This window comes from Rickettsia endosymbiont of Hedychridium roseum, assembly GCF_964028255.1.
GTDB lineage: Bacteria > Pseudomonadota > Alphaproteobacteria > Rickettsiales > Rickettsiaceae > Rickettsia > Rickettsia asembonensis.
The window spans coordinates 1,037,011-1,094,681 of sequence record NZ_OZ034753.1 but is presented as its reverse complement, the minus strand read 5'-3'; the positions used below and the strand labels follow the sequence as shown (position 1 = coordinate 1,094,681).

Genomic DNA, 57,671 nt, shown 5'->3' with positions numbered 1-57,671 from the left:
CAGAAGAAGCAAGAATTGCTGAAGCCGTAAGAGTTGAAGCTGCTGAAGTTGCAGAAATGCAAAATGCAGTAAAACAAGACGAAGAAATGATTGGAGAAATATATAATCCGATTCATGGTATTATCACTCAAATGAGCCGCAATATTATATCGCATAGAATGTTCCCTAGTGCTGCGGGTGATGAAGATGAGAAAGTGTTAGATAAAGGTCTTTGGATTGCAGGTACTATCGGTACTAATAAGAAGGGACTAGCGGTTATAGAGGTCATGCTTCAGGCGGTACTATAGGTTTTGACGTCGGTTCTGACAACTTTAAAGATTTAGTCGGTATTGCTTATACTAAACTAGATTCAAAGTTTAAATCTAGCGGTAGCAGGTCAAATACTACCGTTGATAGCCATATATTAGCTCTATATGGTCAAAAAGAGTTACCGAAAAACTTTATGATTCAAGCTATGTTTGCTTACAATCATAATATAGTAAAGAGTAAAATCAATCGTTTAGGTACTATTGCAATCGGTAAATATAAGAATAATAATTATAACTTTGAAACCTTATTAAGTTATAATCATCTTATGAATGGCGGTATTACTCTTATTCCAAATCTTGGTATAAGATACGGTCACTCTAAAGACGGTTCTTATCAAGAAAGCGATGTAGGTATTCAGCATTTGAGTATTGCTTCTAAAAAGCAGCATTTATGGAGCGGTATTTTAGGCACTAAGGTAGCTTTAGCCCCACAAAAGATAGCTGAAGGCTTTAAGTATTACGCCTGCACTTCAAGCTTCTGTAGAAAATTACTTTAACAATAAGAGTAAAAAGCTTAATGCTAAAGTAAAATGGAAAGATAGAGAAGTTAATGAAACTATCGCATTACCGAAGCAACCTAAAGTCGGCTATAATATCGGTGCTAGCGTTTTAACTGAAAAAGGTAATATAAGCGTGACTTTAGAGTATAACTGCCACTTACAGAAGCAATACCAAAGCCATCAAGGCTTTGTAAAATTGAAAGTGAAATTATAACAGTCAAAATCGTCATTGTGAGAGAAAACTGTAAGTTTTGATGAAGCAATCTAGTAACCTTTAATGTCATCCTGCGAGCTTGTAGCGGGAGCCAGTAAAAATACTAGTATTTTTTATTATATAGTTTTTTCAAGATAAAGCTTTCAAAAAAGCTTTAAAGTACTGGATTCCCGCCTACGCGGGAATGACATTGAATAAAAATTGTCTAGTACTATAGTTCAAGCCACGTGGTAATACGGCGGGTTCTGTTGTTTTTCTGGATACCGTGGACAAGCTACTAGATGACACCGAGTGTGTTTTCAGATCCACGCAGGCAATGCCTGCTCGCAATGACGATTAGATACCCACGCTAGCAATGCACTCTCAAGATTTATAAATAATACTTATTACTCGTCTCTTACTACTAAAACTGATATATCTGAATGACGGACGATTTTAGAAGCATTAGGTCCAAGCATATAATCTTTTAATTGTAGTCTGACTGCAGAGATTATTATTAAATCGGCTTTAATTTCATTAGAGTGCTTAATTATTTCATCATAAACGGCACCGTTACCTATATAATAATCTGTTTCAATTTCATCAGGAATATATTGTTTGATAAGCTCTTTAATTTGAGTCTGATACTTTTCTTTTTTCTCCGTTTTCCAATTTTTAGGTAAATAATCTTCAAACATTTTCGTACCGAATTCAGGAATTACATACATAAAATGTAATTTTGCTTGAAAGTTCGTTGCAAGCATTAAAGCCTTAGAAAGAATACCTTTTATAGATTTTTTATCATTTAAATCTATAGGTATAAGTATATTTTTAAATATAGTATTTTCAGACATAAGATATTGTTAGTTTTTATTTCTTACTGAATCATGTTTTGGTAGAACAAAATTTTTAGTATCGGCAAAATAGTTAATATCGAGGTTATTTAATAAGTAATTAGAAAGTTTAAAATTTGCTACGTTTCTATGAAAAGCTCCGATAAATTTATCTAAAATATCACGATTCGCCTCATCTCTAGTTACTAGGATTGCGGATACTTTTACTGTAGTTTGATCATCGGTAATCTCTGGATATAAGCCCTTGTGAAGTATAGCTTTATGAAACGCTCTATTTTGTTTTATTAATTCTGCTATTTTGTCATTTTCAATTGAAACGAAATCAACTTCACACTTATTAGCTATTAAATTTACTAAGGGGTTAGAGTGTCCAACCATCATTATTATGGCATCTATTTCCTTATTACAGAATTTGTCAATAGAATCTTCATAATTAATGTGTAGCTCTTCAGGTTCTTTAGAAAATTTATATAAAGAACGTATGGCATCATAAGTAATATTACTACTGGAAAATGCCGGACCGTTAGTTATTTTTTTTCCGTCAATATCAGCAAAAACTTTTATTTTATCCTCATCTTTTACAATAACCGTAAAAAACTCATCATGTAGATTAAGTACCTGACGTAAATTTTGCATTTTTTCTTGATCGTGATAATAACCTATGCCCTCATATGCTTCTACTGCAATATTAGCTTGCACTAGAGCTAAATCAATTTTGCCTTGTTGTAATAATTTTAAATTTTCTATACTGCCGTTTGTTGCAACAACTTCACATTTAATATGTTCATTATTTTTATCATCATTTGTAATAGTCTTGCATAAATCAAGTCCAATAGCATAATATCCTTTTAAAATAGAGCCGGTACCGATTTTAATGACTTTTGGAGCAGCATAAATATTACTACAAATAAGAAATATGCTAATAATAGTAGCTAGTTTAAAATTATTCATAAAACTAATTTGAATTATTTTCGGTGTTTTGGTCTTCTTTATGTTCACCAAGTTTTAGTTCTAATAAATTAATAGAACCGATATTTATTCCTTTATCTGAAAACTCAATATCAAACTTAGCTTTTTCTATATTGTTGTAAGCCGAATTTACATCATTTTGATCTATATTTAATTGCTCGTCGGAAGCTTTATTAATTGCTTTAGCAATAATTGTTTTAATTATTTTCTTAGAAAAAATAATATTATTCGTTAATAATTTATCAACTATGGAATTATAATTTTCCAGCTCAAAATATAGTTTTCCTTCCGGTAATTTATTGGCAAAGAATTGTAAAGCACCGTTTAAATTAACTTTAGAATCATTATCACAAGTAAAAATAAATCTTTCTATATTAAAATTTTGTAAAATAGCTGAATCTTCTCCGTCTTCAGCAAATTTTAAAGAAGCAGCAATATCTAAATTAGCATTTTTAAAATTCAAAATATCTTTTTCTGAATAATAATTCATATTTAAAAATAAGGATATATTTTCCTCAGTTGCTAAATTCTGTTTTCTTAATAAGAAATGCTAAATCATTAATTTTAAAGATTTCTTGATTATCTTTAAATATCGATAATGCTTTATTATTTAACTGAATTGATTTTAATATTTCTTTTAAATTATCATCTTTTGATATTTTATATAAAGGTTTATTAAATTTTCCTATACCTTTTATATCATAATCGCTGCGTACATCATAGGTAAATGTTTTATCGCCGTAATTATCGACTTCTCTAATAAAAGGACCGAAATTAAGAGCGGCTCTTTTAGTACTAAAAGCTATATTTAGGACAATATTTTCACTAGTAAATTCTTTAGAATTTACATGATCAATTAATTTTACTTTAGGATCCGTTACGGTAATTTTCCAATTAAAAGGATAGCCTGAAAACTTAACTGCATTATAAGATATTTTAAGATTATCGGATTCAGAATTCTTAATTAAACTTACAACGTTATTTTTATAGTATATGCAGTTGCAAACCATATTATAGTAAAGGCTAAAAACACAAAAAGAAGTATTTTACGTATCACTTTTTTAATCCATTATAATTTTATATTACGAGTAGCAGAAGGAAGGCGTACTTTTATGCCGTCTAATTCTTCGGTTAAAATAATTTGGCATCCCAATCTAGAAGTATCGGTAAGACCGAAGGCTAAGTCAAGCATATCTTCCTCTGCTTCCGTAGGTTTTTTTAATTTGTTGTAAAATTCTTCTTCTAAAATAACGTGACAAGTAGCACAAGCAAGCGATCCTTCACAAGCTCCCTCAAGGTCTAGATCGTTACTATGGGCAATTTCTAAAATGGAAAGCCCTATAGGTGCTTCTACAGTTTTTTCTTCTCCATCATTTACAATAAATGTTACTTTTATTTTTCCTGACATTCTTCTTATTTTTCCTTATCTAAATTAGTTCGATTATATATAATATATTATATATAACTGAGGCTATTTAATTTGATTGATATTTTTGCCTTTTAGCAAATCATTAATTATTATATTAAGCTTTGTATTCATAGATTTTTTTATTTTGGATTTAAATTCTTTAATAGAATTGTTAATTAAGATCCGATCTCTAGCGTGTGCGGCTTCTTTTATATTATCTAATAAAGAATTAATTATAGATATCTCACTTTCCGATAATAAAGCTGTTAATTCTGCTATAGCACGTTCTATGCTAAAGATTAAAGCCTCTGCTTCAATTATTGCTTCTTGTAATAATCTTGTAGTATAATCTATTTTAGCATTTTTATAAGCGTTTTCTAACATAATATCAATCTCCGTTTTATCAATACCGTGATTTGGCTTTACTTCTATAGTATGTGATGTATTGCTGATTTTCTCATAAGCAGAAACGGATAATATACCGTCTGCATCAATAGCAAAAGTAACTTCGGCTCTAATATTTCCTGCTTTCATAGGAGGAAGTCCCTTTAACTCAAATCGAGCCAAGCTACGGCAATCTACAGCCATTTCACGTTCGCCTTGCAATATATGAAATTGTATACCGGTTTGATTATCGGCATAAGTCGTAAATTCTTTTACTACCGAAATAGGAATCGGAGTATTACGCATAATGATTTTTTCAACTATACCGCCATATAATTCCATACCCAGCGATAAAGGTACTACATCAATCAATAATGAATTTGTATGGGGTGCTATTAAATTTTCTGCTTGTAATGCAGCCCCCCATACAACTGCTTTATCAGGATCAATATCTGATAGAATATCTACTTTAAATGCTTTATATAATCCGTCTTTTATTAAAGGAATGCGGGTTGCACCTCCTACTAAAATAATGCCGTCTATATTTGGATTTCCTGCTTGTTCTAAACATTCTTTAGCTATATTGACAGTACGTTCTACTAAAGGCAAAATTAATTGCTCTAATGTTTGCTTATTAATTGATATATTATCATTATTAAAACTATCTTTATATGTTAAAGTTTCTTTTGCTTTTTTTGCAAGTTGTAAAGTATCTATAGAATTAGGTAAATCAAATTTATTGCAAAGATATTGTGTAATTACTACATCTATATCGTCGCCACCAAACATATTATCGCCGTTTGTTGCTATAACTTGAAAAATGCCTTCTTGTATATTAAGAATAGATACGTCAAAAGTGCCGCCGCCTAGGTCATATACTAAATAACAGCCTTTTTGATTTTTGTTTAAGCCGTAAGCATAGGCAGCTGCAGTAGGTTCGGCAATTAGCCTTAATACTTCAAAACCTGCTATTTTAGCCGCAAGCATTACTTCGCCTCTTGCTGCATCGTTAAAATGTGCAGGTACGGTTATAACTGCTTTAGTTATATTAGTCTTTAATTGTTCTTCTGCTTGATTTTTTAGGTAAATAAAAACTTCTGCTGCAATCTCAGGAATTCGCATCTTCTGATTAGCAAAATTTAGCTTAAGCTCACTACTATAGTCAATTGATTTGGACTCACGTACCTCGTTACTCGTCGCTCTCCTATTAGTTATATGCTCTACCCTCGGCTCCTTGTATCCAAATCCAACTGAATTGACTATATCTATGTCGATATAATCTTTAACTAGAGAAAAAAGTGCCGTAGTATTCAGAATTTCTTTTAATGTTTTACCGAATAGTCTTTTAATAGAACGCAGCCCTTTATTATTACCTATTATAAAATTTTCGTTTGTAAAATCTATAGTAGTTGGGATTAGTTCTTTATCATCTCTAGATTTAATAACTTTAACTTTTCTATTAGTTGCAATAGCTATTAATGAGTTAGTAGTGCCAAAATCGATACCGACTGCTATTTGCCGTTCTTGCTTAAAATCAGCTTGCTCCGGTTCCCTAATTTCTATTATTTGCATGATTTTATTTTTTCTTGCAGTTTATGCAGCAATGTCCCAATATATTTAAGCTTGCTAGTTTTTATAGTTGCGTCTGATAGATTTTGTTCTTCAAAAGCTTGTTTTAAAGAATCAATCTCAAGCTTTTTCATTAATTCATATTTGTCTTTTATTTTTTCTAAATCACTAAATAAGATTGTATTTTCGATTATTTCCATTTCATCCCAGAATATGCTTAATTCTAGAAGCGAAAGTAAACTACGTGTCTTTTCGTCATTCAAATTTATATTTTGCAAAAGCAGCATATATTCAGCACGCTTTAAGGCATCTTTAAGAGTAGAGTAAGCATTATTTAATTCAGCCGCAGTAATTAGATTTTGTTCCTTTTCCTGCAAAGTTTTTGCTTTATCGGGATGATATTTTACCTGCATAGCAAAATATTGCTTTTCTAATATCTTTAAATCAATATTATAATCTTGCGGAAGTCCTAATAATTGAAAATAATTTTGCACTGTATAATTTTATATTATTTTAGATTTTGTTGCATGGCTCATTTATATCATTCCCGCGAAAGCGGGAATCCAGCATAAAGCGAGCTTTTGCTGTATTTATTTATATTTTTTTCTGGATTCCCGCTTTTAGCTAGGAATGACATAATCCATGCAGCGATATCAATTTTTCAAATTAAACGAGTATACATTAAAAATTTAAAAAATACAATTATGGAAGTAGATCTATTACATTTTGAAAAAAAATATCATAACTATATTGTAGCAGGTATAGATGAAGCAGGTAGAGGACCGCTAGCAGGTCCGGTAGTAGCAAGTGCCGTTATAATAGATAACACTAATATTATACCGGGCATTAAAGATTCTAAAAAACTTTCTAAAAAGAAAAGAGAATTACTATATGAACAAATAACTAGTAATTATGTTTGGGCAACTGCTATTATTTCTCATACCGAAATTGATGAAATTAATATATTAGAAGCAACTAAAAAAGCTTGCTCTATTGCTTCGGCAAATCTTAGCCTTAAGCCGGAAATAGTTTTAGTTGACGGTAATATGCAGTTTAATGATGAAAGATTTGTTAGTATAATTAACGGTGATAATCTATCGTTATCGATTGCTGCGGCTTCTATTGTTGCAAAAGTTACTAGGGATCGTTTGATGCTAGATTTAAGTACTGAATTCCCACAATATTTATGGCATAAAAATTCCGGCTACGGCACTCGTGAACATATCGAAGCTATTAATATACACGGCCTATCACCTTATCATAGGAGGAGTTTTAGGTGTTGTTAATGGTATGGACCTGTGCGGTGTTCGATGTCATTCCCGCGGAAGCGGGAATCCAGAAAAAAGCATAAATATAGCAAGTTTTTGAAATTAAAAGCTCGATTTATCTCGCTTTACTATGGATTCCCGCTTCCGCGGGAATGACATCAATTTAACTCAACTCAAGTGCTGCCTCTTCTAGAGTTTTTAGCTGATCATGAAGTTTGGCGGCTTGTTCAAATTCAAGATTACTTGCGGCTTTAAGCATGTCTTTCTTTAATTTTTCAATATGGGCTTTTAACTTAGCAGGGTTATCAAATAAAGTATGAGCTTGTTTTTTATCAAGCTTACTATCAACTTTCTCAAGTTCTGCTAAAGTATGGATAGCACGGTTAATAGTCTTTGGAATTATGCCGTGTTTTTCATTATATTCTTGTTGAATTTGCCTTCTACGCAATGTTTCACTAAGAGCTTTATCGATAGATTTAGTCATTTTATCAGCATAAAGTATAACTCTGCCCTCACTATTTCTTGCAGCTCTTCCGATTGTTTGTATTAACGATACTTCAGACCGTAAAAATCCCTCTTTATCTGCATCAAGTATAGCAACTAAACCGCATTCAGGGATATCAAGCCCTTCTCGAAGTAAATTAATACCGACTAAAATATCGATAGTACCTTGTCTTAAATCTCGTAAAATCTCGATACGCTCAAGCGTATGAACGTTAGAATGTAAATAAGAAGTTTTATATTTTAGCTCCTGCAAATAGGCGGTTAAATCTTCTGCCATTTTTTTAGTTAAGGTGGTGACTAGAACACGAAAACCTTTAGCTATAGTGGCTTGAATCTCGCTAATTAAATCCTCAACCTGATTGGTGGCCGGCTTTATAATACATTCGGGATCAAGCAGTCCCGTAGGTCTGATAATTAACTCTACAACCGTGCCTCCGGTTTCTTCTAGCTCAAACGGTCCCGGGGTTGCTGATACAAAAACGGTTTGCGGTCTAAATTTTTCCCATTCTTCAAATTTTAAAGGTCTGTTATCAAGAGCAGAAGGCAGACGAAACCCATGCTCTACCAATACTTCTTTCCTTGCTCGATCGCCGTTATACATCGCTCTAATTTGCGGTACGGATACGTGGCTTTCATCAACAAATAATAACGCATCTTCCGGCAAGTACTCGAATAATGTCGGTGGCGGCTCACCGGCATTACGGCCGGTAAAGAATCTCGAATAATTTTCAATGCCTTTACAGCTGCCGGTTTCTGTCAGTATTTCAAGGTCATATTGAGTACGTTGATTTAGCCTTTGCGTTTCAAGCGGTTTATCTTGCGACTTTAAGAACTCTAAGCGTTTTTGTAACTCCTCCTCAATACCTGATATGGCACTATTTACAGTTTCTTGCGGCATCACAAAGTGCGAATTACCAAAAACCATAGCTTTATCGAGTTTAGCAAGTTTTTCGCCTGTTAGGGGATCGAATTCGTGTATATATTCGAGTTCATTACCGAAAAACGATAAACGCCAAGCTTTATCACTATAATGTGAGGGGAAAATATCGATATTGTCGCCTTTAACTCGAAAACAGCCACGCTCAAACCCGATATCGTTACGCTCATATTGTAGATTTATCAAATCGTTTAATAGTTTATCACGAGGGTAGCTTTTACCAGGTTCTAGATTAACCGTCATATGATAATATAAATCAGGAGAGCCAAGCCCGTAAATACAGGAAACGGAAGAAACTACTATAACGTCACGACGCTCTAATAATGATCTTGTAGCGGAATGACGCATTAAATCAATCTGCTCGTTAATTGATGAATCCTTTTCTATAAAAGTATCGGTACGTGCTATATAAGCTTCGGGCTGGTAGTAATCATAATATGAGACAAAATACTCAACGGCGTTCTTTGGAAAAATCGACTTCATTTCTGAATAAATTTGAGCAGCTAAAGTTTTATTATGTGCCATTATCAGAGTAGGGCGATTAGTTCTCTCTATAATATTCGCCATAGTAAAAGTTTTGCCTGACCCTGTAATACCAAGCAACATTTGTGAGCGTTTTTTACTATTTAACCCTGCTATAATTTCATCTATTGCTTTTGGTTGATCGCCTGCCGGTTTATATTCTGAGATAATAGAAAAATTATTCATGTATTTTTACTTGCTTTAAAAACTATAGTTTAAGATAATATATTAAAATCTAACAAAAAAATATAATATTATGAATAAAGCTATATTACACACAATTATTATTTATACTCTCGCTAGTTGTCCTTATTGTATAAAAGCTAAAGCATTGCTTGATGAGAAAAATGTTGTTTATGAGGAAATTGAAGTAAGTAATTTTACTCAGGAAGAGAAAGAAAAATTTATTAAGAAATCCGGTGGAAAAAAGACCGTCCCGCAGATATTTATAGATAATATACATGTTGGAGGTTGTGATGCTCTGTTTGATCTTGAAAAAGAGGGAAGGCTAGATAAGTTGCTGGAAGGGCAACCGAAGAAGACTTCACCTGCAGCCGGGGCGTAATTAATAAAAACGTCATTGCGAGCGACCGTAGACAATACCATATGTCATTCCTGCGTATATTGGTCCTCCCATTGTCATCCCGCGACTTGATCGCGGGATCCAAAAAAATATACAAGCAACTTGTGTTATAAAATGAAAGAATATTACGTTTATATACTTTCTAATAAATGTAATGGTACGTTGTATGTTGGTGTTACTTCTAATATTATAAGGCGTATTTGGCAACATAAACAGAAGTTCACAAAAGGTTTTACCACAAAATACGATATAGATAAATTAGTTTATTTTGAGCAGTTTAATGATGTAAACCTTGCAATTGGTCGTGAAAAACGTTTAAAAGAATACAAAAGAAAATGGAAGTTAGATTTAATTAATTCTAGTAATCCTGATTGGAAGGATTTATACGAAGAATTTTTAAAGTAAATTTTTGGATACCGCGATCAAGTCGCGGTATGACACTGAATAACAATGCCTAACCACAACAATCATAAAAATTCATTCTATTTACTTTTACCATATTTATGGCCTGCGAATTTTGATATACGCCTGCGTATTGTTACTTCTCTTATTTGCCTAGTCATAGCTAAAGTAATAAATATTTTCGTTCCGATTGTTTATAAATATATAATAGACGGGCTGAATAAAAATTTTGCTCTTTCGGTTATTATAGGAATTATTCTTGCATATGGCGGAACTAAAATATTGGTACAAATATTTAGTGAGCTGCGAAATATCATTTTCTCAAAAGTAGGACATCAGGCGACTCGCTTAGTTGCTCTGAATGTCTTTAAGCACATGCATAATTTAAGTATGCGTTTTCATATTACCCGGAAAACAGGAGGCTTAAGTAGGTCAATAGAGCGTGGTACTACAGGTATTGAAGCAATATTACGTTATTCATTATTTAATATTTTTCCGACAAGCCTAGAGATAATCCTTGTAAGTGGAATGTTATGGTATGTTTACGGTATTTGGTTTTCTGTCACTATTTTAATAACGATGATAGTTTATGTTGTTTATACTTTCAAGATCAGTACTTGGCGAATTTCGTTCGTAAGAGAAGTAAATAAAAGTGATAACACCGCTAATAATATTGCAATAGATAGTTTACTAAATTTTGAGACTGTTAAATATTTCGGTAATGAAGAATATGAGGCAGTAAGGTTTAATGAGGCCTTGCAAACTTATGAAGAATCTTCTACTAAAATCACTAACAGCCTATCGATTTTAAATATCGGGCAGGATGTTATAATATCTTTAGGGCTTGTTAGCCTTATGATACTTTCGGCAAATGCTATTAATCAGAATAAAATGACCGTAGGCGATTTAATAATGGTTAATACTTACTTGTTTCAGTTATCAATTCCGCTTTCAATACTTGGCTTTGCTTATAGAGAAATTAAAAACGCCCTAGTTAGTATGGAAGATATGTTTAAACTACTCGACATACCGGCAGAAGTAGAGGATGCCGTGGATGCTAAGAAGCTTATTATATCAAAAGGTGAGGTTAGTTTTGAGAATGTTAGCTTTGCTTATAATCAGGAACGTCCGATTTTGCATAATATAAGTTTTACGATTAAGAGCGGTAAAACTTTAGCGGTGGTAGGTAGTAGCGGGGCAGGGAAATCAACTATATCACGTTTGCTGTTCAGATTTTACGATATTAATAGCGGTAGCATTACTATAGATAATCAAAATATACGAGAAGTTACTCAAGGCTCGCTACGTAAATCTATCGGGATTGTTCCGCAAGATACCGTACTATTTAACGATACGATATATTACAACATCGCATACGGTAATAACGCAGCAAGCTATGACGAAGTTATAGCAGCCTCAAAAAATGCTCATATTCATGAGTTTATTAGCACCCTGCCCGAAGGGTATGAAACCCAGGTAGGCGAGAGAGGCTTAAAACTTTCGGGGGGTGAAAAACAGCGTATAGCGATTGCAAGAACGTTACTCAAAAATCCGTCAATATATGTTTTTGATGAGGCAACAAGTTCGCTTGATACTAAAACCGAAAAGCTAATTCAAGTAAGCCTTAAAGAGATCTCGGCACGCCATACTACCCTTATCATTGCCCATAGACTATCAACTATTATCGATGCAGACGAGATTATCGTTTTAGATAACGGCTATATAGTAGAACGAGGCAACCATAAAACCTTGCTACAGCACAAAGGCTATTACGCAGAACTCTGGTATAAACAGCAGGAAGAGGAGCATTCTTAAAATTTATCATTATCTGTCATCCCGTGGCTTGACCACGGGATCCAGTTAAAAATACTAGATTTCTGCTTTCGCAGGAATGACATCGGTAGCTTAAAACAATGCCACGATTATAAATACAAGCAATCCTTGAAAGAAATTTATTATGTCTCTATAATTAAATATAATTCATTAAATTTAAGGCTAAGTAATCGTGACTGATCAAAATTTTTCTAATTTAGTACCGGTAAATATCGAAGATGAGATGAAATTATCTTATCTTGATTATGCTATGAGTGTTATAGTAAGTAGAGCTATACCGGATGTTCGGGACGGCTTAAAGCCGGTGCATCGCCGAATTATCTATTCCATGCATGAAGCCGGTAATCATGCCAGCAAACCTTATAGAAAATCTGCAAGAATAGTCGGTGACGTGATGGGTAAATACCATCCGCACGGTGACAGTGCTATTTACGACTCGTTAGTACGTATGGCACAAGATTTTTCCTTGCGTTTACCGCTTGTAGACGGGCAGGGTAATTTCGGCTCGATGGACGGTGATGCGGCAGCGGCAATGAGATATACCGAATCTCGAATGGCCAAAGTTTCGCATAAGCTTGTGGAGGATATCGATAAAGAGACTGTCAGCTTTAACCCTAATTACGATGGTTCTGAAGAAGAGCCTTCCGTACTTCCTGCAATGTTTCCCAATTTATTGGTTAACGGTAGCGGAGGTATTGCGGTTGGTATGGCAACTAATATCCCGCCTCATAATCTTGGTGAGGTTATCGATGCGTGCTGTTTATATATAGATAATAATGATATAGAAATATTAGATTTACTCGAAGTCGTTAAAGGACCGGATTTTCCTACAGGTTCAATGATTTTAGGCATTAGCGGTATTAGAACGGCATATCTTACCGGTAGAGGTAGTATCATTATGCGAGGTCGAGCCGAGATTGAGAATATCGGTAATAGCCGTCAAGCAATTATTATTACCGAAATACCGTATATGGTAAATAAAGCAAGGCTTGTTGAAAAGATTGCTGAGATGGTTAAAGAGAAACGTATTGAGGGTATAAGTGATTTACGTGACGAATCGAATAAAAACGGTGTAAGGATTTTTATTGAGTTAAAGAAAGACGTAGTTGCGGAAGTAGTCTTAAATCAAATATACGCATGTACGCAGCTACAAACTAGCTTCGGTGTTATTATGCTTGCTCTTAAAGACGGGCTACCGAAAGTGATGAATTTGAAAGAAGTAATTGCAGCTTTCGTTAGTTTTAGGGAAGTGGTAATTACTAACCGTACTATATATTTGCTAAATAAAGCAAGAGATAGAGCTCATATTTTATTAGGGTTAACCATTGCCGTTAGTAATATCGATGAAATAATACGTATTATCAAAGCTTCAAATGATCAAAATGCAGCCAAACAGGAATTAATGGCACGCAGCTGGGATGCGTTAAATATTCTACCGCTTGTGAAGCTAGTTGATGATAAAGCAATGTTAAATGAGCAAGGCAAATGTAGCTTTACTGAGGTGCAAGCTAAGGCAATCTTAGAAATGAGATTACAACGTCTAACCGCTATGGAGAAAAATAAGCTTGAAGAGGATTTAAAGAACCTAGCTACGGAAATTGCCGAGTACCTTAATATACTTAGCTCTCGCACAAGGTTACTTGAGATTTTAAAGGAAGAGCTAATTAAAGTTAAAGAAGAATTTGCGACTCCTCGTCTTACTTCAATTGAATTCGGCGAATTTGATCAAGATATAGAAGATTTAATTCAGCGTGAAGAAATGGTAGTAACCGTAACGCTTGGTGGGTATATTAAGCGTGTACCTCTAAGTAGCTATCGTTCGCAAAAACGCGGCGGTAAAGGAAGATCAGGGCTTTCAATGCGTGATGAAGATATTACCACGCAAGTTTTTGTCGGTAGTACTCATACGCCAATGTTGTTCTTCTCAAATATCGGTCAGGTTTATAGTTTAAAACTATATAAATTACCTTTAAGTAATCCGCAAGGTAAAGGAAGACCAATGGTTAATATATTACCGTTGAAAGAAAATGAGCATATTACGAATATTATGCCGCTACCTGAAAATCAGGATGAGTGGGATAATTTAAATATTATGTTTGCAACTGCTAAGGGTAACATCAGAAGAAGCGATTTATTAGATTTCAAAAAGATTCAGTCGAACGGTAAAATTGCTATTAGGCTTGATGAGGACGATAAATTAATAGACGTAAAACCATGTAAAGAAGACGAGCATATTTTACTTGCCACCAAAGCCGGTAAAGCTTTAAGATTTCCTGTTGAATCGCTGCGTGTTATTAAGAGCCGTACTTCCGACGGGGTGCGAGGTATGAAGCTTGCTAAAGAGGATTCCGTAATTTCTATGACTGTGCTTAAAGGCATTAGCAGTACAAAAGAGGATAGAGATGCTTATTTAACAGTGCCATGGGAAAAAAGGCTTGAGATTGCTAAAGGTGAGGAGTTTAACCTCAAAGAGTTAGGTGTAACTTTGACTGCAGATTCTATTTTAGAAATGGCAAATTCCGAAGAATTTATCTTGACGGTTACAGAGAACGGTTTCGGTAAAAGAAGCTCGGCTTATGGTTATAGAATTACTGACCGTGGCGGCAGCGGTATAATCAATATGGATATTAACGACAAAACCGGTTTAGTCGTCGGTGTTATGCCGGTTAAAATGGATGATGAGCTAATGCTGATCACCAATAGCGGTAAGTTAATTCGCTGTAAACTTGAGTCAGTGCGTATTACGGGACGTAACACTAGCGGCGTAATCCTATTTAAGCTAGATGACGGTGAAAAAGTCGTATCTGTCTCTTTAATTGCTGAAACTTCTGAAAACGAAGAAGATAGTGAGTTAGAGAAAGAGGGTTTAGAGCAATCTGAAGAGGTGTATCGGTTGTTACGAAGATAGGTAAATGCTCGTTTTATGTCATTCACGCATGGCATTGGCGTTGTTGCATAGCTCGTTTATGTCATTCCCGCGTAGGCGGGAATCCAGTAAAAAAACATAAATACGGCAAGTTTTTAAAATTAAAAGCTCGATTTATCTCGCTTTATGCTGGATTCCCGCCTACGCGGGAAGGCATTGTTGCGTGGACCGGTAAAACCCACTGTGTCACCCCGTGGCTTGACCACGGGGTCCATAAAAACAATAAATATAATAATTTTAACTGGATCCCGTGGTCAAGCCACGGGATGACAATCGAAAAATTGTTTCATCAAATTACTTTGTGATTTTCCTCGCAATGACGTTAATTTATTAACTACTCTGCTTTTAGTTAGCAATACCTCCCAAAGAACTTCTAGAAAAGTATTGCAACACTAATTTTTCTCTCTATAATAACTGTATATTGAATTTATGAATATGCAAATATTAACTTTCCAGTCTTTCTTTACTACTACAACCGGTTCAAGCCGGTAACAATATCTCTATATCTTTCTTTTAATTATATCCACCCCTTTAAATTAACTAATTATTATTAGGTAAGTTTTATGTTTCGTAAAATGCCACTTATTTTAATGGCTATTATTATAGCTATCATATTATTCAACCCACTAATGAGTTTAGAAGTAAAAAGGTTATTATATTCAATAAGTCTATCTATTAAATCTATAATTGGATTATTTCTTCCTTTAATTATTTTTGGCTTACTTTTTAAATCTGTTGTAATGCTAGCCAAAGATGCAACACGTATAGTTTTCTTAATATTATTACTAGTATGTGGGTCTAATTTTTGTTCTACTTTCATAAGTCATTATGTAGGTATATACATATATCAATTCGATTTATCAATGATCTCTCCTATAGAAAATGATAGTTTAAAGCCTTTATGGTTACTTAATTTTCCTAATATTATTTCTAATGATAAAATCTATTTAGTAGTATTATCTTAGGCTTTATATCCTCAAAATTTTGTGCTGAGATTGCAATTGGATTGGCTTTCAAGATAGAAGCATTTGTTGCAAAAATATTGCGATTGTTTATCTATATAATTCCCTTATTTATAATGGGCTTTATCGTAAAACTACAGTTTGATGAAGTATTAGGTATAATTATTAAAGATTATATGTTCATTTTTGGGACAATCGCATTTGCTCAGTTTGGCTATATCTTTCTTGCTTATTTTATTTTAAGTAACTGTCGAATTAAGGAATTCATAGCTAGCCTCAGTAATATGATGCCAGCGTCTATAAGTGGATTTAGTGCTATGTCTAGTGTTATAAGTATGCCACTTAGTATAATAGGAGCGGAAAATAATACAAATAATAAAGCACTCGCTCGTACCGTTGTACCAATAACAGTAAATATTCATCTTGTTGGCGATTGTTTCGCTATACCGATTTTAGCTTATGCTATACTAAAAAGTTATGGATTAGCTGAGCCTACTTTATTTAATTATCTTATTTTTGCTTTTTATTTTGTATTGGCAAAATTTTCAGTAGCCGCAATACCAGGTGGAGGAATTATTGTAATGCTTCCTATACTTGAACAATATCTAGGTTTTAATACTAATATGATGTCTCTGATTACAGCTCTTTATATCTTGTTTGATCCTATGATCACTTGTGCTAATGTTTTAGGAAATGGTGCTTTTGTTAAACTGATAGATAATATATATAGTGTAACTCAGAAAGCTTAGATTAGGTTTCTCAAAATACTCTAGGTTCTTGCGTGCGGAAAATTAAATTATTTGTATTTTTAGATATTTTTAAGCGGAAATTAATAAGAACGCAAGAACCTAATATCTCTTTTTCTTTTAAAGTAATTGTTGAATTATCTATATTTGATAAATTAGATATTTGTGTTCCTAGAATTGTTATTTTTTGTGAAGAATTAGTTAATTTTTGAACTGGAACTCAAATATTAATTAGATAATTGATTTAAAAGAGAAAAAGCATATAATCTTTGTGTAGGAAATTATATATTGAGTAATAAATTATGATGTGGTTATTAATTGCGATTGGTTTAACCGTTTCGGTTCTTATTATAGGGGTAGTGTCGATGGCTATCGGAGGAAAGTTTGATAAGAAATTTAGTTCAAAGTTAATGACTTTAAGAGTTTTTTTTCAGGCAGTTGCTATATTGTTATTGATTATAATATATTTTTATAAAGTTAATTTATAAATGCCTGAAAATAACTCAAAAGCTACTTAATCGATTTCTCTAATTTCTTCGCGTAATTCTTCCCATTTGTCTAAAATTTCTTCTAATGTAACTTCTTCGACTTTTTTCTTTTCATCTTCAAAGTCCTTTAAATCTCTAATCAGTTTCTCTAGCTTTAATAATGAAATTTTTTTTTCATTATACTGATCGCTACAATGTTCTTCGAGTTGTTCGGCAATTTCTTCAATATCACCCCAATGCATTGCTATTCCTCCTTAATTTTATGCAAGCCTTATTTATTAACATGTTATCTGATATTTGCTATTATTTTTTACTAAATATTATTAATTCGACAAATTATTGCAAATAGGTGAGTTTATTATGCAACTATTGCCGGAATTAGGCAGGTTTGCTTTCTTTACATTTTGGTGGTTTTATGGTATATTAAAATAAAATATTAAGATTTAATTATGTCAATATTACCGATAGTAACGGCACCTGATGAAAGATTAAAGCAGAAATCTCAGCCGGTTTTAGAGTTTACAGATCAAACACGAAAATTTATGGATGATATGCTTAAAACTATGTACCATGAAGACGGTGCAGGGCTTGCAGCAGTACAAGTAGGGGTATTGAAACGTATTTTAGTAATTGATATGAAAGATCATGATCCGGTAGAAAGACCAAAGGATTTTTATCCGCTTTTTATAGTGAATCCTGAAATAATAGAAAAATCAGAAGAGCTAATTACAGCTAATGAAGGTTGTATCTCAGTACCGGAGCAACGTATTGAGGTGGCAAGACCGGAATCTATAAAGATTAGGTATTTAGACTATCATGGTAAATCACAAGAGCTTAAAGCAAATGATTGGCTTGCAAGAGTTATCCAGCATGAGTATGATCATTTAGAAGGTAAGCTTATGATTGATTATTTAAGTAATTTAAAACGAGATGTAGTACTTCGTAAGCTTAAGAAACTCAAAAATAATATAGTGTGAAAGTAATCTTTATGGGAACGCCTGAATTTGCTGTTCCTGCTCTTAAAAAACTTATAACTCATCACGAAGTTAAAGCTGTTTTTACACAGCAACCTAAAGCTAAGGGTAGAGGACTTAACTTAGCTAAATCTCCAATACATCAATTAGCATTTGAGCATCAAATTTCTGTTTATACTCCTTCTACTCTTCGTAATGATGAAATAATAAATCTAATTAATAAAGTTAATGCTGATATTATAGTTGTTATTGCATATGGTTTTATTGTGCCTAAAGCTATATTAGAAGCTAAAAAATACGGCTGTCTTAATATCCATCCATCCGATTTGCCTCGTCACAGAGGAGCGGCTCCTCTGCAGCGTACTATTATAGAGGGTGATCGGAAAAGTAGCGTATGTATTATGCGTATGGATACAGGGCTTGATACAGGTGATATATTGATGAAAGAAGATTTTGATTTAGAAGAAAGGACAACATTGGAAGAATTGCACAATAAATGTGCTAATTTAGGATCTGAATTACTAATAAAAACACTTGCAAATATCGATAATATAGTACCGATAAAACAGTCAAGTGATGGCGTTACGTATGCTCATAAATTAACTAAAGAAGAAGGAAAAATTAATTGGCATGAATCCGCATATAAAATAGATTGTAAAATAAGAGGAATGAATCCCTGGCCCGGAGCATATTTTAGTTATAATGATAAAATAATTAAAATCCTTGAAGCAGAATATTTAAATGCGGAGCATCACTTTACTTCCGGCACCGTTATTAGCGATAAGCTGGAAATAGCTTGTGGAAGCGGTATATTACGAGTGAAAAAACTTCAGCAAGAGAGTAAAAAAGCTTTGAATATAGAAGAATTTTTACGTGGTACAAATATTTTAAAAGATACAATATTAAAATAAGAGTATTAATTATGGGTAAAGATAAAAAAGAAGTTAGGTTTAATGATGATTTAGACATTAAGGAGTTTATCTTAAAGCTTGAAAAGAATAGTGATATTTATTCTATAAAAATGAAAGTAATTAATATAGTAGATGATGAAGTAGAGAATCAAACTAAGCTACTTACGGAAACTCAATTTCTTGTGAAAAAAACTCCACACGGTAAAACATCTCAATATGAAATTAGCGGCTTTATTAACAAAGCTGGCGAACATATAAACGATCCAAAGCAAATAAAAGAAATTTCAAAATTATATGCTCATGCCGAATTTGCTGATTTACAGAAAAATATTTTAGGTAAATTTGATAAGAACGGTAATTTAAGTATAACTAAAGATTTTGAAATTGATGAAAATCTAGTCTTTAGAAAAGACGGTAAATTATTGTTTGTTAAAACTCAAAGCGGTTTGATAAACAGAGAAGGAGAAATGAAAGCGGTAAATCATGTTTTACAAAAAGGCAGATTCTTTTTTGAAGATTTAGGCGGTAAGGTAGATACAAAATTAGGGACTGCAAGTCTAAACAAAAAGCCGACAAAGCCTACTTTAAAAAGAGGTTAAAATAACTTTAAACCCCCTCGTAAGAAATAAAATTAAAATTATTTGAAATTAGTGTTTGACAAGCTTTAAAAATATAGATATAAAATCATCACACAAAGTTTGAAACGTAAAACTTTGTAGCTGTTTAAAAAGTTGATAAAGCTAAAAAACTAAATACACCGCGATAATAAAAATTTATATCGTGAGTAGATACTGAAAATAATTGTGAAATTAATTCTGTATGCATCGTGTAATCTCAAGTTAAAAGCGTAAGTAAATATAATAAGAGCATTTGGTGGATGCCTTGGCACTAGAAGGCGATGAAGGACGTAATACGCTGCGATAAGCTTCGGGGAGTTGCGAATAAACTTTGATCCGAAGATTTCCGAATGGGGAAACCCACCTAATTTATTAGGTATTGTATAGTGAATACATAGCTATATGAGGCAAACCCAGCGAACTGAAATATCTAAGTAGCTGGAGGAAAAGACATCAACCGAGACTCCGTTAGTAGTGACGAGCGAACGCGGACCAGGCCAGTGGCTTCAAAAAAATAACTAAAACAACATGGAAAGGTTGACCATAGAGGGTGATAGTCCCGTATAGGTAAAAAGTTTGAAGTCCTTGAGTAAGGCGGGACACGTGAAATCCTGTTTGAACATAGGGGGACCACCCTCTAAGCCTAAGTACTCTCTAGTGACCGATAGTGAACAAGTACCGTGAGGGAAAGGTGAAAAGTACCCCGACAAGGGGAGTGAAATAGTATCTGAAGCCAAATGCTTACAAGCAGTCGGAGCAAGCGTATTTATATGTCTTGTGACGGCGTACCTTTTGTATAATGGGTCAGCGACTTAGTTTATCTAGCAAGCTTAAGCCGTTAGGTGTAGGCGTAGCGAAAGCGAGTCTGAATAGGGCGTTTAGTTAGATGAATTAGACCCGAAACCGGGTGATCTAGCCATGGCCAGGTTGAAAGCGGAGTAAAATCCGCTGAAGGACCGAACCCACTACTGTTGAAAAAGTAGGGGATGAGCTGTGGTTAGGGGTGAAAGGCCAATCAAACTCGGATATAGCTGGTTCTCCGCGAAATCTATTTAGGTAGAGCGTTATAGCGATTACCGTCGAAGGTAGAGCACTGAATGAGCTAGGGGGTCCCACAGACTTACCAAACTCAATCAAACTCCGAATGTCGACGAGTACAGTATAGCAGACAGACTATGGGTGCTAAGGTCCATAGTCGAGAGGGAAAAAGCCCAGACCGCCATCTAAGGTCCCTAAATCATGACTAAGTGTTAAAGGATGTGAAAAGACCAAAACAACTAGGATGTTGGCTTAGAAGCAGCCATCATTTAAAGAAAGCGTAATAGCTCACTAGTCTAAATAAGTTTTCTTGCGCCAACAATGTAACGGGGCTCAAGTCATGTACCGAAGATGCGGATTTATGCATTTGGCATAAATGGTAGCGGAGCGTTCCGTAAGCCTGTGAAGGTGAATCGTAAGGTTTGCTGGAGGTATCGGAAGTGAGAATGCTGACATAAGTAGCGATAAAGAATGTGAGAAACATTCTCGCCGAAAGTCCAAGGGTTCTTGCGTAAAGTTAATCTGTGCAAGGTTAGTCGGCCCCTAAGATGAGGCTGAAAGGCGTAATCGATGGGAATCAGGTTAATATTCCTGAACCTGAAGGATGTGACGAAAATAGTAAATTGTACAGTCTTATTGGATTGATTGTGCAGTGAATATTTTCCAGGAAATAACACCTTCATTATAGACCGTACCCGAAACCGACACAGGTGGACAGGTAGAGTATACCAAGGTGCTTGAGAGAACGATGCTGAAGGAACTAGGCAAATTGCATCTGTAACTTCGGAAGAAAGATGACCTGTATATGGGCAACCATGTGCAGGTGGCACAAGCTAGGGGGTAGCGACTGTTTATTAAAAACACAGGGCTCTGCAAAGTCAATAGACGACGTATAGGGTCTGACGCCTGCCCAGTGCTGGAAGATTAAAAGGAGGGGTGCAAGCTCTGAATTGAAGTCCCAGTGAACGGCGGCCGTAACTATGACGGTCCTAAGGTAGCGAAATTCCTTGTCGGGTAAGTTCCGACCCGCACGAATGGCGTAACGATTTCCCCACTGTCTCCAGTATCGACTCAGCGAAATTGAATTCTCCGTGAAGATGCGGAGTTCCCGCGGTCAGACGGAAAGACCCCGTGAACCTTTACTATAGCTTTGCACTGGTGTTAGGAATCAGATGTGCAGGATAGGTGGAAGACTACGAAGCGAAGGCGTCAGCCTTTGTGGAGTCACCCTTGAGATACCACCCTTTTGGTTCTTGACATCTAACCGAGATCCTTGAATCAGGATCCGAGACAATGCATGGTGGGTAGTTTGACTGGGGCGGTCGCCTCCCAAAGAGTAACGGAGGTGCGCGATGGTTAGCTCAGGTTGGTCGGAAATCAACTTTTAGAGTGCAATGGCATAAGCTAGCCTGACTGCGAGTCTGACAAGACGAGCAGAGACGAAAGTCGGTCATAGTGATCCGGTGGTCCCGAGTGGAAGGGCCATCGCTCAACGAATAAAAGGTACTCCGGGGATAACAGGCTGATGATTTCCAAGCGTCCATAGCGACGAAATCGTTTGGCACCTCGATGTCGGCTCATCACATCCTGGGGCTGGAGAAGGTCCCAAGGGTTCGGCTGTTCGCCGATTAAAGTGGTACGTGAGCTGGGTTTAGAACGTCGTGAGACAGTTCGGTCCCTATCTGCCGTGGGTGTAGGAAGTTTGAGAGGATCTGCCTTTAGTACGAGAGGACCGAGGTGGACGTACCCCTGGTGGACCAGTTGTCGTGCCAACGGCACAGCTGGGTAGCTAAGTACGGAAGGGATAACCGCTGAATGCATCTAAGCAGGAAACCCACCTCAAAACTAGACTTCCCCATTAGAGCCGTGGAAGACCACCACGTTGATAGGTCAGGTGTGGAAGCACAGTAATGTGTGTAGCTAACTGATACTAATAGCTCGATTGATTTACTTTGCTGTGAGATTACATATGCATATAGTGTTAATTCTATAAAAATGTAGTATCAATTCACAAAGTTATCAGGTTAAATTAGCTTTATCAATGAATAAAAATGTTGTTGCACAGCTAATAATGTCGTACCGTGGTCCCGCCACGTTATCTAGAAAAATTTTTAATATTTAGATTCCTGCTTCCGCAGGAATGACAAATTTAGTCATGCAACAACATTAACAGCAAACTATAATACAAATCTATCTTTTTAAAAGTTTGTATTGCTAGCTTGGTGGTTATAGCATGAGTGAAACACACGATCCCATCCCGAACTCGAACGTGAAACCTCATAGTGCTAATGGTACTATGTCATAAGGCATGGGAGAGTAAGTCGCTGCCAAGCTTGCAATGCAAATTTTTAATTATCTTTTTTTCTCTTTAATAAGATTCGCTATTCATTTCATTTAGTCTTGAAATAGTGCGTTTGAATTCTGCGGCTCGTGCTGAACCTTGATATATTTTATTTGGGTTATCTTCTAGGCTCATAAATAAAAGTATTTTATAGAAATAGGCATTATCGATAAAGTTGATAAATCTAACGGCTGTATTTGTATCATTAGCATCGATAGTATGAACATTCCCCACTATAATAACGTTGAAATTTTGACAAATATTAACATAATCGATATAGCTTAAGTCTCTTGTAAATAATTCATTATAATCTGTTACTAGTATTCTTTTATGTACTTTTTGAAAGGATATTTCTCTACCTAGAACCTGTATATTTTGAGAAACGAGATTATTATCACTAATATCTGTGATAATTTTTTCAAGTTTGTTTTGGTTTTCTAAAGTTAAGGGATAAATTATCCTTGCCCCTTTAACTCCTAATGCTTTATCAAATCGATAATCATGGTGATTATCTAGATATTTAACGTAAAATGTATTATTGATTATCTTTATAAAAGGTAAGAAAGATTCTCGTTGTAATCCGTCTTTGTAAAGATTATTGGGACTCGTGTTAGAGGTTATAAAAATAAAAATATTTTGCTTTATTAATTCATTAAATAATCTGCCTATTATCATTGCATCGGTAATGTCTTTAATTTCAAACTCATCTATACATAACAGTTTAGTTTGTTTAGCATAGTTTTTAGCAATTTTAGGGATGATATCTTTCTGATTTTCTGTTTGTAATTTATGCATAGATTTATGAATTTCCTGCATAAAGTTCTGATAATGGATAATGATTTTAGGTATGCTTATCTCTTCAAAAAAAGAATTCATGAGCATAGTTTTACCGCTGCCCACCGGACCGTATAAATAAATTCCGCTTTTTAAATTGTTTTGATTAAAGAATTTGAATAAACTTTTAGGCTTATTAAGTTCTGCTGCTAGTTGTTTTAATTCTTCTAGTAAAGCAGCTTGTTTTGTATCTAGTATTAATGAAGTAGAGAATTTTATCATCCAAAATATTTTTTCTCTAGTTTGTTATATGTTTTTTCTAAAATCGGCAGATATAACTTTATATTCTCAAAAACTTGTTTTGCATCCTCATCTTCTTTTATCAACTTATTAATATCAGCTTTAATTTTCTTAAGTTGCTCTTTGATAAATTCTATTTGTTTATCTAAATATTTTTTACTCTTACCCGTGCAAATCTTAACTCTACATTGATTAGCATGTAGCTCTTCTTCTAAGCTCTTTTCTACTAGCCTTAGGGATTGCAATTCACACTGTAAATCAGAAAGAATAGCATCGCCTTTTTCTTCATTAGAAACAAAAATAGCGTATTTCTCTAGTAATATCGCATCTAATTTATCAGTCTTTGCAAAATGGTTACTAGCTTTAGCAAAAGCATATACCTTATTTGGGTGTGTTCTATGTACCGCAATATCCCACTCTTGAAGCTTCTTCATTACAAGACGCTCATAACCTCCCGTCGATTCTAATACACAAAGCTTAATTTTATTAGAAGCAATAACTGATTTTATAAAATCAGTTATTGCTTCATCTGTATTTTTAATTTTATAATGTTTTTTATTCATAGATATATCTAATGTTGCTTTTGATACATCTATACCTATAAATAACTTGTTTTCTTCTGTCATTTCTGATACCTTGTTAACGTTGTTCAAAGTGCGATTACAGGATTGTAAATTCGATCTCTTCAGGACCATCCTACCGTTCGTACTACAACACTTTGTAGATTATGAGGTGTGTACCTAGATTCCTTCGATCTTTTATGATCCATCCAGTTAAACGGTATCACTCCTTATTTTCTACTCTATACTCTTTTCAATACTTGCTTCAAGATACAATCCAGCATAAAGCAAGCTTTTAATTTCAAAAGCTTGCTGTATTTATGCTTTTTTCTAGATTCCCGCCTACGCGGGAATGACATAGAAGAGCCATGCGACAACGCCCTTCGCTCTTGACGATTGTAATTATCATTTCCTATACAAAAGTGTTGCATCGCCATAGCTGAAAAAACGCATTTTTTCTTTTATAGCATATTTATATAATTCATGCATCTCTTTAAAGCCGGCAAAAGCACATATAAGCATAAATAAAGTAGATTTAGGGAAATGGAAATTAGTAAGCAGCATATCGGCCGTTTGAAATTTAAAGCCGGGAGTTATAAAAATATCAGTTTCAAAACTACCTGCTTTTACGACGCCGTTATTGCAAGCACTCTCAAGAGTTCTAAGCGTGGTAGTGCCGACTGCGATAATACGCCTCCCTTCTTGCTTTACTTTGTTGATGATTTCAGCAGTTTCAGGAGTAATAGAGCAATATTCGGTATGCATTTTATGCTCATGAATATTTTCGGTTTTTATAGGTAAAAAAGTTCCTGCTCCCACATGTAAGGTTACAAAAGCGGTATGTACGCCTTTTGCTTTAAGCTTATCAAGTATATCCTTTGTAAAGTGCAACCCTGCCGTTGGTGCTGCAACCGAACCTTCTATTTGACTATAGATTGTTTGATAGCGTTCGTTGTCGTTTTTAGGGTTTGTCATACCGTGGCCCCGCCACGGTATCCAGTCATTATTTAAATATTTTTTGGACCCCGTGGTCAAGCCACGGGGTGACATAGTGGAAGCACTACGGGTATGACACAATGAATGTGAACGCCTAATATAAACCGGTAGCGGCATCTCACCGTATTTGTCCAAAAATTCAAATACCGAAATATTATCAAGTTCAAATTTTACTTTAATCTCACCCATTGCGGATTTCTCAGTAATAATTACCTTATGATTATCAAAATAAAACTCATCGCCTATATTAAGTTTTCGAGCCGGTTTAGCAAAAGCCGACCAACAATTATCAGATAATTTTTGATTCAAATTTATTGTAATATTCTTCCCTAAATGTAACTTTGCTTTTATCACTTTACTGTTATTAAAGACTAATAAATCACCTTCTTTTAAGTAATCTAATATGTTGTAGAATTTGGTTTTAATAAGCTTTGTCCCGGCAATTAGTAAATCCGAGTTATCACGTTCGCTAGCCGGATATTGTGCGATAAGGTCACTTGGTAAATCAAAGTCAAAGTCAGATAGTTTCATTATAGAATATTAGCAGTTAAAGAAGTGATTATAATAACATATTACGATATTTAATATAAGATTTTAGTTTAAAGGTTGAGACCGGTATTATGTCACGTAAGGTTTGCTTGCGTGGATCATTCACCTCTGTCATCCCGTGGCTTGACCACGGTATCCAAAAAACAATAAAAATACTAATAATTTTAGTATTTTTAACTGGATACCGTGGTCAAGCCACGGGATGACACCGAACGGATTTTTCGGTTCTCGCAATGACGGTAAGCAACACATCCTCACACTATCAACCCTTTAACTTGAGAGTTCCATAATTTTTGATATAGCTTACTATTTTTCAGTAATTCTGCGTGGCTACCGTCATCGATTATACTACCTTTTTCAAAAACTAAAATCCTATCCATATTGAGTAAAGTAGATAATCTGTGGGCAATGACTATCACGGTTTTATTTTGCATTAAATAATCCATTGACTCTTGAATCAGGCTTTCCGTTTCACTATCTAAACTACTTGTTGCTTCATCGAGAATTAAAATAGGAGCATTTTTTAAGATGGCTCTTGCTATAATGATTCTTTGACGCTGACCGCCGGATAAATTATTTCCTCGCTCTCCGCACATAGTATCGTAACCGTCCGGTAGATTATCGATAACATCATGAATATGTGCAGATTTTGCCGCTTCTATAACCTCCTCAAGAGTAGCTTCTTTTTTTCCATATCTGATATTATCCAAAATAGTACGATGAAAAAGCACCGGCTCTTGAGGTATAAGGCTAATGGCTTTTCTTAAAGAATCTTGAGTTACGTTTTTAATATTCTGATTATCTATTAAAATCATTCCTTCTTCTATATCATGTAACCTAGTCAGCAAACTAATAAAAGTGGTTTTCCCTGAACCGGAAAATCCAACTAGCCCTACTTTTTGTTTACTCGGTATTAATACCGATTTATTATAAAATAGATTGTTATTATGATGATAATTAAATGTAACATTTCTAAATTCGATAACCCCTTCTTGGATATCTAAAGGAGTAGCATTTTCAATATCCGTTATAATATGCGGTGCCATTAGGGATAAGCCTTGATTAAATGCCCCGTTCTGCTCGAACATATCACCGATTTCTTGCGTTAAATCCCAAATATCGTCTGCTACATTTATACATAATGTTAGCACTAATACGTAATCACCTATGCTTATAGATAATTCGCTACGAAGTTTAGATAAATAATAGATCATTATAAAAATCATTATTGAACAAGAAGTCCCAAGAGCATAACGCAATTTGAACATAAAGAATTGCATAGTCTGCTCATCAGCCACGGCATTTTCTACCCTTGTTTCTATATGTTGACGTTCAAATTTATGGGCTGTAAACATTCTAACCGCATTAATGTTGCTAATTGCATCTACGATACTACCGGCAACAAAAGATTGGCTTCTAGCATAATTTAACGAGTATTTATTGATTTTATCCGAGAAAAGAACACTAAGCCCTAAAAAAACCGTAATCCATAAAATAAATATAGTAGCAAAAACGTAATGTACGGAATATAAAGCAATTAATGCAAATACGATAATAGCTAGTTTACGAAGAATTTTTTCACCGAATATTGAAATAATCATCTCAAACGATCTTGCGGTTTCGGTAATACGATTGCTAATATGTCCGGCTAAATTATCCTGAAAGAATTTATGGCTATGATATTGAGTATAATTATAAAGTTCATTTAGTATTTTTCCTTTTATTACGGGCATAGTCTTTAGATACAAATAATCATATGAACGATATGCTATATTAATACTCTCCCACCAAAGAGCATAAAATACTGCCCAGTAAATCATGGAAGATAAAAGGTTATTTGCGTTCTCATCACTGAAAGATTCGATTAGATCAATGATTTTCTGAAGTAATATACTATCAATTGCCGGAATCATACCGAGTAAAATACAGATTACAGTCAATAAAGTAATTTTAACTTTATCGAATTTTAAAAAATAAATACCTAAGCTAAATGTTGATTTAGATAAAGTAGGGTATTTTATCACGATAATGTACCTCAATTTTAAAATAATATATTAATTCGTGTTATTTCAGAGCATATTTTAATTTAATTATTTTGCAAAAATATACCTAAAAATATTAAATCTATGGAAAAATAATAAACAAGCCTTGCTTCTTACCTTAAATAATGCTACAAAATTCAGAAAATAACTTCAAAATCATTAGAAATGCAAGAAAAAGAATTATCTAATAATTTTTTAGAAGAACAAGAAAAGTCTAAGGAAGACGATTCTCCGTTCTTTGATGTAAAATATATTTGTCAAGCAAGTTTATTAATTACGGATTCTATCCGAAAAGGGTATGATGTAACTCAATTGCCCAATGGTGATATTAATGTTACAGAAGTAAGAATAGTAAATGTTCATTATAATTGGAACTCCGAAAAAGGAAAATTTGTTAAAACTAATCAGATAGAATTTAATAATAGCAAAGGTGGCTGATTAAATCAAATACTGTATACTCGTTTAATTTGAAAAATTGGCTGCGTCGTCCTATAAGTACTGTGGTGCTCACGTATTTAAGTATACGCTCCGCTCCTCGTCTTATGGACTCCTTGCTCTTTTCCAAATTAAACTTCGTCTACTTAATTCATTATACTTGGAGTATATTGTTATTGTCAAAAAGCTTATTATCTTAAAACAGCAGCTTAAATATGGAATTTGATCAAGTATTATTATCGAGGATTCAGTTTGCTTTTACCATAAGTTTTCATATAATATTTCCTGCTTTTACTATAGGGCTTGCAAGCTTTTTAGCGGTAATTGAAGGGTTATGGTTAAAAACAAAAAAGCCGGTTTATCAAGAAATATACAAATTTTGGGTGAAGATTTTTGCCGTTACTTTCGGTATAGGAGTAGTTTCGGGCGTTGTAATGTCTTATCAATTCGGTACTAATTGGTCGAATTTTTCAGATAAGGTTGGAAATGTCCTCGGTCCGCTTCTCGGTTTTGAAGTATTTACTGCCTTTTTCCTCGAATCTTCTTTTTTAGGTATAATGTTATTCGGCTTTAATAAAGTCAGTAAAAAAGTCAGTAAAAAAGTACATTTTATTTCTACGTTAATAGTTGCTGTTGGTACTGTAATCTCAGCTTTTTGGATACTTGCAGCTAGTAGCTGGATGCATACGCCTGCTGGTTTTGAACTGCGAGGCGATTGGTTCTTTTTCCCTTTAAATTGGCTAGAAATTATCTTTAACCCTTCTTTCCCATATCGCTTTTTCCATATGATTACGGCGGCTTATTTAACTACTTCTTTTGTTATCGGTGGTGTAGCTAGCTTTTATTTACTAAATAATCGTTATAAAGAGCATGCTAAAATTATGCTTTTTATGGCGGTGTTAATGGCGTTAATCGTTGCACCTATTCAAATATTTATCGGTGATTTGCATGGTTTAAATACTCTTAAATATCAGCCGGTTAAAGTTTCGGCTATGGAAGGTATTTGGAATACGGAAAAAGGAGCAGCTTTTAATCTTATCGGCTTTCCTGACGGGGAAGAAGAAAAAACAAAATATGCTATAGAAATACCTTATGCTAGTAGTTTAATCTTAACGCATAGCTTAGACGGTGAAGTGAAAGGGTTAAAAGAATGGACAAAAGAAGAGCGTCCGCCGGTGCTAGTCGTATTTTTTAGCTTCCGTATTATGATAGGAATCGGTTTCTTAATGGTATTTACAGGTATTGCGGGGTTATATCTTTACTTGAAGAAAAGATTATATACTACGCACTGGTTTCAATATTGGTATATATTAATGTCACCTTCAGGTTTTATTGCAGTACTTGCCGGTTGGTTTGTAACCGAGGTAGGTAGACAACCTTATATAGTATATAATATTTTAAAAACCGTAGATACGGTATCACCGGTACTCGGCAAATATGTATTTATTTCTCTAATTGCTTTTGTAGTAGTATATGTGATCATTTTTGGAGCGGGTATATATTATATAATGCATTTAATAAAGAAAGGTATAGAAGCGATAGATAATAAAGAAACGTACGGAGAGATCGGTTTGAATAACCCATTATTAGAAAAGTAAAATAGTTTTTACTTAAATAAATCAGAATGAGTGCCTGTGCGTTCAAAAATTATACATTCATTATCAATTTTATAGATTAGTAACCAATTGGGTTCTATGTGACATTCTCTTCGACCTATAAAATTTCCGATTAGTTGATGATTTCGATATTTGATAGGTAAAGCTGTTTTATTAACTAATAATTCTATAAGCATTTTTAGTTTATTTAGGTCTTTGCCTAGCTTAATTGCTAGTTTTATATCTTTTTCAAAAGATTTAGTATAGATAGATCTAAACACAACTTAAATACCAAGTTTTTTAAACATTTCCTTTGTGTTATTAGAGGCAATTAGTCCGATTTTATTATCAGTTGATTCAAATGTTTTTAGAGTAACGGCATTGGGAATTTTTATTGTAGTAGGCCATTTATGTTCGCGTGCTACGTACTTATATAGCATAGTAACCGCTTGTGTAGGAGTGATGCCAAGCTCATCAAGCACGTTTTCTGCTTCTTCTTTTAATTCCGGTTCAACTCGTGCTCTTATGAAAGCTGATTTAGTCATACAATTACTTGAAATTTAACAATGATTACTACTATATTAGTAGCACAAATGAGATACATTAGCAAGAATATTTGTAACCTTATCTAAAAGAACTCTACAAAAAGAAGAAAAAAATGTATATACTAATATCGTAAATGATATAATTTAAAGAAAAACCTAATGTTAAACTTTGCACCTTATATAGATTTACCGCTTATTTGGGGTGGTCTTATAGCTACCTCTATTTGTTTATATGTTTTATTAGACGGTTTTGATTTAGGAGTAGGAATCTTATTTCCGTTTGCCCCTACCGATGATTGCCGTCATAAAATGATCAATTCTATTGCTCCTTTTTGGGATGGTAACGAAACTTGGTTAGTACTTGGCGGCGGTGGTTTATTTGCAGCTTTCCCGCTGGCATATTCGCTATTAATGCCGGCTTTATATATTCCTATTATATTAATGTTACTTGGCCTAATATTTCGTGGTGTAGCTTTTGAATTCCGTTTTAAGGCTCATATAGGTCATCGTTATATTTGGGACTATGCTTTTCATTTCGGTTCTATGCTTGCTGTTTTTTGTCAAGGTTTAATGCTTGGTACGTTTGTCCAAGGAATAGAGATAGAAGGACGAGAATTTGCAGGAGGGAGCTTTGATTTTCTTACTCCCTTCTCCGTTATGACGGGGATAGCATTAATATTCGGTTATGCACTCTTGGGTGCTACTTGGCTTATTCTGAAAACAGAAAAGAAAACACAAGATTGGGCTTATAAATCTGCTTTATATATTTTATTTTACGTTGCACTTTTTATGGGACTTGTAAGCTTATGGGTTCCTTTCTTAAATAACCACATAAATCATCGTTGGTTTAGTGTACCTAATATGTACTATTTATCGATTGTACCTATTGTAACTGCTTTAATATTTATTAAGTTAATTAAAGCCGTTAAGCAAAAAAAAGAAGTAAAGCCGTTTATTTATACGATCTTGTTATTTTTATTAGGATATTTAGGGCTTGCGATAAGTATATGGCCATATATCGTTCCTTATAAAGTTACGCTCGAAACCGCAGCAGCAGCACCGGAGTCACAGTCTTTACTGTTGATAGGGGCTGGGATATTCCTACCTGTCATACTTGGCTATACTTTCTATTGTTATTATATATTCCGTGGCAAATCATCTCATCATTCTATATATTAAAAAAATAACCTCTTGTCTAAAAGGGTGGCAATGGTTTATTATTCTATGGCTCAGCGGATTATTATCCACGCTACTTTTAACTTATGTAGTTAAGTTGGTGTTTAGGATGATAGGGTAAAATTATTGTTAGTACAGTGCAGTAATGTCATTCCTAGCTAAAAGAGGTCTTGTTGCATGATTTGAGAAAAGTGTTCGATGTCATTCCTGCGAAAGCAGGAATCCAAAAAAAATATAAATACAGCAATTTTTTGAAATTAAAAGCTCGATTTATCTCGCTTTATGATGGATTCCTGCTTTCGCAGGAATGACATTAAATATATGTAATGACATTTAAAGTATAGATATATGGAAAAAATCTCAGCATTTATTATTACCAAAAATGAAGCTGCAAGAATAGCACGAGCTATAAATAGCGTAAAAAATATTGTCGATGAAGTTATAGTAGTCGATAGCGAAAGCACAGATGATACGGTTAATATAGCTGAAAAATTAGGAGCAAAGGTAATAGTAAAGCCGTGGCTTGGCTATGTAGGGCAGAAATCTTTTGCCGAAAGTCTTTGCGTAAATGATTGGATTCTTAATATTGATGCCGATGAGGAGTTGTCTAAAGAGTTACAAGACGAAATAGAGTATATTTTTGCCTCTCATAATCAAGTTCGTTATTTGGCTTATCAAATAAAGCTGTTAATAATGCATCGTAATGACCAAAAGCCACGAATGTTTGCTCCGTTTAATAAATGTACTCGGTTGTATAATAAAAAATTTGCAAGTTTTGCAAATACCGTAAATAGTACTACTCATGATTCGGTGGTATTTAACAAAGATGTCGATTTTGCAGGTAAAATTTATCTATTAAATGAAACTGCTTATCATTATTCCGGTACTTCAGTTGAGCAGTTGGTAACTAAAGCAAATTTTTATTCTAGCGAGCAAGCAAAAGATTTAGTTAAGCAAGGAAAAAAGCTTTCAAATTTTCGTTTAACAACTGAAATTATATGGTGGTTTTTTAAAGCGTTTTTTATCAGACGCTATTTTGTATTCGGTTTTGACGGCTTTGTAGATTCAATGATTTTTGCCTTTGCAAGATTTCTAAGGCTTGCGAAGTTAAGAGAGTCATCGCTTAAATCAAAAAACGTCATTGTGAGCGACTATGGGCATTATTGCATGGATACTAAATCGTCATTGCGAGGAGCGAAGCTTTGCTGCAATCCAGAAAATAATAAAAAAAATTCTGATTTACAGAATTTTTAACTGGATTGCTTCGCCTTGATTGCTATGTAATTCTTCTTAGCTCAGACGGAAAACCGATCCACGTGAGCAACGCCTCCTCGCAAGGCATTGTTGCGTAGACCGGTAAAACCCACTGTGTCACCCCGTGGCTTGCTAGGTCCATAAAAACAATAAAAAATACTAATAATTTTAGTATTTTTAACTGGAACCCGTGGTCAAGCCACGGGATGACAGAGGTGAAATTGATCCACGCAACAACACCTCCTCGCAATGACAATTTAGAAAGTAAAAAATAAATTATGAAAGAAAATTTTAACGTTAGTAAATTAAAAAACGGCTTGACAATTTTAACCTATAATATGCCTTATATTAATTCGGTAGCAATAAATTTAATTGTTAAAGTCGGAAGCCGTTATGAAAATCCTGAAGAAGAGGGAATTTCTCATTTTCTTGAGCATATGGCTTTTAAAGGTACAACAACAAGAACGGCAAAACAAATAGCCGAAGAATTTGATGAAATAGGCGGTCATTTTAACGCTTATACAGGTCATGAAAAAACAATATATTATGCACGAGTATTATCCGAAAATTGTGATAAAGCACTTAATATACTTGGCGATATAATACAAAATTCTATCTTTGCTGAAGAAGAGATAGCAAAGGAATATAAGGTAATATTACAGGAAATAGCACATAGTCAAGATAATCCGGATGATTTGATATATGAGAAGTTTTATAGCAGTGTTTATAAGGATCAGCCGCTTGGTAAACCGATTCTTGGAACAAGCAAAACATTATCTAGTTTTACTAAAGAGCATTTTTTGAGTTTTATAGATAAACATTATAGCGCTGGAAATTTGTATTTATCGGTTGCCGGTAATGTTGATCACGATAAAATAGTAAGTAGTGCAGAGCGATTGTTTTCCTCTTTAAAGCAAGGAGAAAAAAGTAATTTTCTTCCTGCAAAATATATAGGAGGTAATAGCTTTATCAATAAGGATTTAGAGCAGACTACTTTAATTCTTGGTTTTGAAGGAATGCCTTATATTAACTTAGAAAGGCTTTACCGAACCCAGTTACTTGCTATAATATTCGGAGGTGGTATGTCTTCACGTTTATTTCAGCATATTCGTGAAAAATTAGGTCTTGCATATGCAGTGGGTAGTTATAATAGTACATATTCTGATAGTGGTGTATTTACTATTTATGCAAGTACCGCACATGATAAATTGGAGTTATTATACAAAGAGCTTAAAACCGAAATAAACAAGATGACTGAGAAAGTTAATGAAGAAGAGATGATTAGAGCTAAAACGCAACTACGAAGTAATTTGTTGATGGCACAAGAAAAAGTAGCTTATAAATCAGAAGAAATTGGTAAAAATTATGCAGCTTTTGGTAAATATATTTCTCCTGAAGAGATTATGGAAATTATTACGCATATAAAAGCCGATGACATTATTAATACGGCAAATAAAATATTTAGTGGTATTACTACATCGGCAATTATCGGTCCGAATGATCTTCGAGTAGATGCATAGATCGCAAAGTGTCAGTATGTCATACCATGGCTTGACCACGGTATCTAGAAATGCAGCTAAAAATACTGATAATCGTAGTATTTTTAACTGGACCCCATGGTCAAGCCACGGGGTGGCACGGACTACTTAAGTAAATTTTGAGAAAATAACAAATGAAAACACAACTTTACAAAGGTTCAAGTAAAATTTTATATTCCGCCGAAGAAGATTTTTTACTTATAATGGCCTTTTCCGATAATGTTACCTTAGAAAGCGGTGAAATTATTGAGGTCTCAGGCAAGGGGGTACTTAATAATAATATTTCTTCCTTTCTAATGGATAAACTGGAAATGAACGGCATTGAAAATCATTTTATTGAAAAAATAAATATGAGGGAGCAATTAATTCAATATGTTGAGGTTTTTCCGGTACAAGTAATAATATCATCGGTAGCGTGCGGTAGATTTGTAAAAGAATTCGGTATGGACGAAGGGTATGTATTTGATAAACCGATCATTGATTTTAAGGTCCGAAGTCGTGAATTTAAATATCCGATAGTTAATGAGTATCAAATATTAAATTTCGGCTGGTTAACTAGGGATGAAATTAAAGCGGTAAAAGAGCAAGCTTTGCGTATATATGATTTTCTAAGCGGCTTATTTATCGGTGTCGGGATTCGTCTTGTTGAATGTAAATTAGAATTTGGGCGTGTGTTTAACGGTGAAGAATCTATCATTATGTTAACTGATGAAATTAGTCCGGATAATTGTAGGTTATGGCATATTAACAGTAATGAAAAATTGGGATTTGAATTGCTTGAAAACGAGCCTAATAAAGCTTTTGAATCATATCAGCTAATAGCTGATCGTTTAAAAGAAAAATAAATATATTTTTAAAGCGATATATGCTATTTTGGACTTGAAAAACACTCCGATGTCATACCGGTTTTGTTGCATGGTTCGGTTTCATCGTCACTGCGAGTAGCCGTAGGCGACGTGGCAATCTCATGAAATAATAACAAATTCCTGAGATTGCTTCGTCAATTTACTATTGTAAATTTCCTCGCAATGACGATTTGATATCCACACAAGGATAACATTTTTGATTTTTAATAATTTTTTACAGTAAAAAAGATGAAAATACGATTTATTATAATAAGTTTTATAGCTCTAATCTTAGTGGGATGGGGATATGCTGCCTATAAATTTGAACATCAAAGTAAAGAGAATATTATCTCTATTCTTGATGAATACGGGGAATATATAACTTATGATTCAATAAAAGTTAATAAATATGGATTTAGTATTACTTTAAATAAAGTAATGTTAAAACCTATAGATTTTTATTTTGATGAAATAGCTATTAGGCATATACCGTTTTTAAATATTACAAAAATTGATTCTTACGGAAATGACGTAAAAATTACTACCGCTCAAGATGAAAAAAATATTTTTTACTCGCCTGATCATCATACAACAATTTGGTTTAGAAAATCTTTATTTAATAGAGAGCCTGATTATTGGAAATTAAGCTTGAGTGACAATAAATCAACTCTTTATAGTTCTTTAGATGCAGAAAAATTAGCAGAAAGTGATATTAGCAATTCTGTAATTACTAATACTAAAACATCAGATAACCTTAATTTGTTAATTTTGGATGGAGAAAATACTGTTTCTTTTATTTCTGAAAATTATAGAAGAAATTTATATGATAAAATTTTTGAATTTTTGAGAGATAAAATAGCTAATGACTCTGATACTGCTTCCTTTGAGTATGGTTTGACAAAGTTAGATATATTGAATTTACCTATTTCTTACAATTCCAAATTAAAGCTTAAATATAGTGATGAGCTATTAGCTCTTGGAAAATTATTAATTCAAAACTTTTCTCTAAATCAAAAGCAAGATGAAAATATGCATGCTGTTATTTTTATGCAGATGTTAGGAGAATTAGTAAAAGGTAAACCGTTTTTATTCTCTTGCGATATTGAAAGAAAAGGAAAAGTAGAAAGTAATTTATATAAATTAAATATAGAAAAAGATAAAATTTTTGATTTTGCTTTAAATATTAAATCTACTATAGAACCTTCTGAAACATACCAAAAAACAGCAGTTGAAGCTTTAGGAAGCTACTTTAGTAATGGTTTAAATAAAAGAGCCGAGTTAGATAAAATTTTTAAACTAACTAGCCCTATTACTCAAGAAGACGGAGAAAAAGTAATGGGTGTTTTTGCAAAAATAAATAATTCCGAATTTAATTTAAAAGGTGAGTTTGATCCTGAAGCAAAAAAATTATCCGGTAAAACTAATCTTGTTATGGATGATTTTAATTTTGCTATTGATATTGATATGCCTAATTTAGATAATCCTCTGAATCTAGAAAGTGTAATAAAATTATCGGATCCAAATGCGGTTATAAATAATTTTGTGAATTATACTAATGATGCTATTGTACCGGTGCTTAATAAAATAGAAGATTCTAAGGAATTTGCTTTAAATCTAGGAAAACAATCTTCAGTAATAAAGCAATACGGCTTTAGGGCAATAGAAGCTTTTAGTAAAAACTCTGAATTAAAAGACGGTGAATCTTTAGTAGTTGACGTGAAAGGTAAAGATACCGGACTAACCTTTAATGATAAAACTATAGATCAGATTTTTGGTGATGCTAGAGTATTAGAATTTATGAATGCCATGGCTATGATAGATCAAGAAAGAAAACAAGTTGTCGGTAAATAATTTAAAGTATTGTTCAGTTAGAGAAATTGTCATCCTACCTAACTTAATCAATATTGTTGCGTGGATCGTTTTATGTCATTCCTAGCTAGGAGCGGGAATCCAGTAAAACCTATAAAAAGCTTGTTTTTTATAGATTTATTTTATCAAATATGTAACTTCTATATCAATATTGAAGTTATTTTTCTTGATCTCATGGTTAAGCTGTAGGGTGGCAGTGAAAAATCCGTGAACACTCATTCGTTTATAATTAAGAATCTGAAAGAAACACTTCATCTTGAACAGCCGCGTATACAAACGTATGTGAAGATTTGGTTACCTACTCGACATATAAATTATCCCTAGACGTAGAGTTTCAAAAGAAGCATATTGTATTAAGTTATAATTTGATTGATGCTCTTAATGGATCTGTCAATTTTTCTAGGGTTTTACTCAGATTATTAAATGTTAAGCCTTTATAGCCTGTTTCTTTAACAACTCTCCGTAGTGTTGGAGTAGGTTTTACCATATGATTGATTTTATTTTTTGCAGGAAATACCCATAAGCTATTACTTTTTTGTTTTCTTCTATATAAAATCTGAATTGCCTCATCAGTAAGAGATAAAGAACGTGATTTTTCTTTTTTAATATTTGATATATTCCATATCTTATTTTGTAAATCGATATCACCCCATGCCATTGATAATAAAGTAGTTAGTTTTTCTGACGTATGAATAAGTAATAGAAAAAGATCTTGCACTTGAGAAGTAGCTGTCTTTTTCAATGTATTAAGAAAGATAGATAATTCTTCGTAAGTTAAATATCTCTTGTCAGTTTTTTTCTTAGGTTTGTGTATTTTTATTTCTAATAGTTCCTCTTCAATTGATGTATTTATACTATCAGCTAATTTTTTTCCTGCTGCAAAGTCTTTTTTATCTGAAAAATCATCAGAAAGTTTTTTCAGTTTTTTATACACTTGAAGCGAAAAAGCTTTATTATGAAAAGGTAAACTCTTTTTTTCTATCTCAGTTTCTCCCAACTTAAGTTGTAGATATTCGGCAGGCTTAGCAACAGACGCTTTAAGGTTTGTCTTGAAATTTTTCTTAACATTTTTAATTGAAGAATATGTTTTATTAGTGGAATATTCACCCATAGCTATCTGATATTTAAGTTTAACTGCTTTTAATCTTGCTTCTTCAACAGGTAAATCAGGAAAACGACCTAGTTTGAGCCTTTTATATTTAACTTCTACCATTTGGGCTAGGTAAAAAGTTTTACTGCCGCCGTAAGATACTATAAGTACCAATCCTTTTTCTTTAGTATCTTTGTAAAGGGTTCTTTTTTCTCTAGGGGGTTCGATTTTTAAAAGATTATTTTTAGTAAAATTAAAACACAATGGTTGTTTTCTCATTTTTATGCTTCTTATATGCTGTTATTGATTTATAATTAATAACTTAAACCAGCATAATATGCAAGTGTAAAATTACACAAAAAGTTGAAATGCTATAAATATAAAAATATTTACTCATAGTACATATATATTTTTTTAAATTTTATAAATATTAATGCTGATAGTAACGTTACTTAAAGCAACATATTTTTCAATAGAAGCAAAAATATCACATCTATAAATTTTTAAAATTGCCTACCTTAATCCTTTTAAATAGATTATTATTATACTATAATCCTTAAAATTATAAAATTTGAAGAAAAATTAGAATGATAAATATATCTTTTCCCGACGGTAGTGTAAGACAATTTGAAAAAAACATTACCGCCTATGAAGTAGCAAATGCAATTTCAATGTCGCTTGCTAAAGCAGCAATGGTTGCTGAAATAAACGGTGAGCTTAAAGATTTAAGTACCGTAATTGAAAATGATTGCAAGCTTCGTATTTTAACTGCAAAAGACCCTGAATGTCTTGAGATAATAAGGCACGATGCGGCACATTTAACTGCTGAAGCAGTAAAGGAACTATTCCCTGAAACTCAGGTAACGATTGGTCCTGCAATTGAAAACGGCTATTATTATGATTTTGCTCGTGATAAACCTTTTACCACTGAAGATTTAGCCGTTATAGAAGCTAAAATGCAAGAACTTTCAAAGAAGAACGAGAAAGTAACAAGAGAGCTATGGGATAGGGATAAAGCCGTAGAGTTTTTTAAGTCGATAGGAGAGCATTATAAAGCCGAAATTATTGCTTCAATTCCGGCAGGTGAGCAAATTACTTTATACAGGCAGGGTAATTTTATTGATTTATGCCGAGGTCCGCATGCTACCTATACAGGTTTTGTTAAGCATTTTAAGTTGATGAAAGTTGCAGGAGCTTATTGGCGAGGTGATAGTCGTAATGAGATGTTGCAGCGTATATACGGTACGGCGTGGGCTACGAAAGAGCAATTAGACAATTATTTTTTTATGCTGGAAGAAGCCGAAAAGCATGATCATAGAAAGCTTGGGCGTGAGCTTGATTTATTCCACTTCCAAGAAGAAGCTCAAGGGATGGTATTTTGGCATGATAAGGGTTGGAGTATATATAATACTATTGAGCAGTATATTAGGAAAAAGATTCGTAAAAACGGTTATACTGAGGTTAAGACTCCTGTTTTGGTGGATAAAAGCCTTTGGGAGGCTTCAGGACACTGGGAAAAATTTCGTGATGATATGTTCGCGTTAGAAACAGATGACAAGACATTAGCTTTAAAGCCGATGAATTGCCCTTGCCACGTGCAGATTTTCAAACAAGGTATTAAGAGCTATCGTGATTTACCGCTTCGTATGTCGGAGTTTGGTTTGTGTCATCGTAATGAGGCGTCCGGTGCATTACACGGTTTAATGAGAGTGCGTAGCTTAGTGCAAGACGATGCTCATATATTTTGTGCAGAGGAGCAAATTACCGATGAAACAGTTAGTTTTTGTAAATTACTGACGGAAGTTTATAAAGATTTCGGTTTTACCGATATAAAGGTAAAATTCTCTGATCGCCCTGAAGTTCGTGCAGGTAGTGATGAAGTTTGGGATAAAGCTGAGAATGCTTTAAAAGAAGCAGTAGAAAAAGCAGGTTTTACCTATACGCTAAACCCGGGTGAGGGAGCATTTTACGGACCGAAGCTTGAGTTTGTATTAACCGATGCGATAGGGCGGCAATGGCAATGCGGAACACTTCAGATGGATTTTGTATTGCCGGAGCGACTCGATGCTAGCTATATTGCAGCAAGCGGTGAGAAAAAAAGACCGGTAATGCTCCATAGAGCAATCCTTGGTTCGCTTGAGCGTTTTATCGGTATATTGATTGAAGAATATGCCGGGCGTTTTCCTCTGTGGCTTGCTCCTATACAAGTCGCTATTGCAACAATCACCAGCGATTTAAACGATTACGCTTTAGAAGTGCAAAAAGCTTTAATTGATAATGGCGTAAGAACGGATATCAATATCTCACCTGATAAAATTAACTATAAGATTCGTGAGTTTTCTAAGCAAAAAATACCGATGATTGCCATAATCGGTAAGCAGGAAAAAGAAAATAAACAAGTAACGATTAGAAGACTCGGAACTACCGAGCAGGAAGTCTTATCGGTTGAGCAGCTGGTAAAGTTAGTTAAGGAAGAGAATGAGAAGTATTTGTAGTATCTCGTATGTCATTCCTGCGAAAGCAGGAATCTAGAAAAATAGTCTTAATATTCACAAAATAAACCTAAAAAAACAAGTTTTTTGTCGGTTTTACTGGATTCCTGCTTTCGCAGGAATGACATAAAACGGTCTACACAACAATGCCATTCGGGAATGACATAGGAGTCATGCAACAAAGTCACTGCTTAATATAAAATGAAGGCTACAATTATATCGCCGATTATATTTTCCTTCAAATATTTCGCAATTAAAACCTAAAGCACGATAAAAATTTACTGCACTATCATCAGTTTCAGCTGTTATTTTCTTTAAAGTAAAATGACTAATTATATATAAAATTAATTGTTTTCCGATTCCTTGAGATCGAAAAGTTTTTAATACGCTAATATGCCTAATTATAGCCTGTATAGATAATACTTCAATTCCAATTATACCAATTAAGTTTTCTTCTATAAAACATCCGATAAGATGCAGCTTAGTATTTTTATAACTTTCTAATACTTGGCTAATTTTTTCAGTAGTAGGATTACCTATGCTATCTGCTATAAGAATAGATAAATTTTTTTCGGTAAAATTTACCACTCTAAATGTAAATATCGGTTGCATAATAATATTGTAGAATTAAAGATTAATTGATATACTTCACTGCTTTTTGCTATAAGTATAATTTTTCTTTAAGTTTTTAACAAATTTATTTACGAAAACAACATCTCATCCCGTCTCTTTTTTATGGTCGGTTGTATAAATATTGCTATCTTATTATGATGATGGCACCGTTTGCGAGTGCTTTTTATTCTATTTTATATAACTATGCCATAAAGCTTTTGCTGGATTTATTTACTCAAAATGAAAAGATTACATTTGCACAAAGTTATAAACCGGTAATGGTTTTTATAGCTGCACAAGCAATACTTGATGTAGCTTGGCGTGTTCACAATTTTGCCCAGCTTAAAGCAATGCCTTATATCTTTCAAGATATGATGAATAAAATATGTCATCACTGTTTTAATTTGTCATATACCTATTTTCAAAATAACCTTTCCGGTTCTATAGTCGGAAGAGTACGGGGCATAGGTGATAATTATTCTAAAATGCACCAAGCAATTGAGTATAAATTAAGCCAAACTCTACTTATTACATTATTTTCCGGTGTTACTCTTGCCTATATTAATATTAAAATATTTATTATTATTGTTGGTTTTATTGCTGTTTATTTACCTCTTGCATTACGGTTTTTTATCAAACTTGCAAGAATGGAGCAAGATAAGCAAGATTCTTGGTATAATTTATTTGGTATCGTAGCTGATTGTATAACAAATATCTTTACTATTTTTTCATTTGCAGCAAAACAGAGAGAATTAAATAAAATAGAAGATTATTATCATAATGTGCATAATATTTTAACAACTAGATATTATAAATATGATCTCATTATCTCTATAATATTGAACTTAGTATATTGGGTATATTTGATAGGAGTATTTGTATATGTAATTCATTTACGTAATCTTGGTGAAATTAGTATCGGTGATATCGCTTTTATTATGTCACTAACTTTTTTATTTGCTGAAAATTCTTGGCATGCTACTATGAGAGTTAAAGACTTTTTAGAAGATGTAGCAGCATTTCGCTCCGCCTTTACAATCATGCAAACCCCGCAAGATACTATAGATAAAGAAGATGCTGCTGAATTAAAGATTTCTAAAGGAGAGATTATATTTAAGGATATATCTTTTGCATACAAAGAGGGTAGTAGTGTATTTGAGCATCTTAATTTACATATTAAAGCCGGTGAAAAAGTAGGTATCGTAGGGCATTCAGGTAGCGGTAAATCTACTTTGATTGCATTATTGTTAAAGAACTTTAAAGCCGGAATCGGTGATATTATAATCGATAACCAAAGCCTTTACGATATTCCTCTGACAGTCTACGGGAGCAGATATCGCTAATTCCTCAAGGTATTATGCTTTTTCATCGCTCAGTAGGTGAGAATATCGGATATGCAAAAGAGAATGCAACGCCCACTGAAATAGAAAATGCTGCCAAATCTGCAAATATCCATGAATTTATCGAAAGTTTACCGGAAAAATAACACCATTGTCGGTGAGAGAGTAGTAAAGCTAAGTGGCGGACAGAGGCAACGTATAGCAATTGCTCGTGCTATTCTTAAAAACGCTCCAATCTTGGTTTTAGATGAAGCAACTTCAAGTCTTGATAGCCACACAGAGCAAGAGGTACAAAAATCTATTAACACAATGCTTGATATTGAGAATGTAACTATAATTGCTATAGCTCACAGATTATCTACTAATCAAGCATATGGATAGAATTATTGTTATGGATAAAGGCAAAATCGTAGAAGACGGCACTTTTATGGAACTCGTTCGTAAGGAAAAGGGTAAATTTAAGGAATTGTGGGAGCATCAAGTTAACGGCTTTGTTTGAAAATTACTATCTAGGTGTTGTTAATGATCGTCATTACGAGCAGGCATTGCCCGCGGTGGACCGATAAAACCTACTCGATGTCATTTCCACGGAGGCGGGAATCCAGAAAAAAATTATAAATACAGCAAATTTTTGAAATTAAAAGCTCGATTTATCTCGCTTTATGCTGGATTCCCGCCTCCGCGGGAATGATATTGGTATCCACGCAACAATGCTCGCTCGTAATGACGAAAAAACAATATTTACAATCTAAACTTAATTGGAGTTTATTCCTAAATAGTTATATTAGTATATAAGTATTGATTTTAAACCTGCTTTAAAGAAAAAAATTACACCCCTAAGGCTTTTTTACCTTTAGATTGTTCTTGTTCAACTGCTTGAGTATGAGATTTGACTTGAGGGATTTCAAGATCGACTACATGTTCATATCTAACGCCGTTTTCAAATAAAACTTGACCGCATTTATTCACCTGAATAACATCTTCTTTAGAGAACTTATTTAAAATAACTTCCGTAATGTCGTAAAGGAATTTCCAAGATAATTCTATTCTTTCTTGTAATGTCAGCTTTTTGTTTTCCGGTTTTTGACTATTAAGGGCAACATTTGGCGAATCATCAATATTACCTCCTTCAGTAGGTAATATATTTTTTTTACGTGCTGCTATTTTCTTATACATTAAAAATATTAATAATAATGCTAAGCAACCTATGGCAATTAAAATATGAGTATTAGAATTAGACACTATTTTGCTCTTCCTTGTTGTTGAGTTAAGTTTTGTGTTTTAGAAAGCATAGTAACCACTGCTTTACCTATATTAACTAAGTTAGCTATATCAGGAGCTAGCTTTGCAACTGCTAAGACCGGAGGCGGTAATAAGTTAGTTTTTATTGCTAGACTTATAACATTTCCGAGTTCTTTACTTCCTGGTATTACTCCTACTATTTTTTTTATGTCGCTTGCAATTTCCGTAGCTTTTTCTGCTGCTTTACATAAGGATTCTATCTTTTCGCCAAAAGAAGCTTCCGGATTTAATACTTTTAATAATTCTGTTTTAGCTTCATTTAGATTATCCGAAATAGTATTCTTTACAGAGTTTAATTTGTCAATATTTATATCTTGTGGAATTGCACTTTCAATATTACTTTTCAGTTCTGCTATTTTTTCTTCTACTTCATCTTTGCTTTTTGGTATAGCTTTAGCAGCTTTTGCAACATTCTCTAGTGAAGCTCTGTTATTAGGGTTTTTATTTGCTATTTCAATAATTTTTCGAGGCGATTCCTTTGAGATTTCTGAAATTGCGGCAACTTTCTTAGCTTTTTCATAAAGGTTTTCAATCTGGTCATTAGATTTAGCCTCTTCCCTTATTCCTTTTATATCATTATGCAATTTTGTTATTTTTGGCAATAGTTTTTCAGAGTCAATAAGATTATTTACTTTTTCAAGTATACCGCTTGTTTGTATAAATATTCCAAGAATCGGTATTTGAGTCGATATAACTCCGACTAATATATTTTCTAATAATTCTATAATTTTTTTAGAAGTCCCTGTATAGAGTTTATCTAATTCTTGCTAAAATTTTAAAACTTGTTCTAAAACGTTTAAACATTTTTCTACAATAATCCCGTCAAATAAAAAGATATCTTTTGTTTTTAACTGTTCTTGATATGCTTTCTCAAGTGCTTCAGATAAAGTAGTTAGAGATTCTTGGATTGTTCTATTAAAAAGTTTTTCTATTTTCTCTACATCAATATTTTCAGTGTGAGATAATTCATTTAAAGAATTTTGTAAAATATAAAATAAATGATCTTCTAAATCTTTTACATTCATTTTCAAAGATTTTGTAAAACCGTTTAATTTTATTAAAAGTCTTTGTAGTTCTTCTTGTTGTTCTTTATTTAATCCACTAAAACTAGAAAAATCAATTATAGACATAAAATTTATTATTTTGTTACCAAATATTAATTAATCTTAAAGCTTTATAACCGTAAAATAAAATGTAAAATAGTTATCATTGCCCTTGAGATTAATTTTTGTTATATTACGTGCTAACATTGCTACAATAGATTTATATTGTTTTATTGGGATATAGGTATATTCTTGAAAGATTAAACTAATCTAACTAACATATTATTAATTATTCAAAAAATTTATGCGTAAATTAACTACATTTATTATCACATTATTACTAACCGGTTCTGCTGCCGCTGTTGATTTACAGGAAGCTTTAACTGAAGGATATAAGAATAATGAGGAGCTGAAAGCTGCTAGAATTAAGTTTTTGAGTGCGATTGAGCAGTTCCCTCAAGCTTTCTCAGGATTTATGCCTAGTGCCGGATTGCAGATTAATAGACAAAATAGTAAGACTAAATATAATAAAAAATATACTGATAGGCTTGGTCTTACTCCAAGAGAGACAGATAGCAATCGAGGTGCATTAACAATTGAGCAATCATTATTTAGTGGTGGTTCTAGTGTTGCGGCTCTTAAAGCTGCTCAATCAGGGTTTAGAGCATCACGAGGCGAATATTATGCCGGCGAACAAAAAATATTATTAAATTTAATAACTGCTTATCTTGATTGTTTTGAGAGCAAAGAGAAATATGATATTTCTGAAAGTAGGGTTCGTACTAACATACAACAAGTTAACACTGTTGAAGAGAAATTAAGACTAGGGGAAGCAACGGCGATAGATATAGCAACTGCAAGAGCAGGGCTTGCAGCGGCAGAAACGAATAAACTAGCTGCCTATGCCGATTTTCAAGGAAAAAAAGCAAATTTTATTAGAGTATTCGGAATAGAGGCTACTGATATAACTATGCCTAATTTACCTGATATATTACCTGCTTCATTGGATGAGTTAACAAAAAAAGCTGCTAAGTTAAATCCTGATATTGATTCGGCAAGGCATAATGTAACTTCGGCGAAAGCTTTGGAAATGGTGCAGAAAGGAAAATTATTGCCGCAAGTGAGCGTAAAGTTGCAATCAGGTAGAACTAATCCACAAGATCCAGCTGTTCAAAATATAAACAATAAAAGCTATACTACTATTCTTTCGGTAAATATACCTATTTATCCAGATGGAGGAGCTCAATATTCAAGAATCAGATCGGCTAAAAACCAAACAAGAAATAGTGCAGTTCATCTTGATAGTGCGATAAAGCAGACACAAGCGGGTGTTGTAAGCGTGTGGGAAGGATTTGAAGCGGCAAAATCTCGTATTGTTGCAGCTAATCAAGGCGTAGAGGCTGCACAAATATCATATGACGGTACGGTGCAAGAGGAAATAGTCGGCTCCAAAACTATACTCGATGTTTTAGATGCTGAGCAAAAATTGTATGAAGCAAAAATAACTCGTGTGGATGCGTATAAGAATTCAGTACTTGCGGCATATCAAATGAAATTGTTAACCGGCGAGCTAACGGCTCAAAGTTTAAAACTTAAAGTAAAATATTTTAGTCCTGAAGAAGAGTTTAAGACTATTAAAAAGAAAATGTTTATAGGTTTCTAACGTGAGTAAGGAAAATAAAAAGAACCAAGATATGTCTGTAGAAGACATATTAAAATCGATTAAAGGAGTAATTAACGAGCGTAAAAATCCTATTTATGAAAATGATAGTGAAGATGAAGATATATTAGAGCTAACGGAAATAGTAAATCAAGATGAGGAAGAAAAGTTAATATCAACTAAATCTGCTGAAGCGGTAGGTGATATTTTTAAAAATTTTACCGATACTATTAAAGATAAAAAGCTGGATAATAATATCTCATCTAAAAATGCACTTGAAGAATTAGTCGTCCAGATGTTAAAACCGGAACTTAAAGCTTGGCTTGATAAAAATCTACCTGTACTTGTTAAAGAGTTAGTAGAAATTGAAATAAAGAAATTGGTGCAGAATAGTAAGAGGTAGGAGAGTGAATTATTGTCACCCCGTGGCTTGACCACGGGGTCCATGCAAACAACTTGTAGTAGTCAATTTTACTGGATACCGTGGTCAAGCCACGGTATGACAGGATAAATAAGGAATTATATGTTAAATAAATTATGTAAGATATTATTTTTTATCAATCTGTTATTGGTTGCAGTTCAAAGTTATGCTTCCCCTCCGCCCTTACCGCCATCATTACCGGCTGCCGAAATAGATACTAAAGATAAGGATGTTAGCTCTAATTCCGATATTTCTTTTTTTGATAAATTTAAGCAATTTTTTAGTAAATCAAAAAAGAAAAATATCCCCCCTAAACAGCCAAATGAGCAAACTAAAGCAGCCCATCAAGAAGAACCAAAGCTAGCTTCACAAGAGCATACTGAAGCTGATGCGTCTGAACCTTTTATAGATACCGGTAATACGGCGTTGCCTAGTGTCACCGCAAGTAATGAACATGAAAATAGTGTAAATTTAGCTTCTCATGACATTCAGGAATCTAATGAAACCGAGGCATCTAAACCTGTTATAGATGTTGGTAATAAAGCATTGCCTAGTGCTGCAAATAATGATGTTCATACAAATACCGAACATGAAAATAGTACAAATTTAGCTTCTCATGATAACACACCGGATATACAAGTTACCCAACAAGAACCTAATGAATCGGAAACATCTGAACCTTTTATAGATATTGGTAGTGCAAAGTTACCTAGTGCTACAAGTAATGAAATACATGAGGAAGAAGTTGCTTCTAATAAGCATAAAGATACAAATTTAGCTTCTAATATTATAACTCCTAATGTACCGAGACCGATAGTATCCATGCCTCCGGCTCAAGCAGGAAGTTATGTAGTGCCTCTGCAGCGACCGGTGCAAATATATAAACCAACCAATTTGCCGCCTGTGCATAAGCCTATTCCGCTTAACCCCCCTCCTGATGCTAATAAAGAGGAAGAAAGCGTAGCACCGATAGTACCGCAATCTATACCTAATATGCCCGCTGTTTCTCCGCCTGTGGTTAGCACGCCGCTAACCCAAGATACTACTACCACTAGTACTATGCCGACAACAGTACCTACTGCAGAAACTCCGGCAGTACCTAGTAATGTACCTGCACCTCCGGTAATGCCTACAAATCAACCTTCTACACAGCCTATACTACCTCCTAGCCCAAATACACCCGTTACTACTCCGTCTAAAGTAGTTCCTACAACTGATTCTTCGGCGGAAATAAATAACTCGCAAGAGACATTTGTTGCTGTTTCAGAGGGTCCAAAAAAACAAGATTGGAATACGCCGCTTATACCCGTTGTTGTAGTGAAGCCGAATCAACCTCAGACCTTAGAGAAGCAAATTAATAATGATCAAACTACAAATAATCAAGAGAAATCACCTCCGGTAAGCTCTTCAAATGTCACGATTCAAAAACAAGATGATAAGGTGAATAATGAAACCTCGGAATCGACAACAAAATTTGTTAAAGATGAAACGCAAATGTTACTTTTACCTGATGATGATATAGTTCTTGGTAAATTAACAGAACAGGCTAATTTAGAGCAGATGGATATGTATACATATATAGAGCTGTTCCAAAAGAAAGAAGAATGGATAGCAAGTGCTGAAAGAAGAAAAGTTGTAGAGAGTTTTATTAAATATGATAATGATATAAATAAAAAGAAAGATATTTATGCCAATCTATCTTATTGTAAGGCAGTAGATAATGCTTTTAGAGCAGTTGATAGAAACAATCTTTTTGGGTTGCGTGCGTTACTTGACGTTTATCTAATATTGCAAGAAAAAAGTAGAAGCGGTGAAACATTACTAACTGCTGCTATTTATAACGATAATTACTATTTAGCAAAATTTTTGGTCATACGAGGTATTAAAATCTCTACTCTAAATGATGAATGCCAATATCCGTTAGATATTGCGTTAGCTCAAGGAAACGCTAACATAGCTTGTATGTTAATCAAAGCTAAGGGGTATAACTAACAATATTGCTCGCGTAATTGTCATTCCGCGAGCTTGTAGCGGGATCCAGTCTTTTTTAATTGTTTTTATGGACCCCGTGGTCAAGCCACGGGGTGACATATGGAATTCGCTCCATACAACAATACTAACAATTTCTTTAAAGCTTAATTGCTTTTCTATGTTAAATAGTTTAATTTAGGAAAGAAAATAATTAATTAAATCTCTAATATATGAGCGATTTATTCAGCTTTAACAAAGAAAAGAAAAATAAGCTAGTCGATAATAACTATAGTGCAAAAGATATTGAAGTATTAGAAGGCCTTGAGCCTGTTCGTAAAAGACCGGGGATGTATATCGGGGGTACTGATTCAAATGCTATGCATCATTTAGTATCTGAGGTGCTGGATAATGCTATGGATGAAGCAGTAGCCGGCTTTGCAAGTATCATCACGATAAAAATGCATCAAGATCATAGTATTACTATATTTGATAACGGTCGCGGTATTCCTATTGATAATCATCCTAAATTTCCTGACAAATCAGCTTTAGAAGTAATTTTAACTACTCTTCATTCAGGAGGTAAATTCTCAAATAATGTTTACCATACTGCAGGCGGATTGCATGGTGTTGGAATATCGGTAGTAAATGCTTTATCTAAACATTTAGAAATAAAGGTTTATAAACAAGGTAAATTATATAGCCAAAGTTATTCTAAAGGAGAAAAATTAACTGATTTAATATGTGAAGAAGCATCTAAAAGGCTAAGAGGTACATCAATAAATTTCTCTCCAGATCCGGAAATTTTTAGTGAAAAATTACATTTTAACCCTAAAAAGATTTATGAGCTTGCAAGGTCAAAAGCTTATTTATATCGCGGTGTTACTATAGAATGGGAATGCGAAGTAGAAGTACCGTCAGATATACCTAAAAAGGCATTAATAAATTTCCCGAACGGTTTAAAAGATTATTTAAGTTCAAAAATAACTTTAGATAATTTAATTATTCCGGAAATTTTTTCAGGTAATATAGAGTCTACGCCGGACGAGATAAAACTTGAATGGGCGATTTGTTGGCAAAATAATGATAACTCGGCATTTATTCAATCATATTGTAATACTGTTCCGACTCCTCAAGGAGGAACGCATGAGCAAGGTCTTAAGTCGGCTATTTTACGTGGGCTTAAAGCATACGGTGAAATGATAGGAAATAAAAAAGCTGCTAATCTAACTATTGAGGATATTTTAGAAACCGCAAGTGTCGTACTTTCTATTTTTATAGCTGAGCCGTCTTTTCAAGGACAAACTAAGGAAAAATTAGTGTCAAACGGTGTAAGTAAACCGGTTGAGAATATAATAAAAGATCATTTTGACCACTTCCTTAGTAGCGATAAAGCTTTAGCTACTAATTTACTTGAGCATGTAATTGCTATTGCTGAGTTTAGAATAAGTAAGAAAAACGAAAAAAATATTTCCCGTAAAAATGCCACTCAAAAATTACGTTTACCCGGTAAACTTGCCGATTGCACACGAACTTCACCTGAAGGGACGGAATTATTTATTGTAGAAGGTGATTCGGCAGGAGGCTCTGCAAAACAAGCTCGTAATAGAGAAACGCAAGCAGTATTACCGCTATGGGGTAAAGTTCTAAATGTTGCGAGTTCTACGCTTGAGAAAATCGTTAATAATCAAGCAATACAAGATTTAGAAATAGCTCTTGCTTGTGGTAGTTTAAAGAATTATAAAGAAGAAAATTTGCGTTATGAAAAAATAATTATTATGACTGATGCAGATGTTGACGGTGCTCATATAGCTTCGTTATTAATGACTTTCTTTTTTTTACGAATGCCGAAATTGGTAGAAGAGGGGCATTTATATCTAGCTAAGCCTCCGCTTTATCGTTTAACGCAGTCTAATAAAACTTATTATGCAGGCGATGAAGAGGAAAAAGCTAGGTTAACGGATAAATTATCGAAAGCTAGTAAAGCTAAAATTGAAGTAGGTAGGTTTAAAGGTCTCGGCGAAATGATGCCTGCACAATTAAAGGAAACTACTATGCATCCGGAAAAAAGATCGCTTTTAAAGGTGACTTTAGAAGATTTTCAAAATGTCGATAAAATAGTAGATGATTTAATGGGTAAAAAGCCGGAAAAAAGATTTCAATTTATTTATGAACAGGCTTTAGTTAAAATGGATAAGATTATTAACGAGTTGGATATTTAAGACAAGGCGTCATTGCGAGCGTCCTTAATGTCACCCCGTGGCTTGGACCACGGGGTCTTAGGACACAGCCTGTGATACAAGATCCCGTGGTCAAGCCACGGGATGACAAAACACACACATATTTGGAGTATTATGTTATTACGTTTAATTATAACACTATTTTTTATTATAAATTCTATTTGTGCATTTGCAGAAGAAGAAAAAGAAACTGAAAATAAAATATCAAATCAGGAAGCTTATAAGCAATTTCAAGACGTATTTGAACGTATTGAAAAGGATTACGTACAGGTACCCGATAGGCAAAAAATGATAGATGAGGCAATTAACGGTATGTTAAACTCGCTTGATCCTCATTCAAGCTATTATACCGATGAGGATTTAGAAGATATTTTTACTTTTACAAAAGGTGAATTCGGCGGAATCGGTGTTGAAATAATGTATGATAGTGGAGCGATTAAGATAATATCGCCTATTGATGATTTGCCGGCTTTCAAAGCAGGGCTTAAAGGCGGGGATTATATAGTAGGCGTGAATGACGAGTTAGTCTCTACGCTTGGACCTAATAAAGCTATAAAAGAGATGCGTGGTACGCCTGGTACTAAGATTAAATTGTTGATAATTAAGGAAGAAGAGGCAAAACCGCAAGAGCTAGAGCTTACTCGCGAAATAGTAAAAATCAAGCCGATAAAAGCACATTTAGAAAAAAATAATATTGCATATATACGTATAACTACTTTTAATGAGTCAACAATTTCTGAGCTGAAGGCAGCAGTAAAGAAGTTAAAAACTGAAAGTAAAGATGACCTAAAAGGTATAATTCTAGATTTACGTAATAATGCCGGAGGTATACTAGATCAAGCTATTGCCGTTAGTGATTATTTTATTGATTCCGGTGTAATTGTAACAACAAAAGGTAGAACTACATCAAGTAATAGCGAAACTAAAGCAAATGAGTTTTCGTTAAAAGCTCCCAAAGTACCTATGATAGTTTTAATAAACGGTAATTCTGCCTCTGCCTCGGAAATAGTTGCTGGAGCTTTGCAAGATCATAAAAGAGCAATAATACTTGGCACTAAGTCTTTTGGTAAAGGATCAGTTCAGGCTTTAACGCAAATCAATTCTAGGGCTGCCGTAAAACTCACTATATCTAAATATTACACCCCAAGCGGTCGTTCTATTCAGGCAGAAGGAATAGAGCCTGATATTTTAATTGAGCCGGCAAAAGTCGAATATCCTGAGGTGAAAAAAATAGATAAGCGTTTTTCAGAAAGTTCTTTAAAAAATTACTTAAAAAATGATAATGAAAAAAATAAAGATAATTCATCTAAAAACAAAGATAGCAAAAAAGAAACAAAAGCTAAAAATAATAAACAAGAAGAGAATGAATTATCAGAATTATACAAAAAAGATTATCAATTTGCTCGTGCTTATGATGTAATTACAGGGTTGATTATTAATAAGAAGCTGGAAACGAAAGAGAAAGTTAAACAAGAAGATAAGTAGAGAGGATAATGTCATTCTAGGTTTTGCTGCATGGAGGTCGAGTCGTCCATTGCGAGGAGCCGTAGGCGACGCGGCAATCCAGAAAAAAGCGAAATGTGTCATCCCGTGGCTTGACCACGGGATCTTATTATTACAGACTGAGTCCTGAGATACCGCTACAAGCTCGCGGTATGACATTAAAGGTGACTGGATTCCCGCCTACGCGGGAATGACATACTGAACGTTCGTACAGTAGAGAGGCAAGCCATAGGATGACTTGAGCTAAAAATAACTACTAGGTCTCGTAATGAACCATAATAAGTATATAGTAAGATTGTCATTTATTATATTATTTCTTAATATTGTCATAAATATGATGTTTTATCGTTATTTTATGATAAAAGAAATGATAGTAAAACAAGTGGCTTTGGAACATACTAAAATTGTAGAACTTTACACTGATAATATTTGGAATACTCATCAGAACGTAATCAGTAAATTACATAAATTCGATTATTTAAAACTATTACAAGATCAAGATTTTATTAATTTTGCAAAGATTACCGCTCAATGGTTCACCAATCTTAATATTAATATTTCTCTCTACGATCTCAAAGGTAATAAATTCATCACTAGTAATATGTTACATATGTATAGTGTAGACAATTATAAAGATGATAGCTTGGTTGAGATATTTACTGCAAAAATCGATAAATTTTTTTTGAAATCCTTTACTTCAAAAGCTCCGCTTCGGGATGCTTTTGAAGGTATTACAAGTCATATATTATTACCAAGGGTAGTAATAGAAAATGAAAGTGATTTAACAGTGGAAGAAGCTTCTTTTGTTACTAGCTATATCCCTGTTATAGATAATAATTTAGATTTTCCCGTAGATGCAGTATTTGAGATTAATACTAATATTACCAGCCAGTGGCAAAATATAACCTCTCTTGAGCAAAAAGTTTTTATAACTTTTATCATTATTTTTATAATATTCTGCACTATAATTATTAGTAATACTAACTATGCTAGACAAATTATTGAGGAGCAGCTTGAAACAAATAGAAATTTAAAAGCTCAAATAGTAAAAGTAGAAAAAACCAGCTCTTCAAATACAAAGTTTTTTGCTAATATTAGTCATGAATTGCGTACACCACTTAATGCTATAATAGGCTTTTCGGAAATTCTTATGTCGGAAAGAGATGCAGAAAAAAGTAAAAATTATATTAAAGATATAAATGATGCTGGTAAACATTTGCTTAGTATGATTAATGATATTTTAGATCTTTCTAAAGCTTCTGCTGATAAATTAAAAGTAGATAGTATAGATCTTGATTTAAATAAATTAATTAGTTCTTCGCTGATACTTGTTAAGCCTCGTGCCGATCAAGCCGAAGTGGCTTTAATTAGTAGATTACCGAAAGAGCATGTGGTTATAAAGGCTGATCCAAAGAGGTTAAAACAAGTATTCTTAAATCTTTTATCAAATGCCGTGAAATTTACAAATTCCGGAGGAAGTGTTACTATTGCACTTGAAAAAGATGAGATAGCAAAATTAGTATATATAAAAGTTATAGATACCGGCATCGGTATTGAGGAAAAAGATATCCCAAAAACTTTATCGGCGTTCGGTCAAATTGATAGTGAGCTTAGTCGAAAATATGAAGGTACCGGTCTTGGGCTGCCGCTCACTAAAAAGTTGGTTGAACTTATGAACGGTAAATTTGATTTGCAAAGTAAGATAAATGAAGGTACCACCATAACAATAACTTTTACATATGACGGTAGTATTGAGATATAAGCATTGCCTAAAAAGAATTGTTTGAGATAGAATGACAATAAGGTCTTTATTAAGTGTTGTATAAAACAAAAGCACCTTTTTAGGTAATTCCGAAATATAAAAAATTGTGTGGAATATTAAAAATTTTTCGGTATTATAAAAAAATTATAAATTTTTAAAAAATATATGAAGCTTATTATCTTATTATTTACTTTTTTATTTTCTATGTTTTCTTTTGGAGAAAGCGAAACTATTAAAGGAAAGCCTTTAAAATATGCAGCAAATAATGATTTTGAAAATAGACTAGATGAACAGGAACAAGAAATCAGAAGGTTAATCGGTAAAGTTGAGGTTTTACAGCATAAAATTGATATGCTAACGCAGAACTCAAATATTCCAAATCAAGAAGAAAATACTGAAGTTTTAGAAGCCGGTGATTCAAAAAAACAAGATGTTTTTGATATAGCTTTGCTTAAAGATATGCCGGATAATGCTCCTAAAAAACCTATTGCGGTTAATAAGGATATAGCTCCTGATAAGCAAGCTTACGATTTGGCTCTTGCTGCTTATAAAGATAATAAACTTACTGAAGCAAAAGATAAGTTTAAAAATTTTATCCAAAAATATCCTAACAGTTCGCTAATTAGTAATGCTTATTTCTGGTATGGGGAATGCTTTTTTAAACAAAAAGACTATAACGGAGCAGCGGTTAACTATTTAAAAGGCTATAAAGAGTCGCCGAAAGGGGCAAAATCTTCCGATGGGTTATTGAAGTTAGCACTTTCCTTAGGCGAGCTAAAAAAGACGACAGAAGCCTGTAATATGCTTGCTAAGCTTGATAAGGAATTTCCAACTAATAGAACTGCCGCATCCAAGAAAATGGCAGAAGATGCTAAGATTAAATTTGGCTGTAAAAATAAATAAAAATAATAAAATATGACTGATATTTTGGATGAAGTACTGAGTGATCAAAATGAAGAGAAAAGGTTAATTTTTTTCAAAAAGCTTTTACCTATAATAATCATCATTTCTATAATAGCTATTACTATAATGGTTGTTATTAATAATAATAAAGATAAAAGAGTTAAAAATAACCAAAAAAACGGAGATATTCTTGTTAAGACTGTTGGTTTGGAAGCAACAAAAGATAATGAAGAATTAGCTTTTAATACTTTAGAGAATTTAGTTACTACTAGTAATACCAAAATAAAAGAAATAGCTGCATTAGAACAAGTAGCCATAAAGATTTCGGAAAAAAAATATTCAGAAGCGAAAGACCTGCTTAATAAAATTATTGAAAATAAAGAATATTCCGAAATTTCTACTTCTTATGCACGTATTTCATGGTGTGGTCTTGTTATTGATGCTCAAAATCTAGATATTCAAGATAAAAAAAAATTGACAAAATATTTAAACTATTTTGATGACGAGAAAAAACCTTTTTGGGCTACGGCAACTATCATAAAAGCTATGTGGGATATTAAGAATAATATGAAACCGCAAGCAGAAAAAAATCTAAAAAATTTATTAATTTCAAATAATGTATCTGATCTAATAAAAGATCAGGCTAAAGCATTGCTTGTAAATTTAAATAAATAATAATTTGTACTTAAGGAAAAATATGACAAAAAAAATAGCACTTCTGTTATTACCTTTTATTTTAATTTCATGTAACGGGCTTGGACCAAAAAGGGTAAAAAATATTGTTGAGTTGACTCCTAAATTAGCAATTCAGACTAATGAGCCTATATATTTAGATTCTAATGCAAATATATATACATTTAATGCAAATATGCTTAAGAATAAACAGTATAGTTTTGCTAGAAGCAAAACTATTACTGAGCCGATTTTTATAGGCGATATGATTTATGCATTAGATATTAGATCGAATATTTCTGCATTTTCTATAGAGAAAAATAAGATTATTTGGTCTTATAATTTAAGTAGACATAAAAAAGATAATTATATAGGCGGCGGAATTTTACACCATAACGGAAAATTATACGTAACATACGGTTCAAGGCTGTTAGTAGTACTAGATGCAAAATCAGGTTATGAAATAATTAGAAAAGAACTTCCGGATATTATTAGAATTAAGCCTATTGTGCTAGATGATAATACTGTCTTAGTGCAAACTATCAGTAATCAAACTATTGCTTTAAATGCAGAAACTTTAAAAACCGTATGGGAACATGAAAGCCTAGCGGAAGTTTTATCTGCTAGTTATTTTATGACGCCGATAGTACAGCATGATAATGTAATAGTAACTTATAATTCCGGTCAAGTACTTGCCTTAAATATAAAAAACGGTGAAGTAAGATGGAATTTTGAGTTTGCAAATCTTAATGATCGTACAGCTATACCGAATTTTGACGAATCAAGTATTTTATGTACCCCCGTTCATGATAATATGAATCTGTATATAGCGACCGGTCTTGGTAAGCTTATTAAGCTTAATATAGCAACCGGTAGTGTGATTTGGCAGGTAAATGCCGAGGATATTCAATCAATGTCTTTAATCGGTAATAGCTTATTTGTAACAAA

General features: G+C 33.5%; 60 protein-coding genes, 2 rRNA genes and 3 pseudogenes (2 of these 65 only partly in view). 41 read left to right on the top strand and 24 right to left on the bottom strand.

Going from position 1 to position 57,671, the window contains the following annotated elements; all coding sequences use genetic code 11:
• Positions 1–287 carry the final stretch of a hypothetical protein gene (locus AC5587_RS06405; RefSeq protein ID WP_499162198.1) on the top strand. It extends 832 nt beyond the left edge of the window, so the window shows 287 of its 1,119 coding nt (coding positions 833–1,119); the start codon falls outside the window, past its left edge; it ends in the stop codon at positions 285–287.
• Positions 284–805 carry an autotransporter outer membrane beta-barrel domain-containing protein gene (locus tag AC5587_RS06400; protein ID WP_499163011.1) on the top strand — a complete coding sequence of 174 codons (522 nt, stop codon included), beginning with the start codon at positions 284–286 and terminating at the stop codon, positions 803–805. Before AC5587_RS06405 ends, AC5587_RS06400 begins: the two co-directional genes overlap by 4 nt.
• A 391-nt stretch (positions 806–1,196) precedes the next feature.
• Here AC5587_RS06400 and AC5587_RS06395 read toward each other — a convergent pair whose 3' ends face one another.
• The 7 genes and pseudogenes from AC5587_RS06395 to hscB all read right to left on the bottom strand — a co-directional run bounded on the left by AC5587_RS06395 (position 1,197) and on the right by hscB (position 6,679).
• Entirely contained in the window at positions 1,197–1,331 is a 135-nt protein-coding gene (locus AC5587_RS06395; RefSeq protein ID WP_499162197.1) for a hypothetical protein, read from the bottom strand.
• A gap of 77 nt (positions 1,332–1,408) precedes the next feature.
• Entirely contained in the window at positions 1,409–1,855 is a 447-nt protein-coding gene (locus AC5587_RS06390; protein ID WP_011271379.1) for a universal stress protein, read from the bottom strand.
• A gap of 9 nt (positions 1,856–1,864) precedes the next feature.
• Positions 1,865–2,806, bottom strand: a complete 942-nt coding sequence (locus AC5587_RS06385) for a TAXI family TRAP transporter solute-binding subunit (protein ID WP_499162196.1) — start codon at positions 2,804–2,806, stop codon at positions 1,865–1,867.
• A gap of 4 nt (positions 2,807–2,810) precedes the next feature.
• Positions 2,811–3,881, bottom strand: a pseudogene (locus tag AC5587_RS06380) (RP198 family tick cell line-upregulated protein).
• 12 nt (positions 3,882–3,893) lie between these two features.
• The gene (locus AC5587_RS06375; RefSeq protein WP_499162195.1) at positions 3,894–4,232 is read right to left on the bottom strand and encodes a ferredoxin family 2Fe-2S iron-sulfur cluster binding protein; all 339 of its coding nucleotides are present in this window, start codon (positions 4,230–4,232) and stop codon (positions 3,894–3,896) included.
• Between the two features lie 63 nt (positions 4,233–4,295).
• Positions 4,296–6,188 carry a Fe-S protein assembly chaperone HscA gene (gene hscA, locus AC5587_RS06370; protein WP_499162194.1) on the bottom strand — a complete coding sequence of 631 codons (1,893 nt, stop codon included), beginning with the start codon at positions 6,186–6,188 and terminating at the stop codon, positions 4,296–4,298.
• A complete protein-coding gene (gene hscB / locus AC5587_RS06365; protein WP_499162193.1) occupies positions 6,179–6,679 on the bottom strand; it encodes a Fe-S protein assembly co-chaperone HscB in 501 nt (166 codons plus the stop codon). Before hscB ends, hscA begins: the two co-directional genes overlap by 10 nt.
• 210 nt (positions 6,680–6,889) lie before the next feature.
• Here hscB and rnhB point away from each other — a divergent pair, with 210 nt between their 5' ends.
• A complete protein-coding gene (rnhB, locus tag AC5587_RS06360) occupies positions 6,890–7,471 on the top strand; it encodes a ribonuclease HII (RefSeq protein ID WP_410526743.1) in 582 nt (193 codons plus the stop codon).
• A gap of 145 nt (positions 7,472–7,616) precedes the next feature.
• On the opposite strand, the gene uvrB is transcribed toward rnhB, so the two are convergent.
• A complete protein-coding gene (uvrB, locus tag AC5587_RS06355; RefSeq protein ID WP_499162192.1) occupies positions 7,617–9,602 on the bottom strand; it encodes an excinuclease ABC subunit UvrB in 1,986 nt (661 codons plus the stop codon).
• A gap of 70 nt (positions 9,603–9,672) precedes the next feature.
• On the opposite strand from uvrB, the gene grxC reads away from it, so the two are divergent.
• The 4 genes from grxC (at position 9,673) to gyrA (ending at position 15,142) form a co-directional block, all read left to right on the top strand.
• Entirely contained in the window at positions 9,673–9,981 is a 309-nt protein-coding gene (gene grxC / locus AC5587_RS06350) for a glutaredoxin 3 (RefSeq protein ID WP_410526741.1), read from the top strand.
• 132 nt (positions 9,982–10,113) lie between these two features.
• Entirely contained in the window at positions 10,114–10,404 is a 291-nt protein-coding gene (locus AC5587_RS06345) for a GIY-YIG nuclease family protein (RefSeq protein ID WP_499162191.1), read from the top strand.
• Positions 10,405–10,449: 45 nt separating this feature from the next.
• Positions 10,450–12,216 carry an ABCB family ABC transporter ATP-binding protein/permease gene (locus tag AC5587_RS06340; protein ID WP_499162190.1) on the top strand — a complete coding sequence of 589 codons (1,767 nt, stop codon included), beginning with the start codon at positions 10,450–10,452 and terminating at the stop codon, positions 12,214–12,216.
• Between the two features lie 190 nt (positions 12,217–12,406).
• On the top strand, positions 12,407–15,142 hold the full coding sequence (gene gyrA, locus AC5587_RS06335; protein ID WP_499162189.1) for a DNA topoisomerase (ATP-hydrolyzing) subunit A: 2,736 nt from the start codon (positions 12,407–12,409) through the stop codon (positions 15,140–15,142).
• Positions 15,143–15,710: 568 nt separating this feature from the next.
• Here the strand turns inward: gyrA and AC5587_RS06330 are convergent.
• Positions 15,711–15,980 carry a hypothetical protein gene (locus AC5587_RS06330; RefSeq protein ID WP_499162188.1) on the bottom strand — a complete coding sequence of 90 codons (270 nt, stop codon included), beginning with the start codon at positions 15,978–15,980 and terminating at the stop codon, positions 15,711–15,713.
• Between the two features lie 186 nt (positions 15,981–16,166).
• Between AC5587_RS06330 and AC5587_RS06325 the strand changes: the two genes are divergently transcribed.
• The 3 genes from AC5587_RS06325 (at position 16,167) to AC5587_RS06315 (ending at position 17,356) form a co-directional block, all read left to right on the top strand.
• Positions 16,167–16,871 carry a cation:dicarboxylate symporter family transporter gene (locus tag AC5587_RS06325; RefSeq protein WP_499162187.1) on the top strand — a complete coding sequence of 235 codons (705 nt, stop codon included), beginning with the start codon at positions 16,167–16,169 and terminating at the stop codon, positions 16,869–16,871.
• 32 nt (positions 16,872–16,903) lie between these two features.
• Positions 16,904–17,080, top strand: coding sequence for a peptide deformylase (locus tag AC5587_RS06320; protein ID WP_410527667.1), 177 nt, complete (start codon positions 16,904–16,906; stop codon positions 17,078–17,080).
• A gap of 90 nt (positions 17,081–17,170) precedes the next feature.
• A complete protein-coding gene (locus AC5587_RS06315) occupies positions 17,171–17,356 on the top strand; it encodes a twin transmembrane helix small protein (RefSeq protein WP_040257119.1) in 186 nt (61 codons plus the stop codon).
• Between the two features lie 26 nt (positions 17,357–17,382).
• On the opposite strand, the gene iscX is transcribed toward AC5587_RS06315, so the two are convergent.
• Entirely contained in the window at positions 17,383–17,598 is a 216-nt protein-coding gene (gene iscX / locus AC5587_RS06310; RefSeq protein ID WP_499162186.1) for a Fe-S cluster assembly protein IscX, read from the bottom strand.
• A 207-nt stretch (positions 17,599–17,805) separates the two neighbouring features.
• Between iscX and def the strand changes: the two genes are divergently transcribed.
• From def to rrf, 5 genes are all read left to right on the top strand, one after another.
• Positions 17,806–18,333, top strand: a complete 528-nt coding sequence (gene def / locus AC5587_RS06305; RefSeq protein ID WP_499162185.1) for a peptide deformylase — start codon at positions 17,806–17,808, stop codon at positions 18,331–18,333.
• A complete protein-coding gene (gene fmt / locus AC5587_RS06300) occupies positions 18,330–19,241 on the top strand; it encodes a methionyl-tRNA formyltransferase (RefSeq protein ID WP_499162184.1) in 912 nt (303 codons plus the stop codon). The genes def and fmt overlap by 4 nt, the downstream gene beginning before the upstream one ends.
• Before the next feature lie 182 nt (positions 19,242–19,423).
• Positions 19,424–19,840 carry a hypothetical protein gene (locus AC5587_RS06295; RefSeq protein ID WP_410527670.1) on the top strand — a complete coding sequence of 139 codons (417 nt, stop codon included), beginning with the start codon at positions 19,424–19,426 and terminating at the stop codon, positions 19,838–19,840.
• Between the two features lie 250 nt (positions 19,841–20,090).
• A 23S ribosomal RNA gene (locus AC5587_RS06290) occupies positions 20,091–22,851 on the top strand.
• Positions 22,852–23,114: 263 nt separating this feature from the next.
• Positions 23,115–23,229 (top strand): 5S ribosomal RNA (gene rrf, locus AC5587_RS06285).
• Between the two features lie 35 nt (positions 23,230–23,264).
• On the opposite strand, the gene zapE is transcribed toward rrf, so the two are convergent.
• From zapE to queA, 3 genes are all read right to left on the bottom strand, one after another.
• Positions 23,265–24,293: a cell division protein ZapE gene (gene zapE / locus AC5587_RS06280; RefSeq protein ID WP_499162183.1), complete on the bottom strand. Its 1,029-nt coding sequence runs from the start codon at positions 24,291–24,293 to the stop codon at positions 23,265–23,267.
• Positions 24,290–24,937 (bottom strand): IS110 family transposase, encoded by a 648-nt coding sequence (locus AC5587_RS06275; RefSeq protein WP_499162182.1) that lies wholly within the window; start codon positions 24,935–24,937, stop codon positions 24,290–24,292. The genes zapE and AC5587_RS06275 overlap by 4 nt, the downstream gene beginning before the upstream one ends.
• A 339-nt stretch (positions 24,938–25,276) precedes the next feature.
• The gene (gene queA, locus AC5587_RS06270; RefSeq protein WP_499162181.1) at positions 25,277–26,398 is read right to left on the bottom strand and encodes a tRNA preQ1(34) S-adenosylmethionine ribosyltransferase-isomerase QueA; all 1,122 of its coding nucleotides are present in this window, start codon (positions 26,396–26,398) and stop codon (positions 25,277–25,279) included.
• A 126-nt stretch (positions 26,399–26,524) separates the two neighbouring features.
• On the opposite strand from queA, the pseudogene AC5587_RS06265 reads away from it, so the two are divergent.
• A pseudogene (locus AC5587_RS06265) lies at positions 26,525–26,624 on the top strand (palindromic element RPE4 domain-containing protein); the annotation flags it as partial.
• A 46-nt stretch (positions 26,625–26,670) separates the two neighbouring features.
• Here the strand turns inward: AC5587_RS06265 and AC5587_RS06260 are convergent.
• Positions 26,671–28,440: an ABC transporter ATP-binding protein gene (locus AC5587_RS06260; protein WP_499162180.1), complete on the bottom strand. Its 1,770-nt coding sequence runs from the start codon at positions 28,438–28,440 to the stop codon at positions 26,671–26,673.
• Between the two features lie 183 nt (positions 28,441–28,623).
• On the opposite strand from AC5587_RS06260, the gene AC5587_RS06255 reads away from it, so the two are divergent.
• On the top strand, positions 28,624–28,896 hold the full coding sequence (locus AC5587_RS06255) for a DUF2671 domain-containing protein (protein WP_010976947.1): 273 nt from the start codon (positions 28,624–28,626) through the stop codon (positions 28,894–28,896).
• A gap of 212 nt (positions 28,897–29,108) precedes the next feature.
• The gene (locus AC5587_RS06250) at positions 29,109–30,491 is read left to right on the top strand and encodes a cytochrome ubiquinol oxidase subunit I (RefSeq protein WP_499162179.1); all 1,383 of its coding nucleotides are present in this window, start codon (positions 29,109–29,111) and stop codon (positions 30,489–30,491) included.
• 8 nt (positions 30,492–30,499) lie between these two features.
• Here the strand turns inward: AC5587_RS06250 and AC5587_RS06245 are convergent, their stop codons facing one another.
• Together AC5587_RS06245 and AC5587_RS06240 are read right to left on the bottom strand one after the other, a co-directional pair.
• On the bottom strand, positions 30,500–30,769 hold the full coding sequence (locus tag AC5587_RS06245; RefSeq protein WP_499162178.1) for a type II toxin-antitoxin system YafQ family toxin: 270 nt from the start codon (positions 30,767–30,769) through the stop codon (positions 30,500–30,502).
• A 3-nt stretch (positions 30,770–30,772) separates the two neighbouring features.
• Entirely contained in the window at positions 30,773–31,033 is a 261-nt protein-coding gene (locus AC5587_RS06240) for a type II toxin-antitoxin system RelB/DinJ family antitoxin (protein ID WP_040257140.1), read from the bottom strand.
• Positions 31,034–31,192: 159 nt separating this feature from the next.
• Here AC5587_RS06240 and cydB point away from each other — a divergent pair, with 159 nt between their 5' ends.
• The 3 genes from cydB (at position 31,193) to AC5587_RS06225 (ending at position 33,463) form a co-directional block, all read left to right on the top strand.
• Complete coding sequence (gene cydB, locus AC5587_RS06235; protein ID WP_499162177.1) at positions 31,193–32,212, top strand: cytochrome d ubiquinol oxidase subunit II; 1,020 nt, start codon at positions 31,193–31,195, stop codon at positions 32,210–32,212.
• Between the two features lie 179 nt (positions 32,213–32,391).
• Positions 32,392–32,520: a hypothetical protein gene (locus AC5587_RS06230; protein WP_499162176.1), complete on the top strand. Its 129-nt coding sequence runs from the start codon at positions 32,392–32,394 to the stop codon at positions 32,518–32,520.
• Positions 32,521–32,557: 37 nt separating this feature from the next.
• Positions 32,558–33,463, top strand: a complete 906-nt coding sequence (locus tag AC5587_RS06225; RefSeq protein WP_499162175.1) for a glycosyltransferase family 2 protein — start codon at positions 32,558–32,560, stop codon at positions 33,461–33,463.
• A gap of 22 nt (positions 33,464–33,485) precedes the next feature.
• Here the strand turns inward: AC5587_RS06225 and AC5587_RS06220 are convergent, their stop codons facing one another.
• Positions 33,486–33,719 carry a hypothetical protein gene (locus AC5587_RS06220; RefSeq protein ID WP_499162174.1) on the bottom strand — a complete coding sequence of 78 codons (234 nt, stop codon included), beginning with the start codon at positions 33,717–33,719 and terminating at the stop codon, positions 33,486–33,488.
• 22 nt (positions 33,720–33,741) lie between these two features.
• Here AC5587_RS06220 and AC5587_RS06215 point away from each other — a divergent pair, with 22 nt between their 5' ends.
• The 5 genes from AC5587_RS06215 (at position 33,742) to AC5587_RS06195 (ending at position 37,904) form a co-directional block, all read left to right on the top strand.
• Positions 33,742–34,983, top strand: coding sequence for a M16 family metallopeptidase (locus AC5587_RS06215; protein ID WP_499162173.1), 1,242 nt, complete (start codon positions 33,742–33,744; stop codon positions 34,981–34,983).
• Positions 34,976–35,113, top strand: coding sequence for a proline/betaine transporter (locus AC5587_RS06210; RefSeq protein ID WP_499162172.1), 138 nt, complete (start codon positions 34,976–34,978; stop codon positions 35,111–35,113). The genes AC5587_RS06215 and AC5587_RS06210 overlap by 8 nt, the downstream gene beginning before the upstream one ends.
• 22 nt (positions 35,114–35,135) lie before the next feature.
• A complete protein-coding gene (locus AC5587_RS06205; RefSeq protein WP_040257149.1) occupies positions 35,136–35,846 on the top strand; it encodes a phosphoribosylaminoimidazolesuccinocarboxamide synthase in 711 nt (236 codons plus the stop codon).
• Between the two features lie 249 nt (positions 35,847–36,095).
• On the top strand, positions 36,096–37,697 hold the full coding sequence (locus AC5587_RS06200) for a phosphoribosylaminoimidazolesuccinocarboxamide synthase (RefSeq protein ID WP_499162171.1): 1,602 nt from the start codon (positions 36,096–36,098) through the stop codon (positions 37,695–37,697).
• A gap of 72 nt (positions 37,698–37,769) precedes the next feature.
• Positions 37,770–37,904, top strand: a complete 135-nt coding sequence (locus tag AC5587_RS06195) for a hypothetical protein (RefSeq protein ID WP_410527476.1) — start codon at positions 37,770–37,772, stop codon at positions 37,902–37,904.
• Between the two features lie 169 nt (positions 37,905–38,073).
• Here the strand turns inward: AC5587_RS06195 and AC5587_RS06190 are convergent, their stop codons facing one another.
• Positions 38,074–39,084 carry a tyrosine-type recombinase/integrase gene (locus tag AC5587_RS06190; RefSeq protein WP_499162170.1) on the bottom strand — a complete coding sequence of 337 codons (1,011 nt, stop codon included), beginning with the start codon at positions 39,082–39,084 and terminating at the stop codon, positions 38,074–38,076.
• 308 nt (positions 39,085–39,392) lie between these two features.
• On the opposite strand from AC5587_RS06190, the gene thrS reads away from it, so the two are divergent.
• The gene (gene thrS, locus AC5587_RS06185; RefSeq protein WP_499162169.1) at positions 39,393–41,300 is read left to right on the top strand and encodes a threonine--tRNA ligase; all 1,908 of its coding nucleotides are present in this window, start codon (positions 39,393–39,395) and stop codon (positions 41,298–41,300) included.
• A gap of 47 nt (positions 41,301–41,347) precedes the next feature.
• Here the strand turns inward: thrS and AC5587_RS06180 are convergent, their stop codons facing one another.
• Together AC5587_RS06180 and AC5587_RS06175 are read right to left on the bottom strand one after the other, a co-directional pair.
• On the bottom strand, positions 41,348–41,479 hold the full coding sequence (locus AC5587_RS06180; protein WP_499162168.1) for a hypothetical protein: 132 nt from the start codon (positions 41,477–41,479) through the stop codon (positions 41,348–41,350).
• Positions 41,469–41,909, bottom strand: coding sequence for a GNAT family N-acetyltransferase (locus tag AC5587_RS06175; RefSeq protein WP_410527480.1), 441 nt, complete (start codon positions 41,907–41,909; stop codon positions 41,469–41,471). Before AC5587_RS06175 ends, AC5587_RS06180 begins: the two co-directional genes overlap by 11 nt.
• A 155-nt stretch (positions 41,910–42,064) precedes the next feature.
• Here AC5587_RS06175 and AC5587_RS06170 point away from each other — a divergent pair, with 155 nt between their 5' ends.
• From AC5587_RS06170 to AC5587_RS06155, 4 genes are read left to right on the top strand one after another with little or no spacing between them, the layout of a single operon-like run.
• Positions 42,065–43,252 carry an ABC transporter transmembrane domain-containing protein gene (locus AC5587_RS06170; protein ID WP_499162167.1) on the top strand — a complete coding sequence of 396 codons (1,188 nt, stop codon included), beginning with the start codon at positions 42,065–42,067 and terminating at the stop codon, positions 43,250–43,252.
• A 14-nt stretch (positions 43,253–43,266) separates the two neighbouring features.
• Positions 43,267–43,395, top strand: a complete 129-nt coding sequence (locus AC5587_RS06165) for a hypothetical protein (protein ID WP_499162166.1) — start codon at positions 43,267–43,269, stop codon at positions 43,393–43,395.
• Positions 43,364–43,630, top strand: coding sequence for an ATP-binding cassette domain-containing protein (locus AC5587_RS06160; protein WP_499162165.1), 267 nt, complete (start codon positions 43,364–43,366; stop codon positions 43,628–43,630). The genes AC5587_RS06165 and AC5587_RS06160 overlap by 32 nt, the downstream gene beginning before the upstream one ends.
• Positions 43,623–43,748 (top strand): hypothetical protein, encoded by a 126-nt coding sequence (locus AC5587_RS06155; RefSeq protein WP_499162164.1) that lies wholly within the window; start codon positions 43,623–43,625, stop codon positions 43,746–43,748. The genes AC5587_RS06160 and AC5587_RS06155 overlap by 8 nt, the downstream gene beginning before the upstream one ends.
• Positions 43,749–44,077: 329 nt before the next feature.
• On the opposite strand, the gene AC5587_RS06150 is transcribed toward AC5587_RS06155, so the two are convergent.
• Positions 44,078–44,491, bottom strand: coding sequence for a DUF2660 domain-containing protein (locus AC5587_RS06150; protein ID WP_499162163.1), 414 nt, complete (start codon positions 44,489–44,491; stop codon positions 44,078–44,080).
• A pseudogene (locus AC5587_RS06145) lies at positions 44,491–45,681 on the bottom strand (hypothetical protein). Before AC5587_RS06145 ends, AC5587_RS06150 begins: the two are co-directional and overlap by 1 nt.
• A gap of 217 nt (positions 45,682–45,898) precedes the next feature.
• Here AC5587_RS06145 and AC5587_RS06140 point away from each other — a divergent pair.
• Genes AC5587_RS06140 through AC5587_RS06125 form a run of 4 tightly spaced genes read left to right on the top strand, consistent with a single transcriptional unit; the run spans position 45,899 to position 49,667 of the window.
• Positions 45,899–47,257, top strand: a complete 1,359-nt coding sequence (locus AC5587_RS06140) for a TolC family outer membrane protein (RefSeq protein WP_499162162.1) — start codon at positions 45,899–45,901, stop codon at positions 47,255–47,257.
• Position 47,258: 1 nt separating this feature from the next.
• The gene (locus AC5587_RS06135) at positions 47,259–47,657 is read left to right on the top strand and encodes a DUF2497 domain-containing protein (protein ID WP_040257160.1); all 399 of its coding nucleotides are present in this window, start codon (positions 47,259–47,261) and stop codon (positions 47,655–47,657) included.
• Between the two features lie 12 nt (positions 47,658–47,669).
• Positions 47,670–47,765 carry a proline/betaine transporter gene (locus AC5587_RS06130; protein ID WP_410527041.1) on the top strand — a complete coding sequence of 32 codons (96 nt, stop codon included), beginning with the start codon at positions 47,670–47,672 and terminating at the stop codon, positions 47,763–47,765.
• A 12-nt stretch (positions 47,766–47,777) separates the two neighbouring features.
• Positions 47,778–49,667 (top strand): ankyrin repeat domain-containing protein, encoded by a 1,890-nt coding sequence (locus AC5587_RS06125; protein ID WP_499162161.1) that lies wholly within the window; start codon positions 47,778–47,780, stop codon positions 49,665–49,667.
• On the opposite strand, the gene AC5587_RS06120 is transcribed toward AC5587_RS06125, so the two are convergent.
• Complete coding sequence (locus AC5587_RS06120; protein WP_499162160.1) at positions 49,641–49,766, bottom strand: hypothetical protein; 126 nt, start codon at positions 49,764–49,766, stop codon at positions 49,641–49,643. The two genes, AC5587_RS06125 and AC5587_RS06120, sit on opposite strands and share 27 nt — an antisense overlap.
• Positions 49,767–49,876: 110 nt before the next feature.
• Here AC5587_RS06120 and parE point away from each other — a divergent pair, with 110 nt between their 5' ends.
• The gene (parE, locus tag AC5587_RS06115; protein WP_499162159.1) at positions 49,877–51,865 is read left to right on the top strand and encodes a DNA topoisomerase IV subunit B; all 1,989 of its coding nucleotides are present in this window, start codon (positions 49,877–49,879) and stop codon (positions 51,863–51,865) included.
• Here the strand turns inward: parE and AC5587_RS06110 are convergent.
• Complete coding sequence (locus AC5587_RS06110; RefSeq protein WP_499162158.1) at positions 51,846–51,974, bottom strand: hypothetical protein; 129 nt, start codon at positions 51,972–51,974, stop codon at positions 51,846–51,848. The genes parE and AC5587_RS06110 overlap by 20 nt on opposite strands.
• A gap of 23 nt (positions 51,975–51,997) precedes the next feature.
• Here AC5587_RS06110 and AC5587_RS06105 point away from each other — a divergent pair, with 23 nt between their 5' ends.
• From AC5587_RS06105 to AC5587_RS06085, 5 genes are all read left to right on the top strand, one after another.
• Positions 51,998–53,368, top strand: a complete 1,371-nt coding sequence (locus tag AC5587_RS06105) for a S41 family peptidase (protein ID WP_499163010.1) — start codon at positions 51,998–52,000, stop codon at positions 53,366–53,368.
• A gap of 286 nt (positions 53,369–53,654) precedes the next feature.
• Positions 53,655–55,148 (top strand): sensor histidine kinase, encoded by a 1,494-nt coding sequence (locus tag AC5587_RS06100; RefSeq protein WP_499162157.1) that lies wholly within the window; start codon positions 53,655–53,657, stop codon positions 55,146–55,148.
• 165 nt (positions 55,149–55,313) lie between these two features.
• Entirely contained in the window at positions 55,314–56,051 is a 738-nt protein-coding gene (gene ybgF, locus AC5587_RS06095) for a tol-pal system protein YbgF (protein ID WP_011271309.1), read from the top strand.
• A 12-nt stretch (positions 56,052–56,063) separates the two neighbouring features.
• The gene (locus AC5587_RS06090; protein ID WP_499162156.1) at positions 56,064–56,726 is read left to right on the top strand and encodes a DUF2659 family protein; all 663 of its coding nucleotides are present in this window, start codon (positions 56,064–56,066) and stop codon (positions 56,724–56,726) included.
• Positions 56,727–56,748: 22 nt separating this feature from the next.
• A protein-coding gene (locus tag AC5587_RS06085) for an outer membrane protein assembly factor BamB (protein ID WP_499162155.1) crosses the window boundary here: on the top strand, positions 56,749–57,671 show its 5' portion. Its footprint extends 322 nt past the window's final position; the window shows 923 of its 1,245 coding nt (coding positions 1–923); its start codon is at positions 56,749–56,751; its stop codon lies off the right edge, out of view.

What these genes read in the sequence shown, in the direction of transcription:
- AC5587_RS06345 (WP_499162191.1), top strand. Translation starts at nt 10,114, where the DNA reads ATGAAAGAATATTACGTTTATATACTTTCTAATAAATGTAATGGTACG.
- AC5587_RS06125 (WP_499162161.1), top strand. Translation starts at nt 47,778, where the DNA reads ATGTTAAATAAATTATGTAAGATATTATTTTTTATCAATCTGTTATTG.
- parE (WP_499162159.1), top strand. Translation starts at nt 49,877, where the DNA reads ATGAGCGATTTATTCAGCTTTAACAAAGAAAAGAAAAATAAGCTAGTC.
- AC5587_RS06385 (WP_499162196.1), bottom strand. Translation starts at nt 2,806, where the DNA reads ATGAATAATTTTAAACTAGCTACTATTATTAGCATATTTCTTATTTGT.
- AC5587_RS06140 (WP_499162162.1), top strand. Translation starts at nt 45,899, where the DNA reads ATGCGTAAATTAACTACATTTATTATCACATTATTACTAACCGGTTCT.
- AC5587_RS06100 (WP_499162157.1), top strand. Translation starts at nt 53,655, where the DNA reads ATGAACCATAATAAGTATATAGTAAGATTGTCATTTATTATATTATTT.
- thrS (WP_499162169.1), top strand. Translation starts at nt 39,393, where the DNA reads ATGATAAATATATCTTTTCCCGACGGTAGTGTAAGACAATTTGAAAAA.
- zapE (WP_499162183.1), bottom strand. Translation starts at nt 24,293, where the DNA reads ATGATAAAATTCTCTACTTCATTAATACTAGATACAAAACAAGCTGCT.
- hscA (WP_499162194.1), bottom strand. Translation starts at nt 6,188, where the DNA reads ATGCAAATAATAGAAATTAGGGAACCGGAGCAAGCTGATTTTAAGCAA.
- AC5587_RS06330 (WP_499162188.1), bottom strand. Translation starts at nt 15,980, where the DNA reads ATGAAAGTAGAACAAAAATTAGACCCACATACTAGTAATAATATTAAG.
- AC5587_RS06390 (WP_011271379.1), bottom strand. Translation starts at nt 1,855, where the DNA reads ATGTCTGAAAATACTATATTTAAAAATATACTTATACCTATAGATTTA.
- AC5587_RS06340 (WP_499162190.1), top strand. Translation starts at nt 10,450, where the DNA reads ATGCCTAACCACAACAATCATAAAAATTCATTCTATTTACTTTTACCA.
- AC5587_RS06225 (WP_499162175.1), top strand. Translation starts at nt 32,558, where the DNA reads ATGGAAAAAATCTCAGCATTTATTATTACCAAAAATGAAGCTGCAAGA.
- queA (WP_499162181.1), bottom strand. Translation starts at nt 26,398, where the DNA reads ATGAAACTATCTGACTTTGACTTTGATTTACCAAGTGACCTTATCGCA.
- AC5587_RS06175 (WP_410527480.1), bottom strand. Translation starts at nt 41,909, where the DNA reads ATGCAACCGATATTTACATTTAGAGTGGTAAATTTTACCGAAAAAAAT.
- AC5587_RS06210 (WP_499162172.1), top strand. Translation starts at nt 34,976, where the DNA reads ATGCATAGATCGCAAAGTGTCAGTATGTCATACCATGGCTTGACCACG.
- rnhB (WP_410526743.1), top strand. Translation starts at nt 6,890, where the DNA reads ATGGAAGTAGATCTATTACATTTTGAAAAAAAATATCATAACTATATT.
- AC5587_RS06195 (WP_410527476.1), top strand. Translation starts at nt 37,770, where the DNA reads ATGTCATTCCTAGCTAGGAGCGGGAATCCAGTAAAACCTATAAAAAGC.
- AC5587_RS06090 (WP_499162156.1), top strand. Translation starts at nt 56,064, where the DNA reads ATGACTGATATTTTGGATGAAGTACTGAGTGATCAAAATGAAGAGAAA.
- AC5587_RS06200 (WP_499162171.1), top strand. Translation starts at nt 36,096, where the DNA reads ATGAAAATACGATTTATTATAATAAGTTTTATAGCTCTAATCTTAGTG.
- AC5587_RS06205 (WP_040257149.1), top strand. Translation starts at nt 35,136, where the DNA reads ATGAAAACACAACTTTACAAAGGTTCAAGTAAAATTTTATATTCCGCC.
- def (WP_499162185.1), top strand. Translation starts at nt 17,806, where the DNA reads ATGTCAATATTACCGATAGTAACGGCACCTGATGAAAGATTAAAGCAG.
- AC5587_RS06315 (WP_040257119.1), top strand. Translation starts at nt 17,171, where the DNA reads ATGATGTGGTTATTAATTGCGATTGGTTTAACCGTTTCGGTTCTTATT.
- AC5587_RS06120 (WP_499162160.1), bottom strand. Translation starts at nt 49,766, where the DNA reads ATGTCACCCCGTGGCTTGACCACGGGGTCCATAAAAACAATTAAAAAA.
- AC5587_RS06215 (WP_499162173.1), top strand. Translation starts at nt 33,742, where the DNA reads ATGAAAGAAAATTTTAACGTTAGTAAATTAAAAAACGGCTTGACAATT.
- AC5587_RS06190 (WP_499162170.1), bottom strand. Translation starts at nt 39,084, where the DNA reads ATGAGAAAACAACCATTGTGTTTTAATTTTACTAAAAATAATCTTTTA.
- cydB (WP_499162177.1), top strand. Translation starts at nt 31,193, where the DNA reads ATGTTAAACTTTGCACCTTATATAGATTTACCGCTTATTTGGGGTGGT.
- AC5587_RS06160 (WP_499162165.1), top strand. Translation starts at nt 43,364, where the DNA reads ATGAATTTATCGAAAGTTTACCGGAAAAATAACACCATTGTCGGTGAG.
- uvrB (WP_499162192.1), bottom strand. Translation starts at nt 9,602, where the DNA reads ATGAATAATTTTTCTATTATCTCAGAATATAAACCGGCAGGCGATCAA.
- ybgF (WP_011271309.1), top strand. Translation starts at nt 55,314, where the DNA reads ATGAAGCTTATTATCTTATTATTTACTTTTTTATTTTCTATGTTTTCT.
- AC5587_RS06375 (WP_499162195.1), bottom strand. Translation starts at nt 4,232, where the DNA reads ATGTCAGGAAAAATAAAAGTAACATTTATTGTAAATGATGGAGAAGAA.
- iscX (WP_499162186.1), bottom strand. Translation starts at nt 17,598, where the DNA reads ATGCATTGGGGTGATATTGAAGAAATTGCCGAACAACTCGAAGAACAT.
- grxC (WP_410526741.1), top strand. Translation starts at nt 9,673, where the DNA reads ATGAATAAAGCTATATTACACACAATTATTATTTATACTCTCGCTAGT.
- AC5587_RS06155 (WP_499162164.1), top strand. Translation starts at nt 43,623, where the DNA reads ATGGATAGAATTATTGTTATGGATAAAGGCAAAATCGTAGAAGACGGC.
- AC5587_RS06240 (WP_040257140.1), bottom strand. Translation starts at nt 31,033, where the DNA reads ATGACTAAATCAGCTTTCATAAGAGCACGAGTTGAACCGGAATTAAAA.
- AC5587_RS06165 (WP_499162166.1), top strand. Translation starts at nt 43,267, where the DNA reads ATGCTTTTTCATCGCTCAGTAGGTGAGAATATCGGATATGCAAAAGAG.
- AC5587_RS06275 (WP_499162182.1), bottom strand. Translation starts at nt 24,937, where the DNA reads ATGACAGAAGAAAACAAGTTATTTATAGGTATAGATGTATCAAAAGCA.
- AC5587_RS06105 (WP_499163010.1), top strand. Translation starts at nt 51,998, where the DNA reads ATGTTATTACGTTTAATTATAACACTATTTTTTATTATAAATTCTATT.
- AC5587_RS06250 (WP_499162179.1), top strand. Translation starts at nt 29,109, where the DNA reads ATGGAATTTGATCAAGTATTATTATCGAGGATTCAGTTTGCTTTTACC.
- AC5587_RS06255 (WP_010976947.1), top strand. Translation starts at nt 28,624, where the DNA reads ATGCAAGAAAAAGAATTATCTAATAATTTTTTAGAAGAACAAGAAAAG.
- AC5587_RS06170 (WP_499162167.1), top strand. Translation starts at nt 42,065, where the DNA reads ATGATGATGGCACCGTTTGCGAGTGCTTTTTATTCTATTTTATATAAC.